Raw genomic sequence first — 55,980 nt, forward strand, 5'->3', positions numbered from 1 at the left:
GCCTCGTCTTCTTCATGTCCCAGCTCCTTGCCCGCAGGCTTCAAAAGGCCGGAAAACTCTCACTCAACATGGATGAAAAAACAGGGAGGACGTCAGGTATGGTGCCCCTCGGGGCGGGGTTGCGCAACCCGCCTGGCAGGATCGGCGGGCGTCAGCCCGCCAACACCACTATGCGGCCGCACATGGTTGTAGTCGTCGCGCCAGAGCCTCAGCACCGAGCGGGCATGGCCGAGCGACACGAACAGCGTCTCGTTGAGGCACTCGTCGCGCAGGCGGCCGTTGAAGCTCTCGACGTAGCCGTTCTGCTGCGGCTTGCCCGGCGCGATGTAGTGCCACTCGATAGGGCGCTCCTGCGTCCATCTCAGGATCGCCAGGCTGGTCAGCTCGGTGCCGTTGTCGCTGACAATCATCAGCGGCACGCCGCGCACAGCGATGACGGCGTCGAGCTCGCGGGCGACACGCGCGCCTGACAGTGAGGTGTCGGCCACCAGCGCCAGGCACTCGCGCGTGAAGTCGTCGACTACCGCCAGGATGCGGATGCGCCGGCCGCTGATCAGCGTATCGCTGACGAAGTCGAGGCTCCACCGCTGGTTCGGTCCCTGGGGCAGCGTCATCGGCGCTCGGGTGCCCATCGCTCGCTTGCGGCCACGCCGGCGCCTGACCCGCAGGTTCTCCTCGCGGTACAGCCGCAGCAGCTTCTTGTGGTTCATGACCAGCCCCTCGCGAGCCAGCATGATCCCAAGCCGACGGTAGCCGAAGCGCCGACGCTCGGCCGCGATCTCCCGCAACCGCGACCGCAGGTCGCCATCATCACTACGCCAGGGCGCGTAGCGCGCCGACGTTCGATCTACGCCGAAGATGGTACATGCCCGACGCTCGCTGATGCCGAACAGCTGCCGAGCATGCTCGACAGCCTTCCGCTGAGCGGCGGGCTTCACCAGTTTTTTGCCGCGACTTCCTTCAGCACGGCGTTGTCGAGCATGGCGTCGGCCAGCAGCCGTTTGAGCCGGCCGTTCTCCTCCTCGAGCACCTTCAGCTTGCGTGCCTGCGACACGTCCATGCCGCCATACTTCGCCTTCCACGCATACAGCGTCGCGCTGCTGATGCCGTGCTTGCGGCACACGTCGGCGGTCTTCATCCCGCCTTCCTGCTCGCGCAGCACCGCGATGATCTGCTCCTCGCTGAACCTGGTCTTCTTCACGTCCGTCTCCTCACGAAGGCGGACTCTAGGTGTTTGATCCCCCGGTTTGATGGTGCGATCCTTTCGTTGGAATGGAAGGAAGCCGTATGGGACAGGTACGTCATGGGTGCGCCACGACCACGCACGCCGTCCGAGCAGCAATACAGCGATCGCAAGCTTCGCTCGCGACGCTGAGCCGTGAGCTGGGGATCAACCCGAAGACTGTGGCGAAGTGGCGTAGGGCGACGGTCGAGGATTTAAAGACCGGGCCGAAGGCCCTCATTCAACGACCTTGTCCCAAGCGGAGGAGGCAATGGTAGTGGCGTTCCGGCGGCACACGCTGCTGCCGCTCGACGACTGCCTCTATGCGTTGCAGCCATCGGTCCCTCATCTGACCCGGTCAGCGCTGCATCGTTGCCTCCAGCGGCACGGCATCTCCCGCCTGCCGGATATCGAGGGCGAAAAACCGAAGCGTCAGCGCTTCAAGCGCTACCCGATTGGCTTCTTTCACATCGATATCGCCGAGGTGCAGACCGCCGAAGGCAAACTGTACCTGTTCGTCGGCATCGACCGCACCAGCAAGTTCGCGGTCACCCAGCTGGTCGACAAGGCTGACAGGCGAACAGCTTGGGAGTTCCTCGAGCACCTGCTGAAAGCCGTACCCTACCGCATCCACACCATTCTGACGGACAACGTCCTATGTCGGGAAGCAGCGGCGGGTTTTGGCCAGCAGATATCCATGCGCCGACAACCGTCGGCGCGGCATGCAATCTGAGCCAGATGGCTCCCACCGTCAACGGGATCGCTCCCTGCCATAGCAAACACAGGATCCAGCAGCGCCGAGGCGGCCGTGGTCCTCACCATCCTTAAAACGAGATACGCACCCAGGTGGAAGGCCCGAACATTATCTACAGGGTCGCTCGACGAGCGCCCTCACGGCACTTGCAGAGAGGGGTCCTTCCACCTGGCATCCGACCGTTCGAGGAACGGCCGGTACTCTGTCCTCGTCTTGATGACGGCGTGAGCCACGCGCGCCATCTTGGCGGTGAGCGCCGTCATCGCCTTGCGGCGACGGTCGGCATCGTCCGCGTGCCCGGCGACATATCGTCCGAGCTTGTCGCGGAAGCTGTTGTCGCGCTGACGCGCGGCGACCTGGGCAGCCATCCAGAAGGTCCGGCGCAGGCGCGCATTGCCGTACTTGGACAGCTTCGTGCGGCCACGGAACGTGCCTGACTGACACGTTGCGAGATCGAGACCGCAGAACTTCAGGAACTGACGATGATGGTTGAAGCGCCGCAGATCACCGGCCTCGGCCAGGATGGTCAGCGCGTTGATCGGACCGATGCCCGGAATGTTGCGCAGCAGCTGGTAGTCGACGTCATCGGCGAGCCGCGCATGGGCCAGCCGCTCGATCTCGTCTCGCTGGTGGATGAGGCTGCGGCCCTGCGCGATGACCATGCGGAACATGGTGATGGCGGCTGAGTTCTCCGGCACCGGCAGTGCCGTCGAGGCGGACGCCGTCTCGTAGATGTCGTTGATGAGGCGTGCCTTGGAGACCTTGCGGCCGATGAGCGGCCATGCCGCGGCCGAGAACGCCTCGCGGTCCAGCGCCGTGATGGTGGCCGGCGTCGGAAACCGCTCGATGAGCGCCAGGAACCAGTCGGACCGGCTGTTGCCTGCGAAGCGGGCGATCTCGGGGAAGTACAGCGGCAGGTAGTGGGTCAGGATCCGATGCCAGGTCTGCGTCTTCATCCTTGAGATCGTCTCGTGAGTCTTCGAGAGCTCCTGCAGGTCGTTGATTCCGGCCACCAGCGGGTCGACGTAGCGCTGCGTCGCACCGATCCGCAGCATGTGCAGGATGACCTGCGCGTCCTTGGAGTCGTTCTTGTCCCAGCCGTTGTGCAGCGCCTCGCGCGTTCTGGCGAGCGCGACCGACGAGATGAGGCGCAGCTCGAACCCTGCCGTCAGCAGCCGGTGCGCCAGCGTACGATGGTAATTACCCGTCGCCTCGAACCCGACGATGATAGGGCGCCCGATAGCAGCGAGTTGCTCGGCAAAGCCGTCATAGTCCTGCCTGGTCGCCATGACGGTCATCCGCCGGCGCCGGCCGCCTTCCGGTCGCTCGATGAGAACCTCCTGTCGGCTCTTGGACATGTCGATGGCTACCAGCACGGCGCCGGCAGGCGTAGAGGTGAGCTTGGTCATGGTCGGTCGGCCTCCAAAGTGTTGTCTCGACAACCTCACTTTAGATACCTGCTGACCGGCCATGGCTTGCCCTGATGAAGTCTGCGGCCGCTACGCGGCCTTGTCTTCATCAGGGCCATAGCGGCTCCCGAACCAGCGCTTCCCAATGTGCTATGGCATTCAGTTCGCCGAGCAGCCCCGTAACCGAAACACCGCCTGGTCCCGCCAAATGCGCTTCGACATGATCTGCGAGGCCAACGACATCGAGCACCGGCTCACCAAACCGAACCACCCATGGACCAACGGTCAGGTCGAGCGGATGAACCGGACCATCAAGGAGGCGACGGTCAAACGTTTTCACTACGAGAGCCACGACCAGCTAAGGACGCACCTCAACGACTTCATGGCCGCCTACAATTTCGCTCGCCGGCTCAAGACCCTCAGCGGCCTCACCCCCTACGAATACATCGCCAAGATCTGGACGTCTGAGCCAGACCGGTTCATCGTCGACCCGATCCACCAGATGCCGGGACTAAACACTTAGGGCGAACTGGCGGAGTTTCAGGGGAGCACGTCAATCGCAACGCCAATTCCGGCCGTCGAACCTGTCACGAGCGTCGTCTTGCCGGAAGGGTCGATATTCATGCGCTATCTCCAGGGATGGTCTTTAACGGTCTGGGGATTGCGTAACGTCAGCCCTGCACGGCGAGTTGCGCCCGCACGGCGTCGGCCAGCGGTGTCGTCGGACGTCCGATCAGCTTCGAGAGCTGGTGGCCGTCATCGAATAGCGCACCTTTCGAGGCATCGACGTCCCATGTCGCAAGTCCCTCGGCGAAGCCCTCGGGCAGGCCCACCTGCTTCAGGATCGCAGCGTATTCGGCCTGCGGCAGATCGCGGTACGGGATGTTGCGACCGGTCTGGCGCGAGATCTCGGCGGCAAGGTCGGCGAGCGTCACCGCGTCGTCACCGGCCAGCTCATAGGTCTTGCCCTCATGGCCGTCGCTGGTCAGCACGATGGCTGCGGCTTGGGCATAATCGGCGCGGGTCGCGAGTGACAGGCGTCCCTCGCCAGCGCTGCCGACGAGCGCGCCATTCTCCAGGGTTGCGGGAATCGAGCCGGTGTAGTTCTCGGTGTACCAGCCATTGCGCAGGAGGGTCGTCGGGATACCGGAGGACGCCAGCAGCGCTTCGGTCGCACGGTGCTCCTCGCCTAGGCTGATCGGCGATCGGTCGGCGTGCAGCAGGCTGGTGTAGACGATACGTTTGATGCCCGCCGTCTTGGCGGCCTCGATGACGTTGCGGTGCTGTGCCTCGCGCTGCCCGACCTCGCTCGACGAGATAAATAGCAACGTGTCGATCCCGGCCAGTGCCGGAGCGAGCGTCTCAGGCTGCGCGTAATCGAACGCGCGTGCCTCGACACCCAGGTCGCTGGCCTTTTCGGGCGAGCGCACCAGCGCCACGATCGGCTCGCCGGTCGACTTGCGCTTCAGGCTTTCGATGACGAGGCGGCCAAGCTGGCCGGTCGCGCCGGTGACGGCGATGGTCATCACAATTCTCCTTCAGTGACGCGGTGAGATCAGTTGAAACGGAAACCCGAGATGGCGGTCGACAGCACTTCCTCGGCATAGACCCGGGCGCCTTCGCCTTCGGCCGCGCCGGCCGCGACCATCAGGGGCAGCAGATGCTCCTCCTTGGCGGGCGGATGGGCGAAGCGCGCCGAGGGCGCATCGGCCCAGTGCGCCAGACGCTCGGCTCGCTGGGGGCCGTCCAGCTCCATGCTTTCGGCCAGCCACTGGTCGAACGCCTGCGAGCCGGGCGTCGAGCGCGGATCGCCATAGGCGCGCATGTTGTGGAAGCTCATGCCCGACCCCAGGATCAGCACGCCCTCCTCACGCAGTGGCGCAAGGGCGCGCCCGGCAGCGACATGGAGGGCCGGGTCCAGCCCGCGTTCGACAGACATCTCGATCAGCGGAATATCCGCATCCGGAAAAGCCACTTTAAGGGGGACGAACACGCCGTGATCCAGGCCCCGCTTCGCGTCGACAGCTGAGGGGATGCCCGCATCCTTGAGCAGGGCCGCGGCACGGGCGGCAAGCGCAGGTGCGCCCGGCACGTCGTAGCGCAACTGATAGGTATGCGGCGGGAAGTTGTAATAGTCGTAGATCAGCTCGGGCCGCTCGGCGCCGGTGAAGGCGAAGCCGTCCGTCTCCCAATGTCCCGAGGCGACGAGGATGGCCTTGGGCTTCTCGGCGAGCGTGTTCGGCAGGTTGCGCAGGAACGCTTCCATGCCGGTCCATACCCCGCGCGGATCGTCCATGAAGAAGCAGGGGCCGCCGCCATGCGGGATGAAGTAGGTGGGCTGGACGCTCATGGTCATAGACTCCGGTGCAGGCGCCACCGTAGGCGACCTGGATCATCGATCTGTTGATTGGAATATGTGCCAGCTATCGCGCAATGATAATCGCTCGCGTAGAAGGATCAGCTTCAACCACGGGTAGGAAATCATGGCGGATCGGTTGACGGGTATGGACGTGTTCGTCCGGGCGATCAGGCTCGGTGGCATCTCTGCCGCCGCGCGTGATCTGCACATGTCACCGGCGATGGCGGCCAAGCACCTAGACGCCCTCGAAGCGCGGCTCGGCACCACGCTGGTCCAGCGCTCGACGCGTCGGCTGTCGCTGACCGAGGCAGGCACCGACTATTTCGAAAAGGCCGAACGTATCCTGATGGAGATCGGAGAAGCCGAGGCGGAGGCATCGTCGCGCTCGATCACCGCCCAGGGACTGCTGCGCGTCAGTGCGCCCGCCACCTTCGGCGTTCTGCACCTTGCCTCACTCATCCCTGCTTTCTCCGCACGTCATCCCGAGGTGACGATCGAACTGGGCTTCAACGATCGTTACGTCGACCTGCTGGAAGAGCGTTGGGATGTCGCCGTACGGATCGGGCGCCTCGCCAACAGTGCGCTTGTTGCCCGCAAGCTCGTGGCGATGCGCGTCGTGCTGTGTGCCGCCCCCTCTTATTTGGCGAGGCGGGGAACGCCAACCCGCCTGGCCGATCTCGGCGATCACGATTGTCTGGGCCACACCAACGCGTCGCTTGCAGGAACGACATCGTGGGCGTTCGGCAAAGACGGGACGATCAAGGTGCCGATCTTAGGATCGATGTGTTCCGACAATGGCGAGGCCTTGGTTCGCGCTGCCGTCGCGGGCCAAGGGCTGGTATATGGGCCACGCTTTATTGCGGCAGAGGCGCTTCGCGCCGGCCAGTTGAGCGAGCTTGAGCTGGACGAGCCGCCTATGATGCTGGGAGCGGCATATGCCATCACACACCCGACGCGGCGCCCCGCCGCCAAGACGCGGGCGTGGATTGACTTCTTAGCCGAAGCACTCCCCGCTCTTGGCACCGATTGGTGAGATGCCGAGCTAGCAGACGTCCCGAGTTTTCACCCGAGGACCGCGTCTGCTATCTCGAAACATCACGGTCTTTTACGATTGTAGATATCAGTGACCCAGCGAAAGCGACGCCCACAACCGCACATGGCTGGCATCGATAACGCCGAGGCTTGGTCCCTTTCAGTTGGTGCAGCGGGGGCCGCGGGCGCGGCGGACGTTGAGTGAGCGTGAACCGCATCACTGCCAACCCTCGATGACGATCTTGCCGCGTGCGGTAGTGCTCTCAAGCGCCTGGTGCGCGCGCTTGAGGTTCGCGGCGTTGATGGGGGAGAACCGTTCAGTGAGGGTGGTGCGCACCTCGCCGGCGTCCACGAGGCTGGCGATGGCCGACAGGATCTGACCCTGCGTTTCCATATCAGCAGTCTCGAACATGGACCGGGTGAACATAAACTCCCAGTGGGTCGACACCGACTTGCGTTTAAACGGTACAACATCGAGCGTTTTGGGGTCGTCGATGAGCGCAAAACGTCCCTGCGGGGCAATCAGCTCGGCGATCTGCTCGATATGCTCGTCGGTGTGCGTGGCCGAGAAGATGAAAGCCGGCGCGCCGATGCCCAAATCCGCCACTTGCCGAGCCAGCGGCTGGCGATGATCGATGACATGGTGCGCACCGAGCTCACCCACCCAGGCCTGCGTTTCAGGGCGCGAGGCCGTCGCAATGACGATCAGCTCGGGTACCTGGCGAGCAAGCTGGATCGCCATCGAGCCTACCCCGCCGGCACCCCCGACAATCAACAGCGCATGTGCTGCACCGGCTACAGGAGTACGCACGGACAATCGCTCGAAGAGGGCCTCCCACGCGGTGATCGCCGTCAGCGGCAACGCCGCTGCCTCTGCCCAATCGAGGCTGGCCGGCTTCTTCCCGACAATGCGCTCGTCGACCAGGTGCAACTCGGCGTTGGTCCCATCGCGGCCAATGCTGCCCGCGTAGAACACCTCGTCGCCCGGTTCGAAGCCGCGCACTTCAGGGCCAACAGCGCGAACGACACCAGCGGCATCCCAACCCAGCACACGCCAGTCGCCGCGGATCGGACCCGATCCGCTGCGGACCTTCGTATCAACCGGGTTTACCGAGACGGCCTTTACCTCGACGAGGAGATCGCGCCCAGTGACTACGGGATCGGGAAGCTCGATGTCGACGAGAGCTTCCGTGCGATCGATCGTTCCGGGCTGCTGGTAGCCGATTGCGCGCATGATAAATCCTATTGGCAGGGGCTGTATAGCGACCTTTGTCGCGTACGGGATACGCACAAGCGACATCGCGGTTCGACATCGTCCTCAGGCTGGCGACGGCGTGATTGCCGCTGCCGTCTTCCCCGTGAGGTCGGTGATGACCGCGCCGATCAGTGCCCGTAACCAGCGGTGTGCGGGATCATGCCGATAGCGGACGTGCCAAGCCATTTCCACGGGAAAGCTGCCAAGGTCGACCGGAGCCGGCAGGATCTTCAGCCGGGGGTCGTGCATCAGCCGCCTGCAGATGAGCGAGGGCAAGGTGGCGCAATAGTCGGTCACGGCCACCATCTCGGCTACCGCGAAGAAGTTTGTCACGGAGATTGCGACGTCGCGCTTCAGCTGCTGCTGCGCCAGCGCCTGAAACAAACCGGCGCGCATCCGTCCGGGCGGCACGATGTTGACATGCTTCATCGTCTCGAACTGCTCGCGCGTCATGACATCGCCGACGCCCGGATGGTCGGCACGGACGGCGCAGGCGAGCCCTTCGTCCATCAGGTGCTGGACGACGAGGTTGTCGGGCGGATCGACGATGCGGCCCAGCACGAGCGCCGTCGTGCCCGACACGACGCCTGTTTCCACAAGATCGTTGCCGAAGGGCGTCAGACGAAGCTTTATGCCGGGGGCGACCTTCTCCAGGCGCGCCACGATAGCGGGGACGAGGACGAACTCGACGTAGCCGTTTGGCGCGATTGTGAAGAGCCGTTCGGCCTGTGCGGGGTCGAAGGCCTGCTGACCGAGGACCGCGTCGTCGAGCTGGGCGAGTGCCTCGGCGATCAGCGGTGAGAGTTCAAGCGCGATCGGGGTCGGCTGGATGCCGTAGCGCTCGCGGACGAACAACTGGTCCTGAAGCATCAGTCGTAGACGCGATAGGGCGTTAGACAGGGCAGGCTGCGTCATGCCCATGCGCTCGGCAGCCCGCGTGACGCTGCGCTCCTCCATCAACGCGACGAAGATCGGCAGCAGGTTCAGATCGTAGCGCATGCAGTCATCCTGCCAGACGTATATCTGGTATTAGAAAGATAAACTTCTGAAATATATCAACGAGGCCCATTTCCCATCCATCGGCGACGGGCGCCGCGAACATGGAGGTTCAGATGAGCAAGGGTCAGGTTCTCGTTCTTGGATCGAACGCGACACAGCTCGGTCTGCGTAGCGGCAGTACCGCAACGGTCGGTCAGTATCTCAACGAGACGGCAGTCCCCGCGCTGGCACTGCTCGACGCCGGCTATGATATTGTTCTCGCTACGCCCAACGGGACCAAGCCGCACATCGACGCCGGCTCCGACACGAAGGACCACTTCGGCGGTGATGAGGCGGCATACCAGCGCGCCAAGGACTTCTTCGCCAGCCACCCGGCCATGAACGACGTCCGCACGCTGAAATCGGTCGTCGACGAGGGTCTGGACGGCTTCGTTGGCGTGTTCGTGCCGGGAGGTCACGCGCCCATCGTCGATCTGATGCAGGACCGCGATGCGGGCACGATCCTCCGTCACTTCCACGCGGCGGCCAAGCCGACCGCGCTCCTCTGCCACGGACCGGTGATCGTTGTTTCTACGCTCGACGATGCTCCGGCCTTCCGCAAGGCGCTGGAGGAAGGCGATGACGCCGGGGCGGCCGACCTGGCGCGAGACTGGATCTACTCAGGCTACCGCATGACCGTCTTCTCGGCGAGCGAGGAGAAGATCGCTGAGGAGCAAGTGCTGAAGGGCGAGCTCTTCTTCGACATGGAAAAGGCGCTGCGGTCGGCCGGTGGCGACGTCTCTGTCACCGACAAGAACTTCGCTTCGAATGTCGTCGTGGACCGGGAGCTGATCACGGGTCAGAATCCGGCGTCGGACCAAGCCATGGCCGACGCTTTGATCGAAGCCCTCGATCGCGCCGCTGCGTGAGTACCAGGATGACGGGCGGGGCGCTCAGGATGCGCCCCGCTTCAAATATAACCAGGACAGGGTATGGTGCCATGACCGCCAACGTGAAGATCGTCGCCGTCCTAACCGCCCGTGCGGATACCGTCGACCGCCTGCGCGCCCTGCTCGACGCCATGTTGAAGCCGAGCCGTGCCGAGCCGGGCAATTTGCGCTACGATCTCTGGCAGGACCAGAGCGATCCGAACCGCTTCGTCCTCGACGAGCTGTACGCGGACGCGGATGCGGTTACCGCCCACCGCGCGACGCCCCACTTCCAGAACTACCTCTCTCAGATCGGCGATCTGGCCGAGCGCGGCGCGTTTGTCCTCAACCCCGTCTCCGCGACCTAAGGGTGCTGCCATGGGCAAGCTTAAAGAATGGGTGGGGTCGGCGCTGCTGGCACAACCGTTCTACATAGAGGAGCTGCGGATGATCGGCCTGTTGGCACCTGCGCTTCGCGCGGGCCTTATCGGCCTCGTTCATCCACGCGGCTACCGCTGGCGCGGGGCCGCGACCCAGCGAAAAATCAACATCTGAAGTGAAGGAAACACAGTCATGACCAAAGGTATCGAAGGCAAGGTTGTTCTCATCACCGGCGGCAGCACCGGTATCGGCGCCGAGACCGCGCGTCTTCTCGCCGAACGCGGTGCGAAGGTCGCCATCGCCGCACGGCGCAAGGACAAGCTCGACGAGGTCGTCGCGCAGATCGCCGAGAACGGCGGAACGGCACGCGCCTATGCGCTCGACGTCACCGACAAGTCGGCGGTCCAGTCCGTCGTCGCCGCGATCGTCGCCGACTTCGGCCGCCTCGACGTGCTGATCAACAACGCCGGGCTGATGCCGATCCGTCCGATGGCCGAGGTCAACACCGACGAGTGGGACCAGATGATCGACGTCAATCTGAAGGGTACGCTCTACGGCATCGCCGCGGCTCTTCCCGGCTTCCTGGAGCAGGGCAGCGGCCATATCATCAACCTGAGTTCGGTCGCCGGCATCAAGGTCTTCGCCCCGGGCGGCACGGTCTATTCCGGCACCAAGTTCGCCGTCAGCGCGATCAGCGAAGGTCTTCGCCAGGAGGTGGGCGAGAAGGTCCGCGTCACGTCGATCGAGCCCGGAGCTGTCGAAAGCGATTTGAAGTTCACGACCTCTGGCACGGCTGCCGAGACGGTGCTGGACTTCTACAAGCGGGCCATCCCGGCGGCATCGGTGGCGCGTGCTATCGCGTTCGCTGTCGAACAACCTGATGACGTCGACGTCAACGCGATCGTCATCCGGCCGACCGCACAGGAGTTCTGATCTCGACGAGGAGGCGGGGCCGCGTGTGCTCCGCCTCATGGGGAACGTACCGGCCGGCTCGTCCGTTACTTTGCCGAATGATATCTGTCCGTTTCTCTTGAGGAGTCATTTATGCCCAAGCTTGCCCTGTATGTACCACTGAAGGCCAAGCCCGGAAAAGAGCGCGATGTCGCCGATTTCCTGACCTCGGCATTGCCGCTCGTTCAAGCTGAGGCGGGCACTCTGACCTGGTATGCGATCGAGGAAGGTCCCGGTGCGTACGCGATCTTCGATACGTTCGACACGGAGGAGGATCGGCAGGCCCATCTCGACGGCAAGGTCGCCGCCGCACTGATGGACAAGGCAGAAGAACTGTTTTCGGAACCGCCGCAGATTCACAAGTTCACCCTGCTGGCCGCCAAATAGCGGAGCGGTCGGCACCCTAGCGCGTCGCTCTCATCGCCCGCGTGTGGGGGGTGGGGCGGCGGCGTACGTTGAACGGCTTTTCCCGAACCGGCCACGGAGACACACCATGCGCACCACCCAGACGCTCGACCTGAACGACGCGCGGACGATTATCGATGCGGGGATCGCGGAGGCCGAGCGGATCGGCAACCCGTCGAACATCGCGGTGGTGGACGCGGGCGGCTGCCTCCTGGCGTTCGCGCGGATGGACGATGCGTGGCGCGGCAGCGTCGACACCGCGATCGGCAAGGCGTGGACGGCGCGCGCGTTCGACGTCGAAACCAAGGCGCTGGCAAAGCTCGCCCAGCCGGGCGCTGACTTCTACGGCATCCATGCCTCCAACGACGGCAAGGTGATGATCTTCGCCGGGGGCGTGCCCATCAAGGAGGGCGAGACGGTGATCGGCGCGGTGGGCGTGTCGGGCGGCACCGGCAAGCAGGACCAGGGCGTGGCCGAGGCTGCGGCGCAGGCGTTCGCGCGCGGCTGAGCCTTGGTTCATAACAGTCGGGTAACAGATGAATGCTTTTCCGATTCAATACATCCAAAGGTCAGGCTGGCCCGATATTCGGCACCTTTGAAACATTTTTTCAGCATTAGAAAAAGGGTTACGACAAAACCATTTTTCCCGTTTGGTCGCGCGACGAGGCCACACACACTCCGCTGGTAAGCGCCTGGGCCAGGCGACCCTGGTCCGTGCCGCTATCGGCATGTAACGACCGCACTGCGGTGCTTGTTACCGCATCGCCGCGCGTTGCCCAGTTGCCAAGGCGCGCTTCATCATGGCCGGGCCATGATGAAGACTGGCTTGTCGATCCGAGCGCCTCGCGCCGCTTCGGATCGCGGGTCAGTAGTGAATGACCGTGCGGATCGACTTGCCTTCGTGCATCAGTTCGAAGGCCTCGTTGATCTCCTCCAAACCCATCGTGTGGGTTACGAATGGGGCCAGATCGATATCGCCTCTCATCGCATCCTCGACCATGCCGGGGAGCTGTGTCCGTCCCTTGACGCCACCGAAAGCGGACCCCTTCCATACGCGGCCCGTGACGAGCTGGAATGGGCGGGTGGAGATTTCCTCGCCCGCGCCGGCAACGCCAATCACGATGGACTGACCCCAGCCACGGTGCGCTGATTCAAGCGCGGCGCGCATGACGTGGACGTTGCCGATGCACTCGAAGGTATGATCGATGCCCCAGCCCGTCATCTCGATCAGCACTTGCTGGATAGGCTTGTCATGGTCCTTGGGGTTGATGCACTCGGTCGCACCGAACTGGCGTGCCAGCTCGAACTTGGACGGATTGGTGTCGATGGCGATGATGCGACCCGCCTTCGCCTGGCGCGCACCCTGAATCGCCGCGAGGCCGATGCCGCCGAGGCCGAACACAGCGACCGAGTCTCCGGGCTGGACCTTGGCGGTATTGTGAACTGCGCCTATGCCGGTCGTGACGCCGCAGCCGAGCAGGCAGACATGTTCGGGGTTTGCCTCGGGATTGATCTTGGCGAGCGAGACTTCGGCGACGACAGTATATTCACTGAAGGTTGAACAGCCCATGTAATGATAGAGGGGCTGACCATTGTACGAAAAGCGGGTGGTCCCATCGGGCATCAAGCCCTTGCCCTGCGTTTCGCGGACGGCGACGCACAGGTTGGTCTTGCCCGACAGGCAGAAGTCGCACTTGCCGCATTCGGCGGTGTAGAGCGGAATCACGTGATCGCCCGGTCCGACGCTGGTGACGCCTTCACCGACCTCGACAACGATGCCCGCGCCCTCGTGGCCCAGAACCACCGGGAAAACACCCTCCGGATCACTCCCCGCCAGCGTGTACGCGTCGGTGTGGCACACACCGGTGTGCGTCACCCGTATGAGGACTTCGCCTTTCCGGGGTGGGGCGACATCGATCTCGACGATTTCGAGTGGCTTGCCCGCCTCGAAGGCTACAGCGGCGCGAGATTTCATGTTGGGATACCCTCGTTGAGTTAAGCCGATTGCTGGTGCGAGGCCGTTGCGTCAGCGCAAATTCGTGGGGGAGCGATCGCTCACTCCCCCGGTATGCCGGTTAGACCGTAACGACGACCTTGCCGATCTGGTCGTTCGATTCGAGGAAGCGGTGAGCGTCCTGGATGGCGTCGAACGGGAAAGTGCGCGCGATCCGCGGCTTGAGCGCGCCCGATTCCAGACCCGCGACGATAAACGCCTTGGCGCGATCGAGGGCGGCATCGTCCGAGACGATCTCGCTGTAGAGATACCCCTTGAGCGTGAGGCTCTTGCCCAGCACGGAGAACAACGGGAACGGCGTCGGTTCGCCGCTGAGCGCGCCATATTCGAGCAGGATGCCGCCGCGTGCCATGCTCTCGGTCAGCGGCTCGAACGACGGGCCTCCGACCGGATCGAGCACCACGCGCGCACCCTGACCATCGGTTATCTCCATCACCCTCGCTACCAGATCCTCTTCCCCGGTCGCGACGACATGATGTGCACCGGCATCGATCAGGGCCTGGCGCTTGGCGCCGGTACGCGTCGTCGCGATTACCGTCGCGCCGACCATCCGCGCAATCTGGAAGGCAGCAAGGCCGACGCTGCTGGAGGCAGCAGTGACGATGACAAAATCGCCCTCGCCGAGTTTCGCCTGCTCCGCCAGCGCACCCCAGGCGGTGACATACTGCATCCATACGGCCGCCGCTTCCTCGAACGACAGCGCCGCCGGATGCTTGACGACGAGGCGGGCGGGCACGTTGGCGACCTCGCCATAAGTGCCCCAGCGCGCGATATCGAGCGGGGGGATGACGCTGACGGCTTCGCCTTCCGCAAACCCGGTCACGTCCGCGCCGACCGTAACGACAGTGCCGGCAGCCTCATAGCCAAGGCGGCTCGGGAACTCGGCCTCCTGAAGGTAGGCATGGTTGCGGAACATCACCTCGGCGCGGTTTATGCCTATCGTCTTCACCGCGATCTGCACTTCGTCGGCCGCGGGCGCGGGGACTGCCACATCTTCAATCCTGAGGACGCTGGCGTCGCCATATTCGTGGATACGGACGATGCGGCTCATTGGAAAATCCTTGATTATTGAATGATCGTTCTGTAAGAGAGCGGACTACCAGTTTCAAGATATTATTTATCGATCGTTCCATATCGTGCGCCAGAGATGACAGAGACGAAAGCCCGTCGCCGCGCAGGTCGCCCTCGTGTGTTCGACACTGACGCTGCGCTCGACAAGGCGGTGCGGCTGTTCTGGCAGCGCGGCTACGAGGCGACATCGATGGCCGATCTGGTGGCGGAGACTGGCGTCGCCGCCGCCAGTCTCTATGCAGCGTTTGACAACAAGGCGGGGCTGTTTGCGGCGGTAATCGAGCGCTACGCCGCGACGTTCAGCGTCCACCTCTATGCACCCATCAACGATCCGGCGTTGTCCACCTACGAGGCCGTCAAAGGCCTGCTGGAACGAGCGGCGTCATCATTCTCGGAACCTGGAACGCCGGCCGGCTGCTTCATGTATTCGGCAGCGGTAGCCGTTTCGCCGGCGTCCGCCGCCATCGAATGCCTGCTGCGCGACAAGCGTATCGCGGCGGAGGCCCTCCTGATCGAGCGTCTGCAACGCGGCGCCGTGCAGGGCGAACTTGCGGCCAACACCGATCCGGCCGTGCTAGGCAAATTCATCAATGCGGTCATGGAAGGCATGTCCGTTCAGGCGCGCGACGGCGCTACGATCAACGAACTGCTCTCCATCGTCAAAATGGCACTCGATCGATGGCCGGCCGCGATATGATCAATACATGGTGGTCATCTGCCAATCCGCCTCCCGCGACCGAACAGTCGAACTCATCTCATTGGACGAAAGCACATGAAACACGTGACATTGCTCGGCGGGGAAGTGGTTCCTTCAATGGGTCAAGGCACCTGGAAGATGGGTGAGCGTGCCGAGCGGCGATCCGATGAGATCGCTGCGCTACGCGCCGGTGTCGAGTTGGGCATGACGCTCGTCGATACCGCTGAAATGTATGGCGATGGTGCGGCGGAAACGCTGATCTGCGAAGCGCTCGGCGATCGTCGCGACCAGTTGTTCCTCGTCAGCAAGGCGTATCCACAGAACGCATCGCGCTTCCGCCTTGCCGGTGCGTGCGAGGCGAGCCTGAAGCGGCTCGGCACCGATCGGCTCGACCTCTACCTGCTCCACTGGCGGGGATCAGTGCCGCTCGCTGAGACGATAGAGGCAATGGAGGCGCTGAAATCGGCAGGAAAGATTCGGCATTGGGGTGTCAGCAACCTCGATACCGACGATATGGACGAGCTTGTCGCTGCCGGCGGGGATGGCTGCGTGACCGATCAGATCCTATACAATCTCGTCCGTCGAGGCCCTGAGTTGGACCTGTTGCCGTGGCTCGCACACCACAAAGTGCCGGTGATGGCGTATAGTCCCGTCGAGCAGGGACGCCTCACAAGCCATCCCGCCCTCGACAAAGTAGCGGCCCAGGTTGGCGGAACCCCTGCGCAGGTTGCACTCGCCTGGACGTTGCGCCACGATGGCCTTATCGCCATCCCGAAAGCGAGTTCGATTGCACATGTGCGGGAGAACCGCGCTGCCGCAGATATCGTCCTCTCCGACGCCGACCTTGCGACACTCGATGCGGCATTTCCCCGGCCAGCGGGCCGTCGCCCACTCGAAATGCTGTAGCGTCAGATGGCGACATCGTCTTTCAAAGCAACCGAACGCAAATCGGACCGCCTTGAGGCATTCATGGACGCGGTGCTGGCAATTGCCATCACCCTCCCGGTGACCGAACTACACGCACCAGAGCCGACTGACGGCGACCTGGCAGCGGCATACCTAAAGCTGGCACCGGAATATGCCGCTTACGCCCTCAGCGTGATCCTGATCGGTTTTTACTGGGCTTCCAGCCACTTCACCGGCAAGCTTCTGCAAAAAACCGATCATGGCTACAATCTGCTCAGCATCGGCTTTCTTGCCGCTGTCAGCATCACGCCATTTCCTGCGCGGCCGCTCATCGAGCATCTCGGCGGTGACGCGGAAAGCAAGACCGCCGTTTTGGCCTATCTGGGCGTGGCAGCGGCGCCGGCGACGTGGTGGTTCGTGCGTTGGGTCTATGCAACCGCGAGGGGGCTTCCAGACCAGCGCCTGACAGACGCCTACCTCAGGCGAACAACCCTCAAATTCGCCGTCACCGCCGGAGCCTATTGGGCAGCCTTTGCCCTGGCAATCTGGAATTGGCGTGCTGGACTGATCGTCGCGGGGATCGTTACGTTGAGCTATATCTTTCCGCCAGCAAAGCCCAGCTACAAGCCAGGCCAAGAACCGGAGAATGGCTGAGACCGGCTATAGACCCGGCAAGGCGGATGCTCACATCGGCTAATCAATCCAGGATCTTATCGATCGTGATCGGCAGGGACCGCACCCGCTTACCGGTCGCGTGATAGATCGCGTTAGCAATCGCGGCAGCGGTGCCGACGATGCCGATCTCGCCAAGGCCTTTGACCCCGAGCGGGGTTACTTCGGAATCGGGTTCATCGACGAAGATCACTTCGATATCGTGAATGTCGGCGTGCACGGGCACATGGTATTCGCCGAAGTTGTGGTTCATCCAGCGACCTAGCCGGTGATCGGAAAAGGTCTCCTCGTGAAGCGCCATGCCGATACCCATCACCACGCCGCCGAGGATCTGGCTGCGCGCGGTTTTCGGGTTGATGATGCGGCCAGCGGCGACCGCATCGACGATGCGGGTGACACGCACCACACCCAGTTCCTCGTCGACCTTTACTTCCGCGAAGATGGCGCTGTGGGTGTTCTTGGACTTGTGCAGACCCTTCCACATGTCGCCGAACCCGGGCGCAGCGGTTGCTTCCTCTTCGATGGCCGTCAGGTCAGCGGCACGCATCGCATCTCCGAACGGCACCCGGACGGTCGGCGTGTCCTTCAGAACCATGCAGCCGTCCTCAAACAGCACGTCGTCTATCTTCGCTCCGCTCAGCGGTTCACCGGCGATCTTGCCGGCCGCCTTCAGGAGCTTCTTGCCGACCGCCTGGCATGCGAGCTGCACCGCCGCACCGGTCGATGCCGCCCCCCACGATCCACCTTCGACCGGGGCGGTCGGCAGGTCTGAGTCGCCCAGCTTGGCGGTGATCTGCTCGGGCGGCAGGCCGAGCGTCTCTGCGGCGACCAAGGTCATCACCGTGTAGCTGCCGGTGCCGATGTCCGACGTCGCGCACGCTACTTCCAAATGTCCGTTGGCCGTGAGCTTCGCGCTCGCAGACGTCTTGGAGAATTGCGCGTCCCACATGCCGGTCGCGCAACCCCAGCCGACCAGCTCCTTGCCATCGCGCATCGACCGCGGCTCGGCCGAGCGCTCGCTCCATCCGAACGCCTCGGCCCCTTCGCGAAACGCCTCGCGTAGCGCCTTGCTGGTGTACGGCGTGCCATTCATCGCATCGATGGGTGAGTAATTGATGAGCCGGAACTCGAGCGGATCGACCTTGGCCTCATAGGCCATCTCGTCGATCGCCATCTCGAACAGCGTCATGCCGGTTGCCGCCCCCGGCGCGCGCATGTCTGCTGATGTCGGTGTGTCGATCTGAGCGACGGTGTATTCAGCGTCGGCGTTCGGGCAGTCGTAGTTCATCAGCCCCCAAGTGACGACGTTCTCCATATTGTCTTCGTAGCGCGAGGTGGAGGTGGTCGCCTCGTTGCGGATCGCGGTGAGCTTACCGGTCGTCTCCGCGCCCAGCGCGATGCTCTGGATCGCCTGGGGGCGATAGGCGTGGCTGAACATCTGATTGCGGGTCATCGTGACCCGCACCGAGCGTTCCAGCATCTTGGCGGCGAGCACCGCCAGGAACACCTGATGCTGAGGCCGCAGGCCCGAGCCGAAGGCGCCGCCGACATAGGGGTTGAGCACGCGTACCTTCTTTTTCGAAAAGCCGAAGACGCTGGCAAGGTAGGCATGCACCCCCTGCGAACCTTGGGTCTTATCCCACACGGTGATGCCGCCGTCGCCGTGCCATTCGACGGTGGAGCCGAACATCTCCATGGGATTATGGTGTTCCGGCGCGAGCCGGTAGTCGCCGGCCACCTTCAGCGGAGCGTCCGCGAACGCCTGCGCCGCGTCCCCGCGATTTTTCGGCGCCATGTAGCCGCTGCGCTTCTTCTTCGGCACGTACTTATCGCCGACCGCGACCTCGAAGTCGGTATTGTGCGCCTCCGCCTCGTAGGCGACCTCGACCACGCTGGCTGCGTAGCGCGCTGCCTCGAACGTCTCGGCCATTACCAGCGCGATGGGCTGCTGGCTGAACTGGATGCGATCATCGTAAAGCGGACGAAACGGCGAGCCCGGAATCTTCATCTCGTCCTGGTAGCTGTGGTCTGTCCAGGCGACGTGCGGCCGGTTGAGGTGGGTGATAACCTCGACGACGCCGGGCACAGCGCGCGCGGCTTCCTCATCGATGCTGACAATCCGCCCCTTTGCGATCGCGGCCTCGACGATGTAGCCGTACAGCAGGTTCTCCACCGGATGCTCGGCGGCGTAGCGCGCCGTGCCGGTGACCTTTTCAACCCCGTCGACGCGGTTGATCGCGCTTCCAATCCCGATTTTCGCTGCGGTAGCCATGATGTCTGTTCCTTAAGCGACGCGCTTGTCGGTCTGCGATTGCGGGGTGGCCTCAGCGGCCTGCTTCAGCGCACGGATGATCCCCTTGCGGGCGAGCAGGATCTTGAAGTCGTTCTCGCCCTGACCGGCCGCGCCGGCGAGAAGGACGTCGGCGAAGGCGCCGAACGCCTGCGGCGACGGCTGCTGGCCCTTCAGCAGCTTCTCGGCTTCCGTGCTGCGCCATGGCTTGTGCGCGACGCCGCCGAGCGCCACCCGCGCCTCCGCGATCGTGCCGCCTTCGACCCGCATCGCGACGGCTACCGACACCAGCGCAAAGGCGTAGGACAGACGATCGCGCAGCTTCAGGTAGGTGTAGTTCTGCGTGAAGTCCTCGGCCGGCAGGTCGATGCCCGTCACCAATTCGCCGGGCTTCAGCGTGTTGTCGCGCCACGGCTCGTCGCCGGGTAGCCGATGATAATCGGCGATCGGGATAGCGCGGTCGCCGGCCGGGCCGGTCACCTGGACGGTTGCGTCGAGGACCGCCAGCGCCACGCACATGTCCGACGGGTGCGTGGCGATACACTGGTCGCTCGCGCCCAGGATGGCGTGGATGCGATTGACTCCGCCAATCGCGCCGCAGCCCGAGCCCGGTTCGCGCTTGTTACAGGGTGTGGCGACGTCGTAGAAATAATAGCAGCGCGTGCGCTGGTTGAGGTTGCCGCCGTTGGTCGCGGCATTGCGCAGCTGGGGGCTGGCGCCGGCGAGGATCGCCGAGGACAGCAAGGGATACCGCTGCTCGACCCGCGCGTCCCACGCAGTGTTGGAGTTCGGCACGAGCGCGCCCAGCCGCAGTCCACCGCCGTCCAGCTCCTCGATCGCGTCCAGCGGCAGGCGGTTGATGTCGATCACCGTCGTCGGTTGATCGACGTTCTCTTTCATCAGGTCGATCAGGTTCGTGCCGCCCGCCAGATAGCGGACCTGCTCTCCGCCGCCTGCCTGCACCGCTTCGGCGACGCTGGTCGGGCGGGCATAGTCGAAGCGGTTCATGCCTTTTCTCCGATCACGTCGAGCACCGCATCGACGATGTTCGTATAGGCGCCGCACCGGCACAGGTTGCCGCTCATCAGCTCGCGGACCTCCTCGCGGGTTTTGGCCTTGCCCTCGTTGATGAGGCCCTGCGCCGAACAGATCTGGCCAGGGGTGCAATAGCCGCACTGGAACGCGTCGTGGTCGCAGAAGGCGGATTGCAGCGGATGGAGGTCGCCCGGCTGGCCTAGCCCCTCGATCGTCGTGATGTCCGCCCCGTCCAGCGTCACCGCCAGCTTGAGGCACGAGTTGATGCGGCGCCCGTCGATCAGCACGGTGCACGCGCCGCACTGGCCGTGGTCGCAGCCCTTCTTTGTACCGATCAGGTCTTCGCCTTCCCGCAGCAGATCGAGCAACGTCGTCCAGGGCTCGATCGCGCGGGTGCGCGTCTCACCGTTGATCGTCAGCGTGGTCGGCACCGTGCCGATCGGCACGGCAGCGTATGTGGCAGTATTGACGGCTGTCGGCATGATCGGCGCCTTCATGTTTTGCGTTAGGCCGGGATGGCGGTGATGTCGGCGGTGTTTTCCTCGGCAACCCCGTTCGCGCGGTGGCGAAAGGCGGACAGCGCACGATACACCTGCAACCGCGCCCGCATCACCGATCCGAGCGGCCGATGCGCGGCCAGGCTATGAGCGGGCCGAAAGGTCATCACCTCGTCGAAGTAGCGCACGCGCGCCGGGCTATAGGCTTCCTGCGCAGGAATGCGGATCGTGGCGACAGTGCGGTACTGACTGTCCTGCGATGGCCACTCGACCGAGGCGTCCTCGATCGGCTGCGTCTCCGCGTTCGCCCAGAGCTGCACCTTAAGTTCAAACACCGCCTCATGGTCACGAAAATAATCGGTCGCGGCATGGCGGAAGCCGTTCTCGTCCTGATGCGGATCAAGTTTCCACTCGCCGAGCGCGTCCTGTGCCTGCGACGCCGGCACGGCTCCGAGCTTAGCGACGTAGTCGCCGTAGCGCACCGGTGCCTGGCTGAAATAGTCGTCGCCGATCGGATGGCTAAACGGATGGCCGAAGAAATCCGCCTTGGCGTAAGCGGTGTCGAACAGGGCCAGCGCCTTGTTGAAGTTGCGCGCCATCGACGATACCGCGCTCTTGACGCCCTCCGGCATGGGCGTGGCCGCGCCGATCTTCTTTGCGTCGCTGAGGAAGCCGCTCGCCGTACCGGATGGAAAGGTGCGCCCCGTGGCAAGGACAAAATCCTGGGTCGGCGCGTCATGCCCGGGGAGCTTCTCGCCCTCGACGCCGAACACCTTGATCGCCATACCGCGGTGTGTCGACACGCGATCTCCCAGCGTCTCGCCTGGGCCCTGTGCAAAGCGGATCGCGACGTCGTAGCTGCCCGGCTCAGCGAACAACCCCTGTGCCAGTTCGGGCGGAAGGTCGTCGGCAATCGTCAGCGTGCCGACAACGCAGGCCGAGCTCTTGGCATGGCTGGCGCGCACGGCATGCTGCTCACGCTTCTCGACCACCTCGCTCTGCTGCGTCATCCCCTGGATGATGCCGTCGATCGTCGCCTGCTCATCTGGTTCGAGCGTCTCGATGTCGTCGCGGTAGCGCAGGTAGGACATGGCGATCCTCAACGGGTAGGAGCGAACGAGAACAGCTCGGTGCGGATCGACGGCGGGGCACCCGGCGTGAACCACTGCGTGTCCTGAATGTGGCTCGCGGTGACGTAGATCGTCCCGTCGGGACCTTCGGCGAAGGTGTCCGGCCAGCGTAGCCGCTTATCCGTCAAGACGATCTCTGTCCCCGACCCGGCGAGCCGCCTGATCGAGTAATCGGTCGGCGAGGTGATGTAGAGCGTCCCAGCCTTGCTCATCCACAGCCCATCCGCAACGGCGGTGGTGGCAACGGTCTGCACTGCACCACTGCGCTCTCGCTCGCTGACGTCGGGGCGCAGCTTTTCGGTTGCGATCGAATAGAGCGTCTTTCCGGTCAGCGCCTGCCAGTAGAGCGTCTTCCCGTCATTCGAGATCGCTATGCCGTCGGACGCGAACGCAGGCTGCCGCCCATCGGGGCGGACAAGCGGCTTGCCCTCGATGGCGACGGTGACGCTCTTGTCGATTTGGGTCGACGGATGGCCATCAAGCGCTCGGAAGCTCTTTCCGCCGTTCAAGTCGACGACGATGATTGCGCCGCGCGTGCCGCTGTCGGTGATGTACCCGGTCCGGCCATCGGGCGAGAACCGGATATCGTTGAGGTAGGTGCCCTGCAACGCAACGTCGCCCGGCACCGCGATGACCTTGGTCACCTTGTTGGTCTTCAGGTCTATACGGACGAGCTTCGGTGCGCCCTCCAGGATCTTCTCGTTGCCGGGCGCGCCAGGATCGAGCACCCAGAGATTGCCGTGGCCGTCGGGAACGATCGACTGGACGCACACGAAGTGATCGCCGACCGGCATTTCGTTCGCCTTAGCGTTGCGCCAGCTGTTCCACTTGACGTCGGGATAAGGCCGGAGCGATCCATTGGGCATCACCTCGGCAACGGAGATCGGTGCGTCGTCGGTCCAGCGTGGAAAGTTGACGAAGCGGCGGCCGTCGGCAGTGACGGCGACGCCGGTGACTTGGTGGTCGAAGCGCGCCACCTGCGCCAGCACAGCGCTGCGGCTCACCTGCGCGTAGGCAGCTCCCGCTAGCGCTATCGTGAGGGCACCGAGCCCGATCAGAACACCGCTTTTCCGCATCAGTCCGCTCCCGTTCACCGGACGCAACGCGCGGCGGTCCGCTCGTCAACGAACGTGACCCATAAATAGACCCAGAAAACCCAAAAAAATAAAGAGGGCTAGGCAGAATGCCCATCGCACGGGCGTCCTGCATCTGTTGCTGAAGCCAATTGCACGATTGTTCGGCCCGATATGACGTGCTGGCGATTATGTACCTCAAGACTCAAGCTAGTCCTTGGGCGGTGCAATGATCCCTTCGCAAAGGAACCTACTTCATGCCGAACGCGAACCCACCCGATGGCGCTAGGGTCAGGACCCATTGATGTGAGCGTTGCGATCTGATTCAGGCTCCGCGAGGAGACCGGGATGAGCGACCTGTTTTGGCTAACGGACGAGCAGATCGAGCGGCTGCGGCCGTTCTTTCCCAAGAGGCACGGCAAGCCGCGGGTCGATGACCGGCGGGTGCTGAGCGGCATCGTGTTCGTCAACCGCAACGGGCTGCGCTGGCGCGATGCGCCCAGCGCCTATGGTCCTCACAAGACGCTGTACAACCGCTGGAAGCGTTGGGGCGAGGCGGGCGTGTTCACGCGAATGATGGAGGGTCTGGCTGCGGTCGGTGCCGAGCCGAAGACGGTCATGATCGACGCGACGTATCTCAAGGCGCACCGCACGGCTTCGAGCCTGCGGGTTAAAAAGGGGATCTCGGCCGCCTGATCGGCCGCACCAAAGGTGGCATGAACACCAAGCTCCATGCCGTCGCCGACGCGAACGGCCGCCCCTTGAGCTTCTTCATGACCGCCGGGCAGGTCAGCGACTACACCGGCGCGGCAGCACTGCTGGACGACCTGCCAAAAGCGCAGTGGCTGCTCGGCGACCGCGGCTACGACGCCGATTGGTTCAGGGACGCTCTCCAGGCCAAGGGCATCCAGCCCTGCATCCCGGGCCGGCGATCACGCAACGAGCCGGTCAGATACGACAAGCGCGGCTACCGGCGCCGCAGCCGCATCGAGACCATGTTCGGCCGCCTCAAGGACTGGCGGCGTATTGCCACCCGCTACGATCGCTGCCCCACGGCCTTCTTCGCCGCCGTCGCCCTCGCTGCCACCGTCATCTTCTGGCTGTGATCAACGAGTCCTGACCCTAAATCGTTCACCCTTTGTTCCGTGCTCAAGGTGAGTCGGGCTGGTTCGCTTCAGGTGAAGGAGCGGACCAAGTTGAAACTGACGCTTGAAGGAGTGAGTGATGCGTACTCTGTTCTATCGAACAATGCTTGGCTCCGCGCTGTTGCTCTGCACAGTGGCGGCGAGCGCCCAAGATCAGGGCGGGCGCTCACAAGAGGAAAGCACGAAAGCCTTCCTTGCCCACAAACGCGACGTCCAACAGCGTCGGTCGGGCAAGCTGGGCGACCTGGCCGACTTCGGACAGGTGAACGCAATCGTGAAAGCGGCCCGGCTCACGCCACCCTCGCCACGGTTCGTCACCGACGACGCCGCCTGTTCGGCGTTGAACGACGCTTTCCTCGTCGACGTGGCGCAGACGCTTTCAATCTATGGGCTTCACGCGGGCGATCTGCGACGGTCGGCTGAGGCGTCCACCGCATTCGTTCAAGCCGCGGCGGCACATATCAGGGGTGGTGCCACGGTTGGGCAGGAAGCGCTGCTCGCCGACACCGTGGTGATCGGTCATGTCTCGGGAACCGACGAAGCCGAGCAGCTCGACGATGGTGCGTCGTCCTCTGTGTCGGTGGTTGTCGACCAGGTGCTGAAGGGCAAGGCCAAGGTGGGCGACACGCTCAAGCTTCGGCGGACGAGCGGTAAGCTGCCCGATGGGCGGCGGCTCTCGGCAAGTGACGAGGATCCGTTGGCGAACGGTGCGCCGGTTGCCCTGCTCGCGTCGCGCTCGCGCTACGAGAAGGAGCTTGCTCCTCAGGGTGGAAGCGCGCGGTGCCCCAGCTGTGTCGTCGAGGTCGTGCCCGTCTTTCTGGTGAACGGACAGTCGCTGGTTCCGACCGGCGGATATCCGACCGCCGCCACCCTCGACGCCCTCACCGCTGCCACGAAGTAAGGAGTAGGAAAAATGATCAGGAAATCTGCGCTGCTCGCCTGCGTGCTTGCCCTCGCCAACGCCGCACCGGCGTTCGCCGGGCCGATCCCGCAACCCTATTACTTCCCGAACGGGTCGCGGGGTGTGAAGATCAACTATGCGCTTCCGGCCGCCTGCGACGCCAACACCAAGGCCGCGGTCGACACGATCAACGCCGCAGGGCGCTCGTTCCAGCTCACCGGAACGACGCAGAACTACACGTCGACTTACTACTCGGCGACCGAGGACCCGGATTTCATCAACATCCAGGACGGCTCCAGCATGTCGGCGATCATGCGGACCATCATTTACGGCTATTCCGGGCCAGCACCTGCGCAGGCGATCGACGCGACCGTGTACGTCAATACCGACCGCATCTACTACGACACGGGCGACACGGCGCAATCGACCGATTTGATCTGCGGTTCGTCGATCACGTCGAGCAACATCGGCCAGCATATCGACTGGCAGTCCGCGATGACGCATGAGATGGGTCACGTGAAAGGGATGGACCACCGCACCGATGGTTCGACAGGGCCATGCTTGATGACGACCTATCTCAACCCTGGGCAGATCAAGCGGAGCCTATGCTCTGACGAGCGGGCGCTGCTGGTCGGGTTCTATGGCTGACCGAGGCAAGGCCTCGACCGGGGCGGGATGGCTTTTAGCCTTCATCGCCCTGGCAGGGTGCGACCGCGGCTCCGAGAAGGAGCCGCGGCCCACCGAGCTCTCCGGCCCCGTCGGAACCGAGTATTCGATCCACCCCCGCAATGTGGCCGGCGACCGCCTACTGATCGCCGGCTGCTGCACGTTCGACGTGGGACAGGCGCGAATCACTAAGTTGGAGGGCGACGTTGACGGCCGCATGGTCGAGGGGGAGGGTTATCGGGTGGAGATTTCATTCGGGAACGGCCTGGCTCGCCGGCCCCTTTCCGCGGCCGCGCCCTCGACGCTCAACATCGATGGGGTGACTCTCCGGAAGTTCAGGCCAGCAAGCCCCGGACAGAAAGAGCCCGATCTCCTCTACGCCGCTATCGTCCCTCTCGATGCAGAGGCGCAACGTCGTCGTGTTCGGAGCCCGGGCCTTGAAGTCAGGGCTTGGTGCGCCACCACCGCGAGCTGCCAGGCCGCAGCTCGGTTGATTGACGGGATCAGATTCTGACCATTCCCGTCAGTGGCGCTAAGCGTGAGCGCGGCGCGCTGATTGCGAGCAGCCGCGGAAGATGGCGAGCACATTATCGAGAAGCGTGAGCAGGTGCGCGCTCTGACTGTCAGCTAATCCGAGCAGAATGGTGATCCGTTTGCGAGCAGGAGCCCATCCGATTGCGAGCGGCTACACGTACCCGTCCGGGCACTCCGATCGCAGGTCCGCATCGGGCGCAAGCAGCAGACGGTTGTCGCGGTTCGCGACCAGAGCGAGCGCCTTCGCACGGAGGCGAAGATGCGCGCGCTCGCCTTCAACGATGCGCTGACAGGTCTCCCCAATCGAGCCAGTTTCATGGACCTTCTCACCCGCAGGGTGATCTCTCGACGCAGCGACGACACGGCTTTCGCCGTGATGATGATCGATCTCGACCGCTTCAAGCATGTCAACGATACGTCAGGTCACGCGGTTGGCGATCTCCTCCTGTGCAAGGTCGCGGAGCGGCTCAGGGCGGAAATACGTGAGGGAGACGTCATAGCGAGGCTGGGCGGCGATGAGTTCGCCATTCTCCTTGCCACCTCGGTGACCGAGGAAGCCGACCTGCTCGCGCGACGCATTGTGGAGCGCGTGGGCGATCAGCCTTTCCTGCTCGACAACCAGATCATCTATATCGGCGCGAGCATCGGCATCGCCTTCTCTCCGACCGATGGCACCGATCCGACGGGGCTGTTGCGAAACGCGGACCTGGCGCTCTACGCCGCCAAACTGGACGGCAAGGGGCGCCATCGCCGCTACGATGCCGCTTTGAACGCTGCCAGCGTCGAGCGCCGGCTGCTGGAGGAAGGACTTCGTCACGCTATCGAGAACGACGAACTCGAGCTCTACTATCAGCCACTGCTCGACACGCGGAGCGGCCGGATCGGATCGGCTGAGGCGCTGCTGCGCTGGAACCATCCCGAGCGTGGACTGATCCCGCCCGCCGATTTCATCAGCCTGGCCGAAGACACCGGGCTGATCCTCGATTTGGGCAGATGGGTGATCCGGACCGCCTGCCAGGAAGCGACCTCCTGGCCTGACAACATCAGCGTCGCCGTCAACCTGTCCCCTGTCCAGTTTAGCGATCCCGGGCTTGCCGCCACCATCGAGGCGGCGCTGAAATCGAGCGGGCTGCGTTCCAGCCGCCTCGAGCTGGAGATCACCGAGGGTGTCCTGCTGAGCGACGAAGAACAGACGATCGCGACACTTACCGCGTTGAAGACCCAAGGGCTGCTTATCTCAATGGACGACTTCGGAACCGGATACTCGTCGCTCAGCTACTTGAGCCGGTTTCCGTTCGACAAGATCAAGATCGACCAGTCGTTCGTTCGCCAGATACCGGGCAATAAGCAATGTACCGCGATCGTCCACGCCATCATCACGATGGGTAAGTGTCTGGATATGGCGATAACGGTGGAAGGTGTGGAGACGGAAGAACAGCATGCCTTCGCCGTTGCGCAAGGCTGTGACGCTGTTCAGGGCTACAATGTCAGTAAACCGCTTCAAAGGACAGACTTCGCCGCATTTATCGCGGAATGGACGCCCTATTGCCGCCTGCGTACTGCAGCCTAAGCCGAGCGATGCCACTCCGACGATGCCTTACCGGCCCACGTTCATTGATCTCCTGGTTTATGATGCATCGCACTACGCAGGACTTCGCATCTAACGCAACTCGACTTGGAGCGGACATCCGGTTTAGCGCCTCGTTAACCTAAGGCACCCTATCGAGTTCTCGCGGCGAGAAGGGCGCAACAGATGTTCGACGACTTCTTCTGTCTGACCCATCAGCATAACAAGTGGCTGGTCGCGCTCGCGGCCCTGGTCTGCATCGCGGCGACCGGCAGCGTCGTGTTCCTTCTGCGCAATCTCGGCGCCGCGCCGACGCGCGAGCGGTTCCGCTGGCTGCTCGGCGCGGCCTTTGCGTCGGGCACGGGTATCTGGGCGACCCACTTCATTGCGATGCTTGGCTACGATCCCGGCATCGTGGTCGGCTACCTGCCGGGACGTACCCTGGCGTCGCTGGCCATCGCCATCATCATGACATGGGCCGGGCTGCGGACCTGCGTTCTCAGGCACGACCACATCGGCTATGTCGTTGGCGCGGCGATGGTCGGCTCGGGTATCTCGGCCATGCACTATCTGGGCATGAGCGCCGTCCTGTTTCCGGGCACCTTCCGCTTCTCGTCCGTCCTGGTCGTCGCCTCGGTCTTCCTCGCGGTGCTGCCGGTCGCCCCGGCGCTGTACCTCGCCATCGCTCGCCGCGGCGCCGCCACGGGAACTGCCGCTGCCGCCTTGTTGACGCTGGCGATCCTGCTGCTGCATTTTACCGGCGTGGCCGCGATCAGCGCCGTGATCCCCGGGTCTGCGGCCGGCACGGGCGGGATCGTGCTGGTGCCCGACCTCATGGCGCCGCTCATCGCTGTTGCGGCGCTGGCGGTCCTGGTCGTGACGGTCGGCGCCGCCAAGGCTCGCGCCGTGCTCGCCTTGCGGGCGCGCGGGACAACGGATGCGGGTTGGGCGGCGCTGGTCCGCTCCAGCCTCGTTGCCGAGTTCGACCTCGACGGCACCGTCCGCTGGGCGAACGAACGCTTCCTCGATACGCTGGGCTACCGGCTGGACGAAATTGCAGGGCTCCCCGACCGCTCGCACGAAACAAGTGGCACCGCATCGAGATCGAGCGATCCGGCGTTGTGGGCAAAGCTCGCTGCTGGCGAGCACCAGACGGGTGAGTACCGGCGCATCGCGAAGGACGGCCGTGTCGTCTGGCTGCAATCGACCTACACCCCGGTGCTCGATGAGAAGGGGCGGCCGATCCGGGTTCTGGAGGTCGCAACGGATGTGACCGTGAGCAAGCTGGGGGCTGCCGGTTCTGCGGCGAGGCCGGCGGCTCTTGACCGCAGCCAGGCGGTGATCGAGTTCGCGGTCGACGGTACCATCCTCGAAATCAACGACGTCTTCCTTCGGCTGACGGGCTATGCGCGCGACGAGGTGGTCGGGCGGCACCACCGGATGTTCTGCGACCCCGCTTACGCCGGCACAGCCGACTATGCCGCCTTCTGGGCGAAGCTCGGCCGCGGCGAGTTCGATGTCGGGACCTACCGCCGCGTCGGCCGGGATGGCCGCGAGCTATGGCTTCGCGCCACCTACAATCCGGTGCTCGACCCGGATGGTCGCCCGGTGCGGATCGTGAAGTTCGCGTCCGACATGACGGAAAGCCGACAGCGCAATGCCGAGTTCGAAGCGCTCACGCTGGCGATGCGGCGCTCGGCCCTGACGATCGAGCTTGCCCCTGACGGCATCATCCTCGCGACCAGTAACGGCTATCTCAAGGCACTGGGCTATGCACCGGAGGATGTCGCGGGCGAGCATCACCGGATTCTGTGTCCGCCCGAACTCGCCTCGAGTGCCGTCTATGCGGCAGCCTGGGAGACACTTGGCCGCGGCGAGCATATGACGGGCATCTTCAAGCGGCGCGACCGTGAGGGCCGCGACCTGTGGTTCCAGGCAACCTACAACCCGGTTCTCGATCCGGACGGCCGGGTCGTGAAGATCGTCGGCTTCGCCACCGACGTGACGGACGCGAAGCTGCGCAGCGCCGAGTTCGAGGCGCGATCAAAGGCGATGGACCGCAGCCAGGCGGTCGTCGAGCTTGGGCTCGACGGGACGATCCTGGAGGCCAACCAGAACTTCCTCAACGCCCTGGGCTATAGCCGGGCCGAGGTCATCGGCCGTCACCATCGCCTCCTGTGCGACCCTGACTATGCCCGCTCGCCAGACTATGCCGCGTTCTGGCGCAAGCTTGCTGGCGGTGCCTTCGACGCGGGACTATACCGCCGGGTCGGCAAGGACGGCCGCGACGTGTGGCTGCAGGCCACCTACAATCCCATCCTCGATCCGGACGGACGGCCACTGAAGATCGTCAAGTTCGCGACCGACATCACCGAGGCGCGCGAACGCGATGCGGAGTTGGCCGGCCGCGATGCGGCCGTCGATCGCAGCCAGGCCGTGATCGAGTTCGATCTGAACGGGCTGATCCTGTCCGCCAACCGGAACGCGCAGACCATGCTGGGTTATGGCAGCGAGGCGCTCGTGGGCCAGCACCACCGTATGTTGTGCGACGCTGCCCAGGCGCGCTCGACCGATTACACGAGGCTTTGGGAGCGGCTGTCGCGGGGTGAGTTTGATGCGGGACGGTATCGCGGGATCGGGCATGACGGCCGCGAGATCTGGATCCAGGCCTCCTACAACCCGATCCTCGATGCCGACGGCCGACCGAAAAAGGTCGTCAAGATCGCCGCCCACATCACGCGCCAGGTGCTGCTGGAGCGGGAAGCCGAGCACCGCCTTGCTGAAAGCGAGGCGCTGCAGCGATCGCTCGACCTGCGCCGACAGGCGCTGCAGGACACGGTGGCCGAACTGGACACGATCGTAACCGCGATCGGCGGCATCGCCGCACAAACCAACCTGCTCGGCCTCAACGCAACCATCGAGGCGGCGCGGGCGGGCGCGGCAGGCCGGGGCTTCACGGTGGTGGCGTCGGAGGTCAAGAAGCTGGCCAACGACACGCGCGCGGCGACGGAGCGTGCGACGGCCATGATCGGCGCGCGGCGCGCCAGCAATGACGGCTAGTAAGATAATGGCGAGTAGAACGAGATGATGAGGCCCGATGATAGCAGGCGCTCCCATGAGGCGATCCGCGCCGCTGCCTACGCACTTCGCGACTGCGTCAGGGCTGGACCTCCGCTTACCGACCTCGGCCGGCTACGAATGAACCTGGCCAATGCGGTACGGGAGCATCTGCCTACACAGCAGGGCTGGAACAAGGAGGCCCGAGGCTATTTCGCCGACCAGATGCCGACTTACGAGCGGATCATGGAAGAGGATCGTGAGCTTCGGCTGCGCTACTCCGACCACATACGGCGTTGGAGCAGCAACGCGATAGCTTCGAACGTCCCAGCCTATGCTGCGGACGTCGCAACACTGGTAGAGCGCCTCGACCGCTACCTGCGGTCGCTTGAGCACGAGCTCTATAAGCCGATGCACCAGGCAGGGATCGAGGCGTGATCGGTGATCAGTTGCCCCTGTAGGTGGAGTAGCCGAAGGGGCTGACCACGACCGGCACATGGTAGTGCGCGGCAGGGTCGGTGACGCGGAACACGGGATCGATCTCGGGGAAGAATGGCGCCGCCTTCGCATCCGGGTAGCCCGCCATGTCGAACTGCAGCTTGTAGATGCCCGGCGCGAACTTCGACGGCTACCTACCCGACGCCGATCTCTCGGTCGAGACCGGGCAAACCTGTAGTCCTGCATGACGATCTGGCATCTTGCATGACCGCGAGCAGCTATCGAAACCGGCGTTTATCACCTACCGTCCTGCAAGGCAGGGTCGCCGGTCCTGCGAAACCGATGGTGGGGGTGCTGTTGCGACCTGTGTCAGCTGCGATCTGTGTTCCGGTCCGTGACGAGGAGACTGCGTTACCGAAGTTGCTGGAGGCGATCGGGCGACTTGACTTGGGCGACGTCGAGGCTGCCGTGTTCTTCCTCCTTGATAATTGCTCGGATGCGAGCGAGCAGGTGATACGCGAGCATGCTGGTCGCATGGCCCTTCCGTTCACGGTGGCTCAGGGAGACCCGTTCCCTGATGCCAATGCCGGTCGTGCACGCCGGGCCGCCATCGCCCTCGGCCTGCATCATGCGACGAGCACGCCACACGGTATTCTCCTGACGACCGACGCTGACAGCCAGCCCCGTGCCGATTGGGTCAGGGCGGCACTGCAGGGCCTGGCCTCGGCCGACCTTGTCGCCGGGCGAATCGTCCGGATCGCAGCGGAGCGGGATCCGGTGCAGGGGAGGGTCGAGCGCTACCTCGATCGGCTTCACGCCTACCGACGATCGGTCGACCCCGTTCCGTGGGACAGTCCGACCGGCTCCCACTGCTCAGGAGGCGCCAACATGGCCTTCCGACCCGGAGCCTATCAGGAGCTGGGCGGCTTCCAGCCGGTGCCATGCGGCGAGGACGCCGCCCTGCTCGACGATGCCGGGCGCGCCGGGTTGCGCGTGCGCCGCGATCCCGGCATGGTGGTTGCGACCTCCTCACGGCGGCTCGGCCGGGCGCCGGGCGGCATGGCCGCTGCGCTCAGTGCCATCGACCATCATGGGGCACCCTCAATGCCGCATCCGCGAGGGGCGGCATGGCAATACCGACAGCAGGCGGAGGCGCGCCGCATCTGGGCCGGGCTCCCCGATTCCTTTATCGCAGCTCGCTTCGGCGACCGTATCGGATTGACCGGTGACCATGTGATCGGCGTCGCGCGCGACTGCCCCAACGCAGAGGCGTTCGCCATGCGTGTCGTGCCGGCACTGCCCGATATACCCGACGTCACCCTCGCTGAGGCCGAGCAGGCCCTGGCTTTGCTCGAGCGCCAGCTTTGCGAGCAGGCGGCATGACGACGGTCGGGGCTCTGCGCCATGCGATCGTCGCGGCGGGCTGGGCGACCGACCCCGTCGGCGATCCGGCGACTCCCGAGGCATATCTGGAACTGCTCCGCCCTCTTTACGCCGCGGGACGCCGGGATCTCCCCGTCGGTCGCCTGCTGGAGGGGCATGTCGATGCGGTGCAGATCGTGTTTCGATACGGTACGTCGTCCCAGGTCGCTGCGTTGCGGGCGCGGATCGCTGCGGGAGCGATGCTGGGTGTGTGGAATGCGGGCCTGCCGGGTGAGCCGCTGGTGCTTACCGGCGGACGGCTGACCGGCGGCAAGGGCTATGCATCGGGGGCGGGGATACTGACTCACGCGCTGGTAACCGCGGATAGCGAACGCGGGCCGCAGCTGCTCCTGCTCGACCTGGATGCCGATCCGCCTGCCATCGATCGGGAGTGGTGGCAGACGATCGGCATGCAGCGGTCGGAGACACATCTGGTACGCTGGTCCCGCGCCGCGATCGGTGAAGATGACCCGATCGGCGAGCCCGGCAGCTACGCGCGGGAGCCGTTCTTCAGCGGAGGCGCGCTGCGCTTCGCCGCGGTTCATGCCGGCGGTATCGCGGGTCTGCTGGACGCGGTGCGTGACCACCTGACCACCCACGAGCGCGCTTCCGATCCGTTCCAGGCATCACGGCTCGCCGACCTGTTCCTGCTTGCCCAGGGTGCAGCGGCGAGCATCCGCGACACGGCGGGCGCCTGGTTCAGCGGGACGGATGCGGAACGCCTCGCCCGGGTGTCCGCTGCGCGGCTATCGATCGCCGGTTTTGCCGAGCGCGCCCTGACGATCGCGCAGGAGGCGGTGGGGCTGCAGGGGTTGTTCCTGTCGCATCCGCTGGCGGCAAAGATCGCCGATCTCATGGTGTACCTGCGCCAGCCTGCGCCCGACGCGCATCGCCTTCGCGTCGGCCAGGCTGTCGCCGAGCACATCCTCGACCCCATCCTGTGAGGATCGCGCTGCGAAACGTGCGTGTCGCGCTGGTGATCGCCCCGCACCCGGATGACGAGGTCATCGGCGCGGCCGGCCTCATTGCGCGGCTTCGCCGCCATGGAGCTCGGGTCCGGGTTGCGGTCGTGACCGATGGTGCCGCATCTCACCGGGGCAGCCGAAAATGGCCGAGGACGCGACTGGTCGCGGCTCGCCAGCGTGAGAGCCTTCATGCGCTACGTCGTCTCGGCATCGTTGCTGGCGACGTCTCGTTCCTCAATTTGCCTGATGGCCAGTTGCCCTCGATCCCGTGGCGCTGTTATCGCGCGCTGCGCCGCCAGGTCGCACGATGCCGGGATCTCGATCTCATCGTCGGACCGGCCTGCGATGACGACCATCCCGATCACCGCGCCGTAGCCGCGGCCGTCGCCCGATGCCCGGGTGGCGCCGGTCGGCTGACCTACCGCGTGTGGCCGCCTCGCCCGGACAGGTCCGGACCGGCATGGCGCATCGCTGTGCCCGGGGGAGTTTCGGTGAAACGGTCCCTGATCCGCGTCTACCGGACGCAGCTCGGCGCCGTTTCCGATGACCCAGCAGGCTTCACGATCGCGAGACACGAGCTTGCGGCCTTTGCTCGTCCGGTCGAGCGCTACCGGCCGGGTTCGAAGTGACGAGCCCGATCGATCTTGCCGGGTTCGCCGCCAAGTTCGCCGGCGACGACGATCCCTGGCGCACCCTCACCGCCCGTGACGAGGCGGTGAAGCGTGCCGCGATCCTGCACGCGATAGGTCACCGACCGGTCGGACGGGTGCTGGAGCTGGCCAGCGGCAACGGATCCAACAGTGCCGCGATCGCGAGGATGGCGTTGCGCCTCGATGCGACCGAGGGCACGAGGGAGGGGGTCGACCTGACGGCACGCGCCGTCGCCGCCTGGCCTCGTGCGTGCGCATCGCTGCTCGTGCTCCCCGGTCGACCGCCAGGTCTCGTCTATGACGTGATCGTGATCGCCGAGATCTTGTATTACCTCTCAGCGCGAGAGATGGCCCGGGTTGCGCGTGAGATGGCCGCTCGCCTGCGCCCAGGCGGCATCATCGTGCTCGCGCACCACAGGATTGATTTCTACGATTTCGTCCAGCATGCGGCAGGGATCCACGCCCGGTTCCTCGCAGAGACCGGGCGTTGTTGGACGGTTCGCACCGCGCGCCGCACCGGCCGCTGGGTCGTTACCGCGGCCCGCGCCGATGGTATGACCCGATCCCGTTGAACGCGAGCGAGGCAGCACGTCCCACGTCCGTGCGATATGAGGCTTGCCGTTAAGTGGAGCGGCAGGACGTCCACCTGCCGCTCCCGCCAGGGTCGTCAGGCCGCCGCGTCGAGATCGACCTTCATCTCCCGAGCCCAGAACCTGAGGTCACGACAGGTCGTGACGAACGCCTTGACGTCCTTGCTCTTGCTTAGGGCTACGAAGCCATCGTCAAGCTCCGGCACCCGAGAAGCGTCGAACAACGTGGCGGCTGCATCGGTGTAGCCGATGAACTTGCAGTGGCCGAACGCGTCCGCCACGAAGTCCTTGGAGGCCGCATCCTTGGCGAGCATCGCAGCCCCCTCCTCGGACGGGAGCACCGCGACGGCATCGAACAGGACCGAAGGTCCGCCATCGATCTTCTGCTTGGCCGCGACCTTGGTGCCGTCGTCGAGCGTGACCCCGCCGATCTTCGGTGCGACCACCTCCCAGACCGCGCCTTCGGCTTCCAGCGCCTTGGTCAGCGCATTGAACAGCTCGGCGCTCGACCCATCGGTCAGCAGCAGGCCCATCTTTCGCCCGGCGAAATTCGCCGGGCCGTTGGCGACGATCGAGAGCGCCGACGATGTCGGCAGGTCTAGCGTCGGCTTGGCCGCCTTGGCGGCGTCCGGCAGGTCGAGGCCGAGCCCGTCCGCAACGGTAGCGGCGAGATCCTCGTCGATGTTGCGCAGGTGACTGACCGCCCGGGCCCGGATGTCGACACGATCTACCTTCGACAGCTCGAACACCAGCGCGTCGCCGATGTGCTTCTGCTCGATTGGCTGCTGGCTGAGATAGAACTGCCGTGCCTGGCTGTAATGATCGGCAAAGGTTTCGGACCGAATCCGCTGCTTGGTCCCCTGAACCTCGGCGGGGAAGCTGGTGAAGCCGATCTTCGGGTTCTCGCGCGGACCGCCTTCCGCGCCCCAGCTGTTCGGCTCATAGTTCACGCGCCCCTTCGGATTGCGCATCGCCATGTGGCCGTCCTGCTGGAAGTTCATCACCGGACAGCGCGGGGCATTGATCGGCAGGTGGGTGAAGTTCGGGCTGCCGAGCCGCTTCAGCTGGGTATCGAGATAGGAGAAGTTGCGGCCGTGCAGCAGCGGGTCGTCACTGAAGTCGATGCCCGGCACGATGTTCTGCGTGCAGTAGGCGACCTGCTCGGTTTCGGCGAAGAAGTTGTCGACGTTGCGATTGAGCGTGAGCGTACCGACGATGCGGACCGGCACGTCCTCCTCGGGGATGAGCTTGGTCGAGTCGAGATGGTCGAAGGGAAGCTTGTCGGCGGTTTCCTGATCGAACAGCTGGACGCCGAGATCCCATTGCGGGAAGTCACCGCTCTCGATCGCCTCCCAAAGATCGCGGCGATGATAGTCGGGATCGGCGCCGCTGATCTTGACCGCCTCGTTCCACAGCACCGACTGGAGCCCCTGGCGCGGCTTCCAGTGGAACTTGACGAAGGTCGACCTGCCTTCCGCGTTCACCAGGCGGAAGCTGTGGACGCCGAAGCCCTCCATCGTGCGGAAGGAGCGGGGGATCGTGCGATCGGACATGATCCACATGATCATGTGCCAGGCTTCCGGGGTGAGGCTGGCGAAATCCCAGAAATTGTCGTGTGCGGTTTGCGCCTGGGGGAACGCCCGGTCGGGCTCCTGCTTGGCCGCATGGACCAGATCGGGGAACTTGATGGCATCCTGGATGAAGAACACCGGGATGTTGTTGCCGACGATGTCCCAGTTGCCCTGCTTCGTGTACATCTTGACGGCGAAGCCGCGCACGTCGCGCGCCAGATCGCGCGAGCCCTTGTTGCCCGCTACCGTTGAGAAGCGGACGAACACCTCCGTCTGCTGCCCGACCGTGCTCAGCACGTCGGCGCGGGTGTAGTCGGCCAGACTGTCGGTCAGCTCGAACACGCCGTGCGCGCCATAGCCGCGTGCGTGGACGACGCGCTCCGGGATGCGCTCGTGATCGAAATGGAAGATCTTTTCGCGGAGGATGAAGTCCTCGAGCAGCGTGGGGCCCCGCAGACCCGCCTTGAGACTGTTCTGGGCGTCCGCGATCGGGATGCCCTGCTGCGTGGTCATGGTAAGTGCCGCGTCCGAGGTCGTCTGGCGGGTTTCGCCGCCATGGCCCTGCTGCTCGGCATAGTTCGTCGGCTGGTCGGCACCCGCCGGCAGCGGCGGTGCCTTCTTGGCCGTCTCGCCCTTGAGTTTCACCGCGTCGCTTTTGATGCTCTTGCGTGCCATGGACGTAATCCTCCGATCATGCCCTTAATGCCACCAGCGCCACGGCGGTGCGAGGCATAAATCTTTGTAGCGACTGGGAACCGACCCGGAGGAGCGAAATCAAGTTATGTCAGTCGAGCATGCTCGCCGGTTCGGACGACAGGCGCGGGCTCGGCAACGTAAGTGTTCATGGCTGCGCAGAACCCGACTGCGGCTTCCTTGGTCCTGGATCACAGCCAGGGAAAGCCGATATGAACCGGTTGAGGATGTCTTAACGCCTTGCCGTTAGCCGAGCATGATGTACTCCCAGGTCGTACAGGTTTTCGACTGCGTCCGGCACGACCGCGATCCGTGGTTCGTGCTGTTCGCCGGCCCTGGTTTGCCTCTGCGGAATCTATGCGTCGTTCGCCCTGGCCGCCCATGCCGTACGCGTTCGACCCGCTGGCCGTACGGCCGTTTTACGGCCGCTCGTTGATGTGAACGATTTAAACGGACGGGGACCCGTGCCGCGGCTCAAGGCGTTGAGCGTCATAGAAATGGCCCTGACGACAGGGACATGCACTCAGATGAGGAAACGACATGCGCGCACTATGCTGGCACGGTAAAGGCGATGTCCGCGTCGACACCGTTGCGGATCCCGAGATCAAGCACCCGCGCGATGCGATCATCAAAATAACCGCCTGCGCGATCTGCGGGTCGGACCTTCACCTGCTGGATGGATATCAGCCTACCATGGAGGCCGGCGATATCCTCGGCCACGAGAACATGGGCGAGGTCGTGGCGCTCGGGTCCGAGGTAACCAACCTTAAGATCGGCGACCGTGTCGTCGTGCCGTTCACCATCAGCTGTGGCGAGTGCTGGTTCTGCAAAAAGGGTCTGTTTGCGGCCTGTGATCAGACCAATCCGAACGCCGAGATGGCCGCCAAGGCGATGGGCCATTCGCCCGCCGGGCTGTTCGGCTTCAGCCACATGCTGGGCGGCTACTGCGGCGGCCAAGCGGAGTATCTCCGCGTGCCGATGGCGGATGTCGGTCCGATCAAGATTCCCGACAACGTTACCGATGAGCAGGCCCTCTTCCTATCGGATATCTTCCCGACCGGCTACATGGCCGCCGAGAATGCGCAGATCGAGCATGGCGACACCGTCGCGATCTGGGGCTGCGGTCCGGTCGGCCAATTCGCCATCCGCTCCGCGCTGATGATGGGCGCCGGCCGCGTGATCGCGATCGACGAGGTGCCCGAGCGACTCGCCATGGCGGAGGCCGGTGGCGCTGAGACGATTAACTTCGCCGAAACCGATGTCTATGACGAGCTGCAGGCGCGAACCAAGGGCCGCGGCCCCGACAGCTGCATCGATGCTGTCGGCTGCGAGGCGGCCGCGCACGGGGCGGCGGACGCGGTCATGGACAAGGTGAAGGCAAGCATGATGCTCGCCACTGATCGCGTCCACGTCCTGCGACAGGCGATCATGAGCTGCCGCAAGGGCGGCACGGTCTCCGTGCCCGGCGTCTACGTCGGGATGGGTGACAAGCTTCCGATCGGTGCAGCGATGAACAAGGGGCTGACGATCAAGCTCGGCCAAACCCACGTGCAGCGCTATACTAGACCGTTGCTGGAAAAAATCGTCGCGGGCGCGATCGATCCCAGCTTTGTGATCACGCATCCGGCCAGTCTTGAAGACGCGCCAGAAATGTACGCTAAATTCCGCGACAAGGAAGAAGGTGTGATCAAGGTTGTTATGCGCCCGCACGGCTGATTGGCGGAATAACCGGGAACAGGACGCTTATCGATGTCGATCGGCACCGCCGCTGTGGAGCACGTGTAGCGGCGGTGTCGATCAGCTTGCACCAAGTATGTCGGCAGATCTAGGTGTCAGTCAGGCTGCAACGGATGACTCTTGCGGAGATGCAACGAGCCATAGCCGCAGCGCTTCTTCCTCCATCGGACGGGCAAATTAGTAAGCCTGCGCCTCCTCACATTCCAAGTCGGCCAGGATCGCCGCGGCTGCGGCGGTCTCGACGCCCTCGGCAACGACCCGGTAGCCGAGATTGTGCGACAGCGTGATAATCGACTGGACAAGCGCCTGTCCACGCTCGTCATCGGCCAGATCGCGAACGAACGACTGATCGATCGGGCCGGTGCCCACCATCGCGGTCGCACCGATCGAACATACCGCGACGTTCCTGACCGTGGTGTCCATGGCGGCGCTCGGGGTCGATATCCGCACCGTCGCCAACGCGGGCGGACGGGTCACGCTGGCGGTGGTGCTGTCGCTCTTCTGCTTGGGCGGAATCAGCCTGATGCTGATTTGCATGTTGAAGCTGTCGTGAGGGGCGGCGCGAAGGGCCTGAAGCTTGGCTGTTGAAGTTTGGCCGCTTACACCTCACCCGATCAACACCTTCTCTCTCGAAGGTGGTGGTGGGACACCCTTGAGGCACTTGCGCGCTGCCAAGGTTCGTCTGCGAGAAGGGGACGCCGGCGTATTTCGGCAATTGGTACCGCTCCGTCGCCTGTGTTTCGTGGCGGGGCGGTATCCAAACTCATCGGCTGTGAAACAACATGCAACCGATCAGCCTGCCGCATCGCTGGTCGGATCCTCGCATCCGGCATGCGATCGACCGAAGCACCAGATCGCCCCGTACCCGATCATCAACCCGATCAGGACCAACAGCGGGGTGGCGGCTTCAGCGATCGAAGCACCCATCTGGTTGAAGCGAATGAACAGGTGCATGGCGGCCGTAGCCGGTGACAACCAGGCGATCGCCGCCAGCCAGCCCGGCATCTCATCGAGCGGCCATGCAAACCCGGCCAGGAAGACGAGCGGCACCGAGGTCGGCATCAGGAGCTTCAACGTATCGTCGCCGCTGCGGAACAGGCTTCCCGCGACCAGTCCGAGAGCCGCTACCGTGGCCGCGAACACAGGAAGGGCGAGCAGCAGGCCGGGCACATTGCCGGTGCGTGGCACGTCCTGCACCCAGAACGCGAACCCGAACACGAACAGGCCGGCGAAGATGCCGATCAGTGTCATCGCTATCCAGGTGCCGAGGGCAGTTGCCCGGTCGCGCTGCCAATCACCACGCCGACGTCGTTCAGCGATCAGCCGCGCCGACGCGAAGAGCAACGTTTGCTGAAGTATGATGTTGGCGATCGCCGGGAACACGTAGTCGCGATAACCACCGGTGGTGTTGAACAGCGGCTGCATGACGATTGTCGCGCCGGACCGACTGCGACGAGCGGTAAGTGACCCAGTCACTTCAACCGCCTGCTCTCTCACGACATCCCCTAGCGCGCGGGCGATCCCTTCAGCACGCACGAAGTACGTCCCGTTGACGATCAAGGCCGCCCCCGCCCCGGGCCGCCCCTTCAGTGCCGCTCCGCCAAGACCTTTCGACAGGTAGAGAATGCCGTCGGCACGTCTTTGGCGCACTTCTTCACGCGCCGCCATGATGTCGGGCACCAGCGCGACGATCCGAACGGTGGGCGTCTCGCCCAGATGCCGGATCACGGCCCGGGATAGCGGTGTACGGTCGCGGTCGACGACGACCATCGGCAGGGCCAGCGCCTGCTGCTGCGAATAGGGTGCAGGGTAGTAGAAGGCGTAGAATAGCACCGAAATGACCGCCAGCGACACGAGCTCGCGCGCTTGCAGGACCTCGAACCACGTGGCTTCAAAGGCGTGGAGCAGACGGGCCATCATCGGCGCCGCTCACGGCTCATCAGGAACAGGGCGAGCAGGCCTGGGCCGAGCGGATAAACCAACAGCCACCCCGCCTCGATGAAGGCAGGGCGGAGTGCCGCTCCCATCGCTTCGTCCATCTGCAGGCGCAGATAGTGGGTGAGCGGCAGAACCGCATTCCAGGCCTGCGCAACCCAGGGCGCGCCGTTGATCGGAAGCGATGCGCCCGAATAGGCCAGCGCCGATCCGGCGATGATGACCGCACCCGAAAGCGCCGTGGCTGTCTCCCGCGTAACGGCCAACAGGAACAGGCCGATCGCAACCGTCGCCACGAACAGCAGGAACAGACCAACGAGGACGACCCACAAGCTACCTTCAAGCCTATACCCGCGTGCGAGGGTCAGCCAGAGGAACCAGGCAGTTCCCCACAAGGTGCCTGCGGCGACGTGCGGCATCATCCGGCCGATGATCCACATCGCCGGCGCGGCCGTGGCGCCTGCGAAGGTCTCGAACGACTTGCCCTCCAACAAGAGGCCGGCCGAGCCGATCGCGGTGACGGCGATCAGCAGGTGAAGCACGCCGGGGCCGAGCAGCAGTCCCAGATACCATTCCAGACTGAGCGTCGGGTTGCCGAGCAGGCGCACGTGGATACCAGGCGCCAGACGCGGCACCTGGTCGAGCCCGGCAAGATGCGTTGCGCTTGTGGAATTCGTGCCGAGCGCCGCGGCCGTGGCCAGTTCCAGATCGGTCGAAGCAAGCGAGCCCGCAGCGAGGAACTGTGCCTGGTAGAGGCTCTCGATCGGCTGGTGTTCTGTGCCAGCTGTGCCGACGCCCGATGGAATGACCAGGACCGCTTGCGCCTGTTCGCGGCGAATTGCCGAAAGCGCGACGCCGATCTGTGGCGTTACCCCGGCCAGCTTGAGCCTTGGGGAGGCTTCGATCGTGCGCACGATTGCGCGCGCGAGTGTGCCACCATCGCGATCGACGACGACGACCTTGAGGCTATGAAGCGAACCTGGAAAGATCATCGCTGCCATCGACGCGAGCAGAACCGCTGGCAGCAGCGTGAGCAGCGCCAGATCGAGGCGGGAGCGCGCCAGTCGGCCGATCTCGACGCGCAAGCCGGCGGACAGGCTCATTGCGGCCAGTCGAACAGGACGCTCATCCCCGGCCGTAAGGCTGGCACCGGCTGCACGGGTTCGAGCTTCACCTCGAACGCGCGCACGTCGTAGCCGCGCGACTGGCGATCGGCCCTGAACGTCGCGAACTCTCCTTGCGGGGCGATGTGCTGGACACGGAAGGCAACCGAGCGATCGAGCGCGGGAACGCGGCCCGTCAACCGCCGTCCGACTGCTATGCCGTTGTACTGGCTTTCCGGGAGGTTGATCGTGACATACGGGTGATCGACATCGATGACCTGAAAGGCTGGCAGTACCGGACTGACCAGCTCGCCCGGCTCGACAAGACGGCGCGCGACCTCGCCAGCGATCGGCGAGACGAGCCGGGTTTCTTGCCCGAGTGCGTCGGCCGTTGCCGCGCCAGCAGCGGCGATGCGGACCTGCGCGGCCGCGACTTCCCGGGCCGCCGGACGAACACCGGCCGCGGCCTTCAGATATTGTGCTTTCGCCGCCTCGGCCGTTTTCGCGCTGCTTTGACGCGCGGCATGCGCCTCATCGCGCCGCTGCGCGGCGATGACGCCCTCGGCGTAGAGATGGTCCGCGCGCATGCTGGTCTTGGCGGCGAGATCGGCTGCTGCCTGGGCTGCCTGCCACGTTGCCTTGAGGGAGGTCAGATCCTCGGGTCGCACGCCTTCATCGGCAAGCGTCTGCGCCGCCCGCGCGCTGTCCAGCGCCGCCTCCGCCTGCTGTTGTCCATTCGCGATTTCAGGGCTGGACAGCGTTGCGAGCACCGCGCCGGCGCGGACCCGGTCGCCTTCGCGGACGCGAACCGTTTCCAGCCGTGCGAGCGCCTTGGTCGCAACATTGACCGAAGCCGCATCGACCTCGCCCTGAAGTGGCGGGGCCGCGGGTTGCGCCGCGAGCCATAAGCCGACCGCCAGAAGCACGGAGACGAGCGCCAGGCCCATGTACAGAAGGATGCGCTTACGCCGGCGCGAATGTTCCGGTTGCACAGCCGGCTCGCTCATCGGGATTGCTCCGGCATGACGTGGATATCAGCTTGCCTCAGATAGTCGGAGAAGCGGTCGAGCTCGCCTGCCGAGGCAAGCAGACCGGCGAGCGCGAGATCATATTCATACGCGGCTGCGATCCGCTGGGTGCGGGCGGTCGAAAGCGCTGCCTCTGCACCGAGTACCACCGTCATGGTGGCTTCACCTTCCGCGAACGCTACCCGCTGCACCCGCAGGTTCTCGCTAGCCGCTGCTATCGAGCTGTCGAGCAGCAGGAACGAGCGTCGTGCGCTTTCCGCCAGGTCCCAGGCGCGACGCGTGACGTTCGTTGCCGTCTTGCGCGCCTCCCGGGCGGCATCTGTCGCTGCCGCCTGATTGGCACGTGCCGCCGCCAGCGTGTGTCCACGATCGACGTTGGACAGCAGCGTGATGCGTGCTCCAATCCCGACCACCCAATCGGGTTCAGTGGGCAGCGCGTCGCTGCGGTTGAGGTTGTACTCTCCGAAGGCGAAGACCTGCGGCCTGTATCGCGCCCGCGCGAGGTCGACACCCGATGCGGCCACTTCGCCGGCCGCATCGGCCTCGCGCGACGAGGGAAGGCGATCTTGATGGCCGAGAAAGGCCGAGACAGGCGCCAGCGGTTGGGAGCGCACGAACAGAGGGGTGGTGGGCTGCACCGCGTTGACATCGAGTGTGTCAGCCAGTTCCTCGCGTGCGGTCTGATGTGCCAACACCGCGCGGTCGAGCGCGCGCTCCGCCGTGTCTCGCGCAACCTGGGCTTCGAGCGTCCGCGCATGCGCGATCACACCCTCGGCCTCGAACTTGCGCGCGTCGCTATAAAGGCTTGCAAGCGCATCACGGGACTGGCGCGCTGACGCTTCCAGCGCACGCGCCGCCAATTGGCCGAAATACACCCGGATGAGGTTGATGTGCGCTGCATCACGGACCTGATCTGACCTGGCTTCGGCGAGCGACACGCCTGCCGACGCGGCTCGCTGCACCGCCGGGATCGCCCCTCCCGTGTAGATCGGCAGAACCGCCTGCACGGTCGGGCGTACGACCGTGTCCCGGTAGCGATAGGAGAGACTGTCGGGGATGGCCGAGAACAGTTGCGGCAAGGCTCGCGACAACCTGCCGGTGATCGCCGCGGCGATGTCCTGAAAGCCAGGCGGCAGCGTCGAGGGGAGGTCGGCAAGATATTGTTGCGTGTCACCGAGCGCGTCCTGTTTCGGGCCGGTGAGGTCGAGCGACAGGGTTTTCTGATATTCGAGGAGCTGTGCCGACGCGGTAACGATCGGGCGGTGCAGGGCCCGAACGGCCGCCTCCGTCTCGCGCGCTGCCCGCGCTGCATGATTGGCACCGCTCAGAGCCGAGGATCGACCATCGAAACGCGCAGAAGCGGCAGCAAAATCGAGCGGCACCGTTTGATCGCCGCTCGGCTCCTGCCCGCAAGCCGGGCCATAAGGCGCGAGAATGTAGATGGCGGAGATCGCCATCCATAATCCGCGGCGCAGTTGGCGACGATCAGCCATCCACGTCGACACCAAACGTCGCTGACAACTTTCGATGCGATCGTCGGCCTGCTAGAGGCTGAATGTCAGGATCGGTAGACAGAACAGGTAACAATATGAGCCCCTTCGAACGGCTTCTGGTCGCGGCAGTGGTACTGGTTCTGGCATCTTGTGAGCGAACCTCGGTTCAGGATCAACACGACGTGACCAGCGCTCGGCACACGGCTGAGGCGTCCGCCAGGGGCGAACGGCACGCAGAGCCGGACGTTGCGTGGGCATTGCTTGACTCGAAGGTTGGTCAATATCCGTTGCAGATCGGTCTTTTCACAAAAAGTGCATTCGTCGATGATCTCCGCGCCTTGATTGGGGAGGCGGGGCTACAGACCTTGCGGCATAACTTCGAGACGGCTGCGCCGCTCCAGCGCGATGGAACGGTGCTGTTCACCTCGGGAAACCGGCCGCATGAGGGAGGGTCTGAGGCTGCCTATCTCCTGCTCGACCAGACGCACAAAGCAGTCGAAGTCGGACTTTGGACTAATGGCGCTCTGTCGGTCTACAAGACACCGGGATCGCACATTCGCAAACCTGCCGACATTCGAACAATGATCGCGAACAGCGCTGCGCCGATATCGACTGCCACTTCGCCGATGGAGACGCCGCTCGCGCGCACAGCGATCAAGACGCTGTTCGAAGGCGATCACGTGACCTACGAGGCGGCCTTTGTCGACCTGGACGAAGACGGAAAGCAGGACATCGTCGCTTATGCGTCTGGCCCTGAATATTGCGGCAGCGGTGGATGTTCGATGGGCGTCCTAAGGGCGAAAGGGAAGGGTTACGATACTATTGGGCGTACGGCTGTCACCCAGTTGCCGATCAGATTATTGTCCTCGCGGAGCCACGGCCTGCACGATCTGGGCGTAGCAGTATCTGGTGGGGGCGCTTCGGGGCATGCAGTCCGGTTGCGTTTTGATGGCCGCCGTTATCCCTCGAATCCTACCACGTTGCCAGATAGCGCAACTTTCAACACCGATGCAGGCACCGTTCTGATCCCGTCGGCTCGGTAGAAGTCGTACGGGCAAAGATCGGTATGATGAAGACGCAACTCGTACAGAGCTTACGCTCAGCTAGTGAGTTCACGATCTAACTGACGCCAGGGGGGCAACCTGTGTCCACACGGCTCCCTTGACGGGAACGGCATGCTGCCGGCTCTAATCACCCAATTCTGTACATAATCTGTGTTGTCGCTAAAGCGCCTGATCTTGCTCTTCGAGCGCTCTTGACCTTCTACCACGCGGCAGGTTTGTTGATCACTTTCCCGTTTGCACCGACCATCTGGAAGGGGAATTGCGCTGCGGCTAAGCGGGCAGGGGTGACATGGCGCACAAAGCTCGCATCGTTCGCCATCTTTCCAGGTCTCGAGCCGTCCAGCCAGACAAGCCCAATCTCCTTGCCAATCTCACGTCGAACGATGCGCAGCGGCTCACAAAGATCAGTGTCCTGTGTCAGCACAACTGCCACGTCGTATAGATCCTGCCAAGCGTCATGGACGAGATAGGTAGCAAAATTGACGTCTGAGCCTTTCTCCACCGTGTTGATGACGCGAACGTGTGTTGTGCCGTCCGCCAGCGGCGTTTCAAGCGGACGAACCTTTGGTTTGCTGATGAAGTTGCCTAAGTGAACTGTAAGGTTGGGCAGCGTCCTCAGTGCTCGAGATAGCGATCCTGTCGGATCGGCTGGTCCGGATCCAGCTTTCCGCTGACCGGCGCTGTAAAGTAGCGGATCATGTCAATCCGATTATCTGGGCCGAGTAGCGCTTGCACCAGCGCTTCGATGTTCAACCATTTGTGCGGAGTGCCACGAAGCGCTCGATAGTACACGTTAAAGCCGTCGACATAGACATAGGTACGCTGAACGGCCATGGATCTCCAACGGCTAGATATGCAGAAGCCGCCGAAAGCCTAGACCTCGGCGGCTTCTGAACTGACAAGGCGAACCCTGCCAGCGGGTATGCCGTCAATATGCGCATCGCGCGGTTAAGATCAAGTGGCGTTCTTCTCAGCAGGAGCACATTAAAGGCTAACCCTCCTGCGCGGTCTCTGTCGCGTTCGGCCAAGCAGCCGTCCACTTTCCATTCCCGGGCGCATCGCTAGTGAGCAAGTGCGATCCTTAAGCTGGCCAAAAGCACCCAGAAACGCGGGTGATTTAGGCGACCGGAGCCCAGGCGCACGGCATGGCCCGGACCTGAACAGCCGGTAGAGCTGTTCAGGTCCGGAGGAGCAACAGGTCACGACCCGTTCTCGGCTCCGCGAAGCCCGCAGCTCTCAAGTTGGCCCATAGCTCATCTGGGTATACCCAAGAACGCCGGGCAGGAGTGATGAGTAGGTGGCAGGCAGCGGAGTGAAGGTAGCGCGCGTCTACCTGCGGGTTAGCACGGACGATCAGGACCTGACGCGGCAGGAGAACATCGTGGCCGGCGCCAAGGCGGCCGGCTTCTACGTCGCGGCGGTGTACCGGGAGAAGGCGTCGGGCGCGCGGCCGGACCGACCGGAGCTCCTGCGCATGGTGGCGGACCTGCAGCCGGGCGAGGTGGTGGTGGCCGAGAAGATCGATCGGATCAGCCGCCTGCCGCTGCCGGAGGCGGAGCTGCTGGTGGAGACGATCCGAGGCAGGGGGGCGCGCCTCGCAGTGCCGGGGATCGTGGACCTGTCCGACCTGGTGGCAGACAGCGCGGGCGTGGCGCGCATCGTGCTGGAGGCGGTGCAGGACATGCTGCTGCGGGTGGCGCTGCAGACGGCGCGCGACGACTACGACACGCGGCGCGAGCGGCAGCGCGAGGGCATCGAAGTTGCGAAGAGGGCGGGGCGTTACACCGGCCGCAAGCCGGATATCGCCCACCATCGACGCATCGTAAGTTTGAGGGAGGCGGGCATGAGCATCGCGAAAACTGCGGAGCTCGCCGGATGCAGCATCGCTCATGTCAAGCGCGTGACCGCACTCCACCGCTCGAGGGCGATTAAGCCCGAGCAGGGCGGCTGAGTTTTGTACGTGTTCCACCTGCCGATCATGCTGGTTTAGATTGCATCGCTCATCGGGCATCGCGCTAGGCTGCGGAGCGTGATGCCGGCCGTCACCGCGGGACATCTCCGCATAGCCAAGCCCATCCTCCGGTTCTGACACAGAATTTCGACACCTGTACGGCGTTGAGAACGCTGCCGGAGGTGGCCGGTGTCACAACCTGACGGTTTTGACACCGACTTGCTGTTTACTGGCCTATAGGCTAGGGGGGTATCCTATGTCACATTTGTCTCAAACCAATGTCGATCTGGTCGCCCGCGTTCGTCGCATCGCCGGACAAGTCGGCGCGGTCGAGCGAGCACTTCAATCGGACTCGTCGTGTTCCGACGTGCTCCATCTGGTTGCCGCCGTGCGCGGGGCGGTGAATGGCCTCATGGACGAGATTATCGCCGAACACCTCGAAGCGCATGTGTCGCGGCCCGGCCTCGATGATGCCGAGCGGGCGGCAGGTGCCGAAGAACTGCTGGCGGTGATCCGCCGCTACGCCAAATAGGACGCTTTTCATGGCGGCTTTGCCCGAAATCGACGCCTTCACGCACGACCATGTATTCCTGGGCGCGGCGCACGACGACAATGCCCGCCGGACCCTGTGGGTCGTGGCGCTTACCGCCGGGATGATGGTGGTGGAGATCATCGCCGGTTATCTGACCGGCTCGATGGCGCTGCTCGCCGATGGCTTTCACATGGCGACACACGCGGGCGCGCTCGGGGTCGCCGCGGCCGCTTACGCCTATGCCAAGCGCCATGCCTCCAGCCGGGCCTATAGCTTCGGCACGGGCAAGGTCGGCGACCTGGCCGGGTTCGCGTCGGCGATGGTGCTGGGCCTGATCGCGCTCGGGATCGGTGTCGAGTCCATCCTTCGCCTGTTTCAGCCGATCACGGTCGCATTCGGGGAAGCGACGCTCATCGCGGTGGTCGGTCTGGGCGTGAACATCGCCTGCGCCTTCCTGCTCTCGGGCGGGCACCATCACGGGCACGACCATCATCACGGGCATGACCACCATCACGGGCACGGGCATGCGCACGGCGCGCATGGCGGTGACAACAACATGCGCTCCGCCTATGTCCATGTCCTGGCCGACGCGCTCACCTCGGTTCTCGCCATCGCCGCGCTGCTGGCGGGCCGCTATCTCGGCTGGGTCTGGATGGATCCGGTGATGGGCATCGTCGGTGCGATCGTCATCGCGCGCTGGTCATGGACGCTGATGCGCGACACGGCGTCCGTGTTGCTCGATGCGACCGATCATCATGTAGAGGAGGAAGTGCGCGAGTTGGTCGAGGCGCCAGGCGACGCGCGTATCACCGATCTTCATGTCTGGCGCGTCGGTCCGGAAGCCCACGCCGCGATCGTCAGCGTCGTAGGCGGGCAGGGCGTGACCGGCGACGATATCCGCGCCCGCCTCGCACCGGTTCATGAAATCGCGCACCTGACCGTCGAGTGCCGCTAGCCCTCGAAGGCGGTCAGGATCGGGCATGGTCCCTCCGCTCCTGACCCGCATTCATGTGCGAGCCGGCGAAGCGAGGCGCGCACCCGCTCAAGCTCCTCGATCTTCGCATCCAGTTCGGCAATGCGCTCGCCCGCGAGCTGGCGCGCGCGGGCGCGATCGTCGGTCGCATCCAGCGCCAGAAGCTCACCGATCTGCTCGAGCGTGAAACCGGCTGCCTGCGCCGAGCGGATGAAGCGAAGGCGGCGGGCGTCATCGGTGCCGTAGCGCCGGATGCCGCCTCCGGCGCCAGCCCCGGTCGGCCGGTCTGGCTCGTCCAGCAAACCGCGACGCTGATAGTAGCGCACCGTTTCGACGCCGACGCCGCCCTCGCGCGCGAGCGCCGCGATCGTCATGCCGGTCATGCCTTGACTCCGTACTATGGTACGGACCCTATATAGGCGGGGCGAGGATATTGGAGAAGCGGCATGGCGAGCGCCCCCGCCAAACAGGCGACGATCTACCGGATGGTGATGCCGGAACATACCTGCCCTTTCGGGCTGAAGGCGAAGGATCTTCTGCGCCGGGAAGGCTATGCGGTCGATGACCATTGGCTGATGACGCGGGAAGAAACCGACGCTTTCAAGGCGAAGCACGGCGTCAAGACGACCCCGCAGATCTTTATCGCCGGGGAGCGGGTCGGCGGCTATGACGATCTGCGCCGCTTCTTCGGCAAGATGGTCCGCGACCCCAAGGCCGTCACCTATCGCCCGGTGATTGCCGTGTTCGCGATGACGGCGCTGATGGCGCTCGCCGCCAGCTATGCGGTACTCGGCACGCCCTTCACGGTGCGGGCGGGTGAATGGTTCATCGCGTTCTCGATGTGCGCTCTGGCGATGCTCAAGCTCCAGAACGTCGAGAGCTTCTCGAGCATGTTCCTCAACTACGATCTGCTCGCGAAGCGCTGGGTGCCCTATTCCTATGTCTATCCCTACGCGGAAGGAGCGGCGGGCGTCCTGATGGCAGCCGGCGCGTTGACCTGGCTGTCGGTGCCCGTCGCGCTCGTTATCGGTACGATCGGCGCGGTGTCGGTGTTCAAGGCCGTCTACATCGACAAGCGTGAGCTGAAATGCGCGTGCGTGGGCGGGGACAGCAACGTGCCGCTCGGCTTCATCTCGCTCACCGAAAACCTGATGATGGTCGCGATGGCGCTGTGGATGATCGCTGCGCCGCCCGTGCTGGCGATGGCGCACTGACGCGAAGGTCGGCACGCGTCGTCAATGCGGGCTGATCGCCGTAACTTCTGCCGTCATACCCTTCGCCTTGGCGGTGAATGCGACCCGCTGCCCCGACCGCAGTCCCTTGAGCAGGGTCGGGGGGGATGCCCGGAAGGTCATCGTCATTGCGGGCCAGCCGATCGTCGGGATCGGGCCGTGCTTGATGGTTACGGTTCCACCTTTCGCGTCGACGGCAGTGATCGTCCCCGATCCGCTGCCGGATTTTACAGCCGATGCAGCCGGCCTGCTGCCTTGAGCAAGAGCGCTCGCTGCGATCGGCGTGACTAGTAGCATGAATGCGGCGCGCATGGAGAAAGTGGCTTTCATCAGATCTTCCTTTCGGGGCGGGTTGAAGCTCGCCGCCGCAAGAGCAAGTAGGCGGCTGGCAGGATGAACATGGAGAGGAAAGGGGCGGTCAGCATTCCACCGATCATCGGCGCGGCGATCCGGCTCATCACCTCCGATCCGGCGCCATGCCCGATCAGCACGGGGAACAGCCCGGCGACGATGACAGCGACGGTCATCGCCTTGGGACGTACCCGCAACAGCGCGCCCTCCCTGATCGCTTCCGATACTTGCTCGCCCGACGGTGACGGCCCGCGCTCGGCCAATGCGTGTTTCAGGTAGATCAGCATGACGACGCCGAACTCCGCCGACACGCCGGCGAGCGCGATGAACCCGACACCTGTGGCGACCGATTGCGCATAGCCGAGCAGCCATAATGTCCAGATGCCGCCGGTCAGCGCGAAGGGCAGTGTGCCCATGATAAGCGCCGCCTCGTCGAGGCGACCGAAGGTAAGGTAGAGGAGAAGGAAGATGATCGCGAGTGTCGCCGGCACGACGAGCATCAACCGAGCCTCGGCACGCTGCAGATACTCGAATTGTCCGGAATAGGCGATCGAGACGCCGGGGCTGAGCCGAACATCTTTGCCAACAGCACGGCGCAGATCGGCGACCGTGGAGGCCAGGTCGCGCCCGCGCACGTCGACATAGACCCATGTCGAGAGTCGACCATTTTCCGTCTTGAGCATCGGTGGACCTTCCGCGATCGACACGGATGCGACGGTGCCGAGTGTGATCTGCTGACCCGATGCGGTGACGATTGGGAGAGTTCGCAGTCCCTCCAGACTGTCACGCAGCTCGCGGGGGTAGCGGACGCTGATCGGGTAGCGGGCAAGGCCCTCCACCGTCTGGCCGATCGTCTCGCCGCCGATCGCGCCGGACACAATCTCCTGCACATCGGCGATGTTGAGACCGTAGCGCCCCGCGGTCACCCGATCGATATCGACATCGACATAGCGGCCTCCGGTCAACCGTTCTGCCAATGCCGAGCTGACGCCCGGCACGGTCCTGGCGACACGTTCGATGCTGCCGGCGATGCGGTCCAGCTCGGAGAGGTTGGACCCCGACACTTTCACCCCGATGGGACTCTTGATGCCGGTCGCGAGCATATCGATCCGATTGCGGATCGGAGGCACCCATACGTTCGTGAGGCCGGGCACGCGCACTGTGCGGTCCAGCTCCTCCACCAGCTTTGCCGGCGTCATCCCCGCGCGCCATTGATCGCGCGGCTTGAATTGGATGGTCGTCTCGAACATCTCGAGCGGTGCCGGGTCGGTCGCGGTCTCGGCGCGCCCGGCTTTGCCGAACACGGTTTTGACCTCGGGAACGGTTTTTATCAGCCGGTCTGTGCGCTGGAGCAGGGCCGAGGCGCTCGCGGCCGAAAGGCCGGGAAGCGCGGACGGCATGTAGAGCAGATCGCCCTCATCCATCGTCGGGATGAACTCGCCACCCAATCGGGTCAGCGGCCATGCCGTCGTCGCCAGTACCAGGGCGGCGATGCCGATCGCCGCCCAAGGCCGCGCCAACACGCGGTCGAGCGCCGGGCGATAGGCACGGGTGAGCACGCGGTTGATAATGTTGTCGTTCTCGGCCGGAATGCGTCCCCGGATCAGCCATCCCATCAGGACCGGCACGAGCGTTACCGACAGGATCGCCGCTGCCGCCATCGCATAGCTCTTGGTGAAGGCGAGCGGGGCGAACAGCCGTCCCTCCTGCGCTTCGAGCGTGAACACCGGCACGAACGACAGCGTGATGATGACGAGGCTGAAGAACAGCGCCGGCCCGACCTCGGCCGCGGCCTCGGTGATGACGCGCCAGCGTTCCTCGCCCGCCAGCGCCACGCCCGGATGGTCGTGTTCCCATCGCTCGATCCGCTTGTGCGCGTTCTCGATCATCACGATCGCGGCATCGACCATCGCGCCGATCGCGATGGCGATACCGCCCAAAGACATGATGTTGGCGTTCACCCCCTGCACACGCATGACGAGCAAGGCCGCGAGCACCCCCAGAGGCAAGGTGACGATCGCGACCAGCGCAGACCGGACATGCCACAGAAACAACCCGCAGATGATCGCGACGACGACGAACTCCTCGATCAGCTTGCCCGTCAAATTCTCCACCGCGCGGTCGATCAATTGCGAGCGGTCATAGGTGGTGACGATCTCGACGCCGGGGGGAAGGCTCGCTTTCAGTTCCGCGAGCTTGGCCTTGACGGCTTCGATCGTCTGCCGTGCATTCTTGCCCTGACGCAGGATGACGACTCCGCCCGCGACCTCGCCTTCGCCGTTCAGCTCGGCGATGCCGCGGCGCATCTCGGGGCCGATCTGGATCGACGCGACGTCGCCCAAGGTAACGGGGACGCCGGCACCGGCGACCTTGAGCGGGATCGCGCGGAAATCGTCGACGGTGCGCAAGTAACCTGACGCGCGCACCATATATTCGGCTTCGCCCAGCTCGAGGACGGACCCGCCGGCCTCCTGATTGGCGCGGCGAATGGCATCGACGGCCTGAGTGTGCGTGACACCGAATGCGGCGAGCCGCGTCGGGTCGAGCAGCACCTGATATTGCTTCACCATTCCGCCGATGCTCGCCACCTCCGCAACGCCGGGCAGCGTTTTCAGTTCATAACGTAGGAACCAGTCCTGCAAGGATCGGAGCTGCGACAGGTCACGGCGGCCGGTGCGGTCCAACAGCGTGTATTCATAGACCCAGCCGACCCCCGTCGCATCAGGACCCAGCGCGGCCTGCGCGCCTTGGGGAAGCCGTCCCTGCACCTGGCTCAGATACTCCAGCACGCGTGAGCGCGCCCAATAGAGGTCGGTCCCATCCTCGAAGAGGACATAGACGTAGCTGTCGCCGAAGAACGAATAGCCGCGCACGGTTTTCGCGCCAGGCACGGACAGCATCGTCGTGGTGAGCGGATACGTCACCTGGTTCTCGACGATCTGCGGGGCTTGGCCCGGCCAGCTCGTGCGGATGATGACCTGCGTGTCGGACAGGTCGGGGAGCGCATCGACGGGGGTGGCACGCATTGCGAACACCCCGGCCATGGCGAGCGCGATGGCCGCCAGGACGACGAGGAAGCGGTTCGCGACCGACCAGCGGATGATCGCGGCAATCATCGCCCAGCCTCGCGCGTCATGCGGCGCAGCGTTGGACCATCGGCGGGTTGATCAAAGCCGAACCGCACCCGCTCACCCTTGCGATACCCACGCACCAACGCGGGATCGGCGACGCGGAACGTCATTGTCATGGCCGGCCAGCCGATCGCCGGAACGGGCTGATGGGACAGGGTGACGGAACTGCGATCGATCGCCTCGATGCTGCCGACCGTCTCGTAGATCGACGCGGTGGGTTTCACGGCCGGCTTTGTTGCGGGTGACGCTTCGACACCAATCGGACGCGCATCGAGGCCAGCGAGGCTCGCTTCGGAGTCGATCAGGAACTGGCCCGACGCGACAACCTTCTCACCCTCGGTCAGGCCGGCGACTATCTCGGTTTTGCCGCCGCCTTCTGCGCCAGTGCGAACCTCGGCGGGTCGAAAGCGTCCACCCGGCCCTGCCAACATGACGAGTGTGCGCCGGCCGGTCCGGATCACGGCCTCACTCGGAACAAGGAGTGCATCGCGGCTCCCCTGGTCGAGCGCCACGCTGGCGAACATACCGGGGCGCAACCGGCCGGCACGGTTGGGGAGCTCGACGCGGATTGTGAGCGTGCGGCTCGCTGCCTCGGCCTGGGGCAGGATCGCAGCGATGCGGCCCCTGAAGCTTTCGCCCGGGAAAGCCGCCAGCGTGGCGATGACGGGCGTGCCGATCCGCAGGTTTCCTGCGAGGGCCTCAGGGACAGCCGCGTTCAGCCACACGGTGGCGAGGCCGTTCACCTCCGCCAGTGTCTGTCCTTGCGCGACCGTCATCCCCTGTCGGACGCCGAGCGTCTTGATGACGCCCCCCACGGGCGTGCTGATCGTCGTCACACCTTGCGGTCGGCCGCGCCACTCCGCCGATGCAATCGATCCGGCGGGCATCCCGAGAAGCAACAGGCGCTCTCGTGCCGCCCGCGTGAGCCCGGCATCCCCGGTGCGGCGCACGGCGAGATACTCCGCCTGCGCGCCCGCCCATTCGGGCACAAGGATATCGGCGAGCGGGGCGCCTGCCGGCACGACATCGCCTGGCGCGCGCGCATAGACGCGCTGAACGAAGCCGCCGCTGCGTGCCTGCACGACCGCAACGTTGCGGTCATTGAACTCGATGCTGCCGGTTGCCGAGGCCGAGTTTGACAACGATCCGCGTTCGACCGTGACGATCCGCGCGCCGAGCCGCTGGAGGCTGGCCGGATCGATCGCTACGCCCGGTGCGGCGCTACCGCCTGCGCCCTCGTCGGCATAGCGGGGGATCAGTTTCATCCCCATCGACGAGAGACCCGGGCCGTCGTGCCGCTCCCCCGGGATCATCGGATCATACCAGTAGAGGATCTTCTTCTGCGGGGCTGGGGATGCCGTTTGATCGGCAGCCGAGGACGTGCCAAGTTTCGCGAGCCCGAAGCCCACGCCCCCTGCGACCAGCACCAGCGCGCTTACCGCGGTGACAAGGCGGGCGCGGGTAATGGTAGTGTCGCTCATCGATCGGCGCTCCCGAAGGTAATGGTGAGGCGGACAGAGTCTGCGGCGACGAGCGCCTCACGGTCGAGCACGGTCAGCTCGGCGTCGGCGAGCGCGGTCTTGGCTTCGATGGCATCCGCAAGACTCGCGCGACCGGCAGAGTAGCTCGCTATCTCCAGATCGGCTCGCTTCCGAGCGAGCGGAAGGAGCACGTCGCGCGCGCGCTGCCATTGGCTGTGATGCATTTGGTGGTCCGCCAGCGCGGCCTCCAGATCGGCTGCCAATGTGCGCCGGGTTTCTTCGCGCGCGGCCTCGGCCTGCGCCTGTGCGGATTTGCGGGCTTCGATGCGCGGGTTCTGACGCGATCGAGCGAACAGCGGCAGGCTCATCGAAACTCCCGCCGACACCATGTCGCCATACCGGGGGTCACGGCGTTGATAAGCTACCTCTACCCCCCAATCGGGTCGCTTCTCCGCTCGCGCCGCATCCACGTCGGCCTGGGCGCGCTGAATACCGGCCTCGGCGAGAACCATGTCGGAGTGAAGGCTGAGCGCGTCCCGCAGCCGCGCCGGAGCCAGATCGATCGCGGGCATATCGCCGGCAATCTCGGGCGCCGATACGCCGGTCCAGCGAGCCAGCATCGCGCGGGCGCGCGCAACGGCGGCCATCAACTCGTCGCGGCGGTCGTCGAGTGCCGCGATCTCCTGATCGGTCGTCAGTGTCTGACCAGG

52 protein-coding genes and 4 pseudogenes (1 of these 56 only partly in view) are annotated in these 55,980 nt (G+C 64.5%); 29 read left to right on the plus strand and 27 right to left on the minus strand.

Annotated elements, in window-relative coordinates; genetic code table 11:
• Positions 1–92: 92 nt before the first annotated feature.
• Positions 93–1,201 (minus strand): IS3 family transposase gene (locus tag ACI2JO_RS18800; protein ID WP_404722137.1). Its coding sequence is split into 2 segments (ribosomal slippage): positions 93–952 and positions 952–1,201, totalling 1,110 coding nucleotides; the frame shifts between segments, so codons are not numbered across the junction.
• An 86-nt stretch (positions 1,202–1,287) separates the two neighbouring features.
• Between ACI2JO_RS18800 and ACI2JO_RS18805 the strand changes: the two are divergent.
• Positions 1,288–1,874: pseudogene (locus tag ACI2JO_RS18805) on the plus strand (IS481 family transposase); the annotation flags it as partial.
• A gap of 214 nt (positions 1,875–2,088) precedes the next feature.
• On the opposite strand, the pseudogene ACI2JO_RS18810 reads toward ACI2JO_RS18805, so the two are convergent.
• Positions 2,089–3,385: pseudogene (locus ACI2JO_RS18810) on the minus strand (IS110 family transposase).
• A gap of 154 nt (positions 3,386–3,539) precedes the next feature.
• Between ACI2JO_RS18810 and ACI2JO_RS18815 the strand changes: the two are divergent.
• Positions 3,540–3,908 (plus strand): annotated as a pseudogene (locus tag ACI2JO_RS18815) (integrase core domain-containing protein); the annotation flags it as partial.
• A gap of 148 nt (positions 3,909–4,056) precedes the next feature.
• Here ACI2JO_RS18815 and ACI2JO_RS18820 read toward each other — a convergent pair.
• Complete coding sequence (locus tag ACI2JO_RS18820; protein WP_404722138.1) at positions 4,057–4,911, minus strand: SDR family oxidoreductase; 855 nt, start codon at positions 4,909–4,911, stop codon at positions 4,057–4,059.
• 29 nt (positions 4,912–4,940) lie between these two features.
• Positions 4,941–5,741 (minus strand): DODA-type extradiol aromatic ring-opening family dioxygenase, encoded by an 801-nt coding sequence (locus ACI2JO_RS18825; RefSeq protein ID WP_404722139.1) that lies wholly within the window; start codon positions 5,739–5,741, stop codon positions 4,941–4,943.
• Positions 5,742–5,868: 127 nt separating this feature from the next.
• Between ACI2JO_RS18825 and ACI2JO_RS18830 the strand changes: the two genes are divergently transcribed.
• Positions 5,869–6,777 carry a LysR family transcriptional regulator gene (locus ACI2JO_RS18830; protein ID WP_404722140.1) on the plus strand — a complete coding sequence of 303 codons (909 nt, stop codon included), beginning with the start codon at positions 5,869–5,871 and terminating at the stop codon, positions 6,775–6,777.
• Between the two features lie 216 nt (positions 6,778–6,993).
• On the opposite strand, the gene ACI2JO_RS18835 is transcribed toward ACI2JO_RS18830, so the two are convergent.
• Both ACI2JO_RS18835 and ACI2JO_RS18840 read right to left on the minus strand, forming a co-directional pair.
• Positions 6,994–8,010 (minus strand): zinc-binding alcohol dehydrogenase family protein, encoded by a 1,017-nt coding sequence (locus ACI2JO_RS18835; RefSeq protein ID WP_404722141.1) that lies wholly within the window; start codon positions 8,008–8,010, stop codon positions 6,994–6,996.
• 84 nt (positions 8,011–8,094) lie between these two features.
• Entirely contained in the window at positions 8,095–9,030 is a 936-nt protein-coding gene (locus ACI2JO_RS18840; protein ID WP_404722142.1) for a LysR family transcriptional regulator, read from the minus strand.
• 113 nt (positions 9,031–9,143) lie between these two features.
• Here ACI2JO_RS18840 and ACI2JO_RS18845 point away from each other — a divergent pair, with 113 nt between their 5' ends.
• The 6 genes from ACI2JO_RS18845 (at position 9,144) to ACI2JO_RS18870 (ending at position 12,183) form a co-directional block, all read left to right on the plus strand.
• Positions 9,144–9,938 carry a type 1 glutamine amidotransferase domain-containing protein gene (locus tag ACI2JO_RS18845; protein ID WP_404722143.1) on the plus strand — a complete coding sequence of 265 codons (795 nt, stop codon included), beginning with the start codon at positions 9,144–9,146 and terminating at the stop codon, positions 9,936–9,938.
• Positions 9,939–10,009: 71 nt separating this feature from the next.
• Positions 10,010–10,306 carry a putative quinol monooxygenase gene (locus tag ACI2JO_RS18850; RefSeq protein WP_404722144.1) on the plus strand — a complete coding sequence of 99 codons (297 nt, stop codon included), beginning with the start codon at positions 10,010–10,012 and terminating at the stop codon, positions 10,304–10,306.
• Between the two features lie 10 nt (positions 10,307–10,316).
• Entirely contained in the window at positions 10,317–10,493 is a 177-nt protein-coding gene (locus tag ACI2JO_RS18855; protein WP_156477766.1) for a hypothetical protein, read from the plus strand.
• An 18-nt stretch (positions 10,494–10,511) separates the two neighbouring features.
• Positions 10,512–11,252 carry an SDR family oxidoreductase gene (locus ACI2JO_RS18860; RefSeq protein ID WP_375272255.1) on the plus strand — a complete coding sequence of 247 codons (741 nt, stop codon included), beginning with the start codon at positions 10,512–10,514 and terminating at the stop codon, positions 11,250–11,252.
• Positions 11,253–11,363: 111 nt separating this feature from the next.
• Positions 11,364–11,657: a putative quinol monooxygenase gene (locus ACI2JO_RS18865; RefSeq protein WP_062344850.1), complete on the plus strand. Its 294-nt coding sequence runs from the start codon at positions 11,364–11,366 to the stop codon at positions 11,655–11,657.
• Between the two features lie 106 nt (positions 11,658–11,763).
• Positions 11,764–12,183, plus strand: a complete 420-nt coding sequence (locus ACI2JO_RS18870) for a heme-binding protein (RefSeq protein ID WP_404722145.1) — start codon at positions 11,764–11,766, stop codon at positions 12,181–12,183.
• Positions 12,184–12,540: 357 nt separating this feature from the next.
• Here ACI2JO_RS18870 and ACI2JO_RS18875 read toward each other — a convergent pair whose 3' ends face one another.
• Together ACI2JO_RS18875 and ACI2JO_RS18880 are read right to left on the minus strand one after the other, a co-directional pair.
• Complete coding sequence (locus tag ACI2JO_RS18875) at positions 12,541–13,650, minus strand: S-(hydroxymethyl)glutathione dehydrogenase/class III alcohol dehydrogenase (protein WP_043061438.1); 1,110 nt, start codon at positions 13,648–13,650, stop codon at positions 12,541–12,543.
• 100 nt (positions 13,651–13,750) lie between these two features.
• Positions 13,751–14,740, minus strand: coding sequence for a zinc-dependent alcohol dehydrogenase family protein (locus tag ACI2JO_RS18880; protein ID WP_404722146.1), 990 nt, complete (start codon positions 14,738–14,740; stop codon positions 13,751–13,753).
• 138 nt (positions 14,741–14,878) lie between these two features.
• Between ACI2JO_RS18880 and ACI2JO_RS18885 the strand changes: the two genes are divergently transcribed.
• The 3 genes from ACI2JO_RS18885 to ACI2JO_RS18895 all read left to right on the plus strand — a co-directional run bounded on the left by ACI2JO_RS18885 (position 14,879) and on the right by ACI2JO_RS18895 (position 17,017).
• A complete protein-coding gene (locus ACI2JO_RS18885) occupies positions 14,879–15,457 on the plus strand; it encodes a TetR/AcrR family transcriptional regulator (protein WP_404722147.1) in 579 nt (192 codons plus the stop codon).
• Positions 15,458–15,532: 75 nt separating this feature from the next.
• Complete coding sequence (locus ACI2JO_RS18890) at positions 15,533–16,363, plus strand: aldo/keto reductase (protein WP_404722148.1); 831 nt, start codon at positions 15,533–15,535, stop codon at positions 16,361–16,363.
• Positions 16,364–16,369: 6 nt separating this feature from the next.
• The gene (locus ACI2JO_RS18895; protein ID WP_404722149.1) at positions 16,370–17,017 is read left to right on the plus strand and encodes a TMEM175 family protein; all 648 of its coding nucleotides are present in this window, start codon (positions 16,370–16,372) and stop codon (positions 17,015–17,017) included.
• A gap of 43 nt (positions 17,018–17,060) precedes the next feature.
• On the opposite strand, the gene ACI2JO_RS18900 is transcribed toward ACI2JO_RS18895, so the two are convergent.
• The 5 genes from ACI2JO_RS18900 to ACI2JO_RS18920 are packed head-to-tail and all read right to left on the minus strand — an operon-like array spanning position 17,061 to position 22,991.
• Positions 17,061–19,307, minus strand: a complete 2,247-nt coding sequence (locus ACI2JO_RS18900; protein WP_404722150.1) for a xanthine dehydrogenase family protein molybdopterin-binding subunit — start codon at positions 19,305–19,307, stop codon at positions 17,061–17,063.
• A 12-nt stretch (positions 19,308–19,319) separates the two neighbouring features.
• The gene (locus ACI2JO_RS18905; protein ID WP_404722151.1) at positions 19,320–20,333 is read right to left on the minus strand and encodes an FAD binding domain-containing protein; all 1,014 of its coding nucleotides are present in this window, start codon (positions 20,331–20,333) and stop codon (positions 19,320–19,322) included.
• Complete coding sequence (locus ACI2JO_RS18910; RefSeq protein ID WP_404722152.1) at positions 20,330–20,842, minus strand: (2Fe-2S)-binding protein; 513 nt, start codon at positions 20,840–20,842, stop codon at positions 20,330–20,332. Before ACI2JO_RS18910 ends, ACI2JO_RS18905 begins: the two co-directional genes overlap by 4 nt.
• Before the next feature lie 23 nt (positions 20,843–20,865).
• Positions 20,866–21,948: a catalase family protein gene (locus tag ACI2JO_RS18915; protein ID WP_404722153.1), complete on the minus strand. Its 1,083-nt coding sequence runs from the start codon at positions 21,946–21,948 to the stop codon at positions 20,866–20,868.
• Positions 21,949–21,956: 8 nt separating this feature from the next.
• Positions 21,957–22,991, minus strand: coding sequence for an L-dopachrome tautomerase-related protein (locus ACI2JO_RS18920; RefSeq protein WP_404722154.1), 1,035 nt, complete (start codon positions 22,989–22,991; stop codon positions 21,957–21,959).
• Between the two features lie 417 nt (positions 22,992–23,408).
• Between ACI2JO_RS18920 and ACI2JO_RS18925 the strand changes: the two genes are divergently transcribed.
• The 6 genes from ACI2JO_RS18925 to ACI2JO_RS18950 all read left to right on the plus strand — a co-directional run bounded on the left by ACI2JO_RS18925 (position 23,409) and on the right by ACI2JO_RS18950 (position 31,368).
• Positions 23,409–24,166, plus strand: a protein-coding gene (locus tag ACI2JO_RS18925) for an IS5 family transposase (RefSeq protein ID WP_404722155.1) whose coding sequence is annotated in 2 segments (ribosomal slippage) — positions 23,409–23,742 and positions 23,742–24,166 — 759 coding nt in all. Because the reading frame shifts where the segments join, the coding sequence is not laid out codon by codon here.
• Positions 24,167–24,308: 142 nt separating this feature from the next.
• Complete coding sequence (locus tag ACI2JO_RS18930) at positions 24,309–25,106, plus strand: hypothetical protein (protein WP_404722156.1); 798 nt, start codon at positions 24,309–24,311, stop codon at positions 25,104–25,106.
• A gap of 12 nt (positions 25,107–25,118) precedes the next feature.
• Positions 25,119–25,754, plus strand: a complete 636-nt coding sequence (locus tag ACI2JO_RS18935) for a hypothetical protein (protein ID WP_404722157.1) — start codon at positions 25,119–25,121, stop codon at positions 25,752–25,754.
• Positions 25,755–26,565: 811 nt separating this feature from the next.
• Positions 26,566–27,876, plus strand: a complete 1,311-nt coding sequence (locus tag ACI2JO_RS18940) for a putative bifunctional diguanylate cyclase/phosphodiesterase (protein ID WP_404722158.1) — start codon at positions 26,566–26,568, stop codon at positions 27,874–27,876.
• A 183-nt stretch (positions 27,877–28,059) separates the two neighbouring features.
• Positions 28,060–30,933 (plus strand): PAS domain S-box protein, encoded by a 2,874-nt coding sequence (locus tag ACI2JO_RS18945; RefSeq protein ID WP_404722159.1) that lies wholly within the window; start codon positions 28,060–28,062, stop codon positions 30,931–30,933.
• A gap of 138 nt (positions 30,934–31,071) precedes the next feature.
• Positions 31,072–31,368: a hypothetical protein gene (locus ACI2JO_RS18950; protein WP_082442131.1), complete on the plus strand. Its 297-nt coding sequence runs from the start codon at positions 31,072–31,074 to the stop codon at positions 31,366–31,368.
• A gap of 7 nt (positions 31,369–31,375) precedes the next feature.
• Here the strand turns inward: ACI2JO_RS18950 and ACI2JO_RS18955 are convergent.
• A pseudogene (locus ACI2JO_RS18955) lies at positions 31,376–31,540 on the minus strand (hydroxyisourate hydrolase); the annotation flags it as partial.
• A gap of 170 nt (positions 31,541–31,710) precedes the next feature.
• Here ACI2JO_RS18955 and ACI2JO_RS18960 point away from each other — a divergent pair.
• The 4 genes from ACI2JO_RS18960 to ACI2JO_RS18975 are packed head-to-tail and all read left to right on the plus strand — an operon-like array spanning position 31,711 to position 34,977.
• The gene (locus ACI2JO_RS18960) at positions 31,711–32,751 is read left to right on the plus strand and encodes a glycosyltransferase (protein ID WP_404722173.1); all 1,041 of its coding nucleotides are present in this window, start codon (positions 31,711–31,713) and stop codon (positions 32,749–32,751) included.
• Positions 32,748–33,734, plus strand: a complete 987-nt coding sequence (locus tag ACI2JO_RS18965; RefSeq protein ID WP_404722160.1) for an acyl-CoA dehydrogenase — start codon at positions 32,748–32,750, stop codon at positions 33,732–33,734. The genes ACI2JO_RS18960 and ACI2JO_RS18965 overlap by 4 nt, the downstream gene beginning before the upstream one ends.
• Positions 33,731–34,384, plus strand: a complete 654-nt coding sequence (locus ACI2JO_RS18970) for a PIG-L deacetylase family protein (RefSeq protein ID WP_404722161.1) — start codon at positions 33,731–33,733, stop codon at positions 34,382–34,384. Before ACI2JO_RS18965 ends, ACI2JO_RS18970 begins: the two co-directional genes overlap by 4 nt.
• Positions 34,381–34,977, plus strand: coding sequence for a class I SAM-dependent methyltransferase (locus ACI2JO_RS18975; RefSeq protein WP_145147052.1), 597 nt, complete (start codon positions 34,381–34,383; stop codon positions 34,975–34,977). The genes ACI2JO_RS18970 and ACI2JO_RS18975 overlap by 4 nt, the downstream gene beginning before the upstream one ends.
• A gap of 95 nt (positions 34,978–35,072) precedes the next feature.
• Here ACI2JO_RS18975 and ACI2JO_RS18980 read toward each other — a convergent pair whose 3' ends face one another.
• The gene (locus ACI2JO_RS18980) at positions 35,073–37,241 is read right to left on the minus strand and encodes a catalase (protein WP_145147050.1); all 2,169 of its coding nucleotides are present in this window, start codon (positions 37,239–37,241) and stop codon (positions 35,073–35,075) included.
• Positions 37,242–37,799: 558 nt separating this feature from the next.
• Here ACI2JO_RS18980 and ACI2JO_RS18985 point away from each other — a divergent pair.
• Positions 37,800–38,975, plus strand: a complete 1,176-nt coding sequence (locus ACI2JO_RS18985) for a zinc-dependent alcohol dehydrogenase (RefSeq protein WP_404722162.1) — start codon at positions 37,800–37,802, stop codon at positions 38,973–38,975.
• A 198-nt stretch (positions 38,976–39,173) separates the two neighbouring features.
• Here the strand turns inward: ACI2JO_RS18985 and ACI2JO_RS18990 are convergent, their stop codons facing one another.
• On the minus strand, positions 39,174–39,419 hold the full coding sequence (locus tag ACI2JO_RS18990) for an EAL domain-containing protein (RefSeq protein ID WP_404722163.1): 246 nt from the start codon (positions 39,417–39,419) through the stop codon (positions 39,174–39,176).
• Here ACI2JO_RS18990 and ACI2JO_RS18995 point away from each other — a divergent pair.
• Positions 39,418–39,549, plus strand: coding sequence for a hypothetical protein (locus tag ACI2JO_RS18995; RefSeq protein WP_404722164.1), 132 nt, complete (start codon positions 39,418–39,420; stop codon positions 39,547–39,549). The genes ACI2JO_RS18990 and ACI2JO_RS18995 overlap by 2 nt on opposite strands.
• 239 nt (positions 39,550–39,788) lie before the next feature.
• On the opposite strand, the gene ACI2JO_RS19000 is transcribed toward ACI2JO_RS18995, so the two are convergent.
• The 4 genes from ACI2JO_RS19000 to ACI2JO_RS19015 are packed head-to-tail and all read right to left on the minus strand — an operon-like array spanning position 39,789 to position 44,444.
• Positions 39,789–40,913 carry an ABC transporter permease gene (locus tag ACI2JO_RS19000; protein WP_404722165.1) on the minus strand — a complete coding sequence of 375 codons (1,125 nt, stop codon included), beginning with the start codon at positions 40,911–40,913 and terminating at the stop codon, positions 39,789–39,791.
• Positions 40,913–42,034 (minus strand): ABC transporter permease, encoded by a 1,122-nt coding sequence (locus ACI2JO_RS19005; protein WP_404722166.1) that lies wholly within the window; start codon positions 42,032–42,034, stop codon positions 40,913–40,915. Before ACI2JO_RS19005 ends, ACI2JO_RS19000 begins: the two co-directional genes overlap by 1 nt.
• Positions 42,031–43,041, minus strand: a complete 1,011-nt coding sequence (locus tag ACI2JO_RS19010; RefSeq protein ID WP_404722167.1) for an HlyD family secretion protein — start codon at positions 43,039–43,041, stop codon at positions 42,031–42,033. The genes ACI2JO_RS19005 and ACI2JO_RS19010 overlap by 4 nt, the downstream gene beginning before the upstream one ends.
• Positions 43,038–44,444: a TolC family protein gene (locus ACI2JO_RS19015; protein ID WP_404722168.1), complete on the minus strand. Its 1,407-nt coding sequence runs from the start codon at positions 44,442–44,444 to the stop codon at positions 43,038–43,040. The genes ACI2JO_RS19010 and ACI2JO_RS19015 overlap by 4 nt, the downstream gene beginning before the upstream one ends.
• 206 nt (positions 44,445–44,650) lie before the next feature.
• On the opposite strand from ACI2JO_RS19015, the gene ACI2JO_RS19020 reads away from it, so the two are divergent.
• A complete protein-coding gene (locus ACI2JO_RS19020) occupies positions 44,651–45,598 on the plus strand; it encodes a hypothetical protein (protein WP_404722169.1) in 948 nt (315 codons plus the stop codon).
• A 220-nt stretch (positions 45,599–45,818) separates the two neighbouring features.
• Here ACI2JO_RS19020 and ACI2JO_RS19025 read toward each other — a convergent pair whose 3' ends face one another.
• Both ACI2JO_RS19025 and ACI2JO_RS19030 read right to left on the minus strand, forming a co-directional pair.
• A complete protein-coding gene (locus tag ACI2JO_RS19025) occupies positions 45,819–46,052 on the minus strand; it encodes a hypothetical protein (protein WP_404722170.1) in 234 nt (77 codons plus the stop codon).
• A 182-nt stretch (positions 46,053–46,234) separates the two neighbouring features.
• A complete protein-coding gene (locus tag ACI2JO_RS19030) occupies positions 46,235–46,453 on the minus strand; it encodes a hypothetical protein (RefSeq protein ID WP_404722171.1) in 219 nt (72 codons plus the stop codon).
• Positions 46,454–46,931: 478 nt separating this feature from the next.
• Here ACI2JO_RS19030 and ACI2JO_RS19035 point away from each other — a divergent pair, with 478 nt between their 5' ends.
• From ACI2JO_RS19035 to dmeF, 3 genes are all read left to right on the plus strand, one after another.
• A complete protein-coding gene (locus tag ACI2JO_RS19035) occupies positions 46,932–47,570 on the plus strand; it encodes a recombinase family protein (protein ID WP_017980769.1) in 639 nt (212 codons plus the stop codon).
• 256 nt (positions 47,571–47,826) lie between these two features.
• Positions 47,827–48,102 (plus strand): metal/formaldehyde-sensitive transcriptional repressor, encoded by a 276-nt coding sequence (locus ACI2JO_RS19040; protein ID WP_081609170.1) that lies wholly within the window; start codon positions 47,827–47,829, stop codon positions 48,100–48,102.
• Between the two features lie 10 nt (positions 48,103–48,112).
• Positions 48,113–49,057, plus strand: coding sequence for a CDF family Co(II)/Ni(II) efflux transporter DmeF (gene dmeF, locus ACI2JO_RS19045; protein WP_017980771.1), 945 nt, complete (start codon positions 48,113–48,115; stop codon positions 49,055–49,057).
• On the opposite strand, the gene ACI2JO_RS19050 is transcribed toward dmeF, so the two are convergent.
• Positions 49,054–49,458, minus strand: a complete 405-nt coding sequence (locus tag ACI2JO_RS19050) for a MerR family DNA-binding protein (protein ID WP_017980772.1) — start codon at positions 49,456–49,458, stop codon at positions 49,054–49,056. The two genes, dmeF and ACI2JO_RS19050, sit on opposite strands and share 4 nt — an antisense overlap.
• Positions 49,459–49,521: 63 nt before the next feature.
• Between ACI2JO_RS19050 and ACI2JO_RS19055 the strand changes: the two genes are divergently transcribed.
• Positions 49,522–50,289, plus strand: a complete 768-nt coding sequence (locus ACI2JO_RS19055) for a glutaredoxin family protein (RefSeq protein ID WP_017980773.1) — start codon at positions 49,522–49,524, stop codon at positions 50,287–50,289.
• Between the two features lie 21 nt (positions 50,290–50,310).
• Here the strand turns inward: ACI2JO_RS19055 and ACI2JO_RS19060 are convergent, their stop codons facing one another.
• The 4 genes in view from ACI2JO_RS19060 to ACI2JO_RS19075 are tightly spaced (each overlapping or abutting the next) and all read right to left on the minus strand, a layout consistent with a single transcriptional unit that may run on beyond the window.
• Complete coding sequence (locus tag ACI2JO_RS19060) at positions 50,311–50,637, minus strand: copper-binding protein (RefSeq protein ID WP_017980774.1); 327 nt, start codon at positions 50,635–50,637, stop codon at positions 50,311–50,313.
• Positions 50,637–53,774 (minus strand): efflux RND transporter permease subunit, encoded by a 3,138-nt coding sequence (locus ACI2JO_RS19065; protein WP_018251208.1) that lies wholly within the window; start codon positions 53,772–53,774, stop codon positions 50,637–50,639. The genes ACI2JO_RS19060 and ACI2JO_RS19065 overlap by 1 nt, the downstream gene beginning before the upstream one ends.
• Positions 53,771–55,270 (minus strand): efflux RND transporter periplasmic adaptor subunit, encoded by a 1,500-nt coding sequence (locus tag ACI2JO_RS19070; RefSeq protein WP_061780583.1) that lies wholly within the window; start codon positions 55,268–55,270, stop codon positions 53,771–53,773. Before ACI2JO_RS19070 ends, ACI2JO_RS19065 begins: the two co-directional genes overlap by 4 nt.
• A protein-coding gene (locus ACI2JO_RS19075) for a TolC family protein (protein ID WP_018251210.1) crosses the window boundary here: on the minus strand, positions 55,267–55,980 show its 3' portion. It continues 504 nt past the right edge of the window; the window shows 714 of its 1,218 coding nt (coding positions 505–1,218); its start codon lies beyond the right edge, outside the window — the gene reads right to left on this strand; it ends in the stop codon at positions 55,267–55,269. Before ACI2JO_RS19075 ends, ACI2JO_RS19070 begins: the two co-directional genes overlap by 4 nt.

Source organism: Sphingomonas sp. NPDC079357 (assembly GCF_044901155.1).
GTDB lineage: Bacteria > Pseudomonadota > Alphaproteobacteria > Sphingomonadales > Sphingomonadaceae > Sphingomonas.

Excerpts from the sequence above, each read along its gene's own strand:
- ACI2JO_RS19050 (WP_017980772.1), bottom strand. The coding sequence starts at position 49,458 with ATGACCGGCATGACGATCGCGGCGCTCGCGCGCGAGGGCGGCGTCGGC.
- ACI2JO_RS18905 (WP_404722151.1), bottom strand. The coding sequence starts at position 20,333 with ATGAACCGCTTCGACTATGCCCGCCCGACCAGCGTCGCCGAAGCGGTG.
- ACI2JO_RS18860 (WP_375272255.1), top strand. The coding sequence starts at position 10,512 with ATGACCAAAGGTATCGAAGGCAAGGTTGTTCTCATCACCGGCGGCAGC.
- ACI2JO_RS18945 (WP_404722159.1), top strand. The coding sequence starts at position 28,060 with ATGTTCGACGACTTCTTCTGTCTGACCCATCAGCATAACAAGTGGCTG.
- ACI2JO_RS18865 (WP_062344850.1), top strand. The coding sequence starts at position 11,364 with ATGCCCAAGCTTGCCCTGTATGTACCACTGAAGGCCAAGCCCGGAAAA.
- ACI2JO_RS19020 (WP_404722169.1), top strand. The coding sequence starts at position 44,651 with ATGAGCCCCTTCGAACGGCTTCTGGTCGCGGCAGTGGTACTGGTTCTG.
- ACI2JO_RS18870 (WP_404722145.1), top strand. The coding sequence starts at position 11,764 with ATGCGCACCACCCAGACGCTCGACCTGAACGACGCGCGGACGATTATC.
- ACI2JO_RS18890 (WP_404722148.1), top strand. The coding sequence starts at position 15,533 with ATGAAACACGTGACATTGCTCGGCGGGGAAGTGGTTCCTTCAATGGGT.
- ACI2JO_RS19055 (WP_017980773.1), top strand. The coding sequence starts at position 49,522 with ATGGCGAGCGCCCCCGCCAAACAGGCGACGATCTACCGGATGGTGATG.
- ACI2JO_RS19030 (WP_404722171.1), bottom strand. The coding sequence starts at position 46,453 with ATGGCCGTTCAGCGTACCTATGTCTATGTCGACGGCTTTAACGTGTAC.
- ACI2JO_RS19040 (WP_081609170.1), top strand. The coding sequence starts at position 47,827 with ATGTCACATTTGTCTCAAACCAATGTCGATCTGGTCGCCCGCGTTCGT.
- ACI2JO_RS18935 (WP_404722157.1), top strand. The coding sequence starts at position 25,119 with ATGATCAGGAAATCTGCGCTGCTCGCCTGCGTGCTTGCCCTCGCCAAC.
- ACI2JO_RS19005 (WP_404722166.1), bottom strand. The coding sequence starts at position 42,034 with ATGAGCCTGTCCGCCGGCTTGCGCGTCGAGATCGGCCGACTGGCGCGC.
- ACI2JO_RS18850 (WP_404722144.1), top strand. The coding sequence starts at position 10,010 with ATGACCGCCAACGTGAAGATCGTCGCCGTCCTAACCGCCCGTGCGGAT.
- ACI2JO_RS18965 (WP_404722160.1), top strand. The coding sequence starts at position 32,748 with ATGACGACGGTCGGGGCTCTGCGCCATGCGATCGTCGCGGCGGGCTGG.
- ACI2JO_RS18985 (WP_404722162.1), top strand. The coding sequence starts at position 37,800 with ATGCGCGCACTATGCTGGCACGGTAAAGGCGATGTCCGCGTCGACACC.
- ACI2JO_RS18840 (WP_404722142.1), bottom strand. The coding sequence starts at position 9,030 with ATGCGCTACGATCTGAACCTGCTGCCGATCTTCGTCGCGTTGATGGAG.
- ACI2JO_RS18950 (WP_082442131.1), top strand. The coding sequence starts at position 31,072 with ATGAACCTGGCCAATGCGGTACGGGAGCATCTGCCTACACAGCAGGGC.
- ACI2JO_RS18855 (WP_156477766.1), top strand. The coding sequence starts at position 10,317 with ATGGGCAAGCTTAAAGAATGGGTGGGGTCGGCGCTGCTGGCACAACCG.
- ACI2JO_RS19060 (WP_017980774.1), bottom strand. The coding sequence starts at position 50,637 with ATGAAAGCCACTTTCTCCATGCGCGCCGCATTCATGCTACTAGTCACG.
- ACI2JO_RS18825 (WP_404722139.1), bottom strand. The coding sequence starts at position 5,741 with ATGACCATGAGCGTCCAGCCCACCTACTTCATCCCGCATGGCGGCGGC.
- ACI2JO_RS18940 (WP_404722158.1), top strand. The coding sequence starts at position 26,566 with ATGCGCGCGCTCGCCTTCAACGATGCGCTGACAGGTCTCCCCAATCGA.
- ACI2JO_RS18980 (WP_145147050.1), bottom strand. The coding sequence starts at position 37,241 with ATGGCACGCAAGAGCATCAAAAGCGACGCGGTGAAACTCAAGGGCGAG.
- ACI2JO_RS18960 (WP_404722173.1), top strand. The coding sequence starts at position 31,711 with ATGGTGGGGGTGCTGTTGCGACCTGTGTCAGCTGCGATCTGTGTTCCG.
- ACI2JO_RS18910 (WP_404722152.1), bottom strand. The coding sequence starts at position 20,842 with ATGCCGACAGCCGTCAATACTGCCACATACGCTGCCGTGCCGATCGGC.
- ACI2JO_RS19000 (WP_404722165.1), bottom strand. The coding sequence starts at position 40,913 with ATGGCCCGTCTGCTCCACGCCTTTGAAGCCACGTGGTTCGAGGTCCTG.
- ACI2JO_RS19010 (WP_404722167.1), bottom strand. The coding sequence starts at position 43,041 with ATGAGCGAGCCGGCTGTGCAACCGGAACATTCGCGCCGGCGTAAGCGC.
- ACI2JO_RS18915 (WP_404722153.1), bottom strand. The coding sequence starts at position 21,948 with ATGTCCTACCTGCGCTACCGCGACGACATCGAGACGCTCGAACCAGAT.
- dmeF (WP_017980771.1), top strand. The coding sequence starts at position 48,113 with ATGGCGGCTTTGCCCGAAATCGACGCCTTCACGCACGACCATGTATTC.
- ACI2JO_RS18895 (WP_404722149.1), top strand. The coding sequence starts at position 16,370 with ATGGCGACATCGTCTTTCAAAGCAACCGAACGCAAATCGGACCGCCTT.
- ACI2JO_RS18830 (WP_404722140.1), top strand. The coding sequence starts at position 5,869 with ATGGCGGATCGGTTGACGGGTATGGACGTGTTCGTCCGGGCGATCAGG.
- ACI2JO_RS18930 (WP_404722156.1), top strand. The coding sequence starts at position 24,309 with ATGCTTGGCTCCGCGCTGTTGCTCTGCACAGTGGCGGCGAGCGCCCAA.
- ACI2JO_RS18900 (WP_404722150.1), bottom strand. The coding sequence starts at position 19,307 with ATGGCTACCGCAGCGAAAATCGGGATTGGAAGCGCGATCAACCGCGTC.
- ACI2JO_RS19065 (WP_018251208.1), bottom strand. The coding sequence starts at position 53,774 with ATGATTGCCGCGATCATCCGCTGGTCGGTCGCGAACCGCTTCCTCGTC.
- ACI2JO_RS18995 (WP_404722164.1), top strand. The coding sequence starts at position 39,418 with ATGGCGGCGCTCGGGGTCGATATCCGCACCGTCGCCAACGCGGGCGGA.
- ACI2JO_RS18990 (WP_404722163.1), bottom strand. The coding sequence starts at position 39,419 with ATGGACACCACGGTCAGGAACGTCGCGGTATGTTCGATCGGTGCGACC.
- ACI2JO_RS18875 (WP_043061438.1), bottom strand. The coding sequence starts at position 13,650 with ATGAAATCTCGCGCCGCTGTAGCCTTCGAGGCGGGCAAGCCACTCGAA.
- ACI2JO_RS18820 (WP_404722138.1), bottom strand. The coding sequence starts at position 4,911 with ATGACCATCGCCGTCACCGGCGCGACCGGCCAGCTTGGCCGCCTCGTC.
- ACI2JO_RS19070 (WP_061780583.1), bottom strand. The coding sequence starts at position 55,270 with ATGAGCGACACTACCATTACCCGCGCCCGCCTTGTCACCGCGGTAAGC.
- ACI2JO_RS18880 (WP_404722146.1), bottom strand. The coding sequence starts at position 14,740 with ATGAGCCGCATCGTCCGTATCCACGAATATGGCGACGCCAGCGTCCTC.
- ACI2JO_RS18845 (WP_404722143.1), top strand. The coding sequence starts at position 9,144 with ATGAGCAAGGGTCAGGTTCTCGTTCTTGGATCGAACGCGACACAGCTC.
- ACI2JO_RS18835 (WP_404722141.1), bottom strand. The coding sequence starts at position 8,010 with ATGCGCGCAATCGGCTACCAGCAGCCCGGAACGATCGATCGCACGGAA.